The organism is Bacillus gaemokensis (genome assembly GCF_001590835.1).
Taxonomy (GTDB): Bacteria; Bacillota; Bacilli; order Bacillales; family Bacillaceae_G; genus Bacillus_A; species Bacillus_A gaemokensis.
This window is the reverse complement of the sequence record NZ_LTAQ01000004.1, coordinates 57672-112787: the sequence shown is the minus strand read 5'-3', so window position 1 is coordinate 112787 and position 55116 is coordinate 57672. Positions and strand designations below refer to the sequence as shown.

The 55116-nt window shown below is 36.0% G+C and carries 77 protein-coding genes and 9 tRNA genes (2 of these 86 running past the window's edge); 22 read left to right on the top strand and 64 right to left on the bottom strand.

All coding sequences use genetic code 11. The annotated features are described in order from the left end of the window. From AZF08_RS07925 to AZF08_RS07760, 34 genes are all read right to left on the bottom strand, one after another. Positions 1–100, bottom strand: the beginning of a protein-coding gene (locus AZF08_RS07925; RefSeq protein WP_235190049.1) for a hypothetical protein. Its footprint begins 947 nt before the window's first position; the window shows 100 of its 1047 coding nt (coding positions 1–100); the start codon lies at positions 98–100; its stop codon lies off the left edge, out of view. An 852-nt stretch (positions 101–952) separates the two neighbouring features. Continuing rightward, positions 953–1120 (bottom strand): hypothetical protein, encoded by a 168-nt coding sequence (locus AZF08_RS30435; protein ID WP_156029102.1) that lies wholly within the window; start codon positions 1118–1120, stop codon positions 953–955. Between the two features lie 9 nt (positions 1121–1129). Continuing rightward, entirely contained in the window at positions 1130–1288 is a 159-nt protein-coding gene (locus AZF08_RS30430) for a hypothetical protein (protein ID WP_156029099.1), read from the bottom strand. A gap of 10 nt (positions 1289–1298) precedes the next feature. Next, the gene (locus tag AZF08_RS07915) at positions 1299–2012 is read right to left on the bottom strand and encodes a VWA domain-containing protein (RefSeq protein ID WP_033674995.1); all 714 of its coding nucleotides are present in this window, start codon (positions 2010–2012) and stop codon (positions 1299–1301) included. An 85-nt stretch (positions 2013–2097) separates the two neighbouring features. Continuing rightward, positions 2098–2448: a hypothetical protein gene (locus AZF08_RS07910; protein WP_051725772.1), complete on the bottom strand. Its 351-nt coding sequence runs from the start codon at positions 2446–2448 to the stop codon at positions 2098–2100. Between the two features lie 2 nt (positions 2449–2450). Beyond that, positions 2451–2786 carry a hypothetical protein gene (locus AZF08_RS07905; protein ID WP_051725770.1) on the bottom strand — a complete coding sequence of 112 codons (336 nt, stop codon included), beginning with the start codon at positions 2784–2786 and terminating at the stop codon, positions 2451–2453. Positions 2787–2800: 14 nt separating this feature from the next. Continuing rightward, positions 2801–3373, bottom strand: coding sequence for a metallophosphoesterase (locus AZF08_RS07900; protein ID WP_051725769.1), 573 nt, complete (start codon positions 3371–3373; stop codon positions 2801–2803). A gap of 248 nt (positions 3374–3621) precedes the next feature. Further along, entirely contained in the window at positions 3622–3810 is a 189-nt protein-coding gene (locus tag AZF08_RS07895) for a hypothetical protein (RefSeq protein WP_033674992.1), read from the bottom strand. A gap of 20 nt (positions 3811–3830) precedes the next feature. Next, complete coding sequence (locus tag AZF08_RS07890) at positions 3831–4031, bottom strand: hypothetical protein (RefSeq protein WP_033674991.1); 201 nt, start codon at positions 4029–4031, stop codon at positions 3831–3833. Positions 4032–4065: 34 nt separating this feature from the next. Beyond that, positions 4066–4212 (bottom strand): hypothetical protein, encoded by a 147-nt coding sequence (locus tag AZF08_RS30425; RefSeq protein WP_156029096.1) that lies wholly within the window; start codon positions 4210–4212, stop codon positions 4066–4068. Between the two features lie 193 nt (positions 4213–4405). After that, a complete protein-coding gene (locus AZF08_RS07885; protein WP_033674990.1) occupies positions 4406–4738 on the bottom strand; it encodes a hypothetical protein in 333 nt (110 codons plus the stop codon). 11 nt (positions 4739–4749) lie between these two features. Then, positions 4750–4998: a DUF6440 family protein gene (locus AZF08_RS07880; protein WP_033674989.1), complete on the bottom strand. Its 249-nt coding sequence runs from the start codon at positions 4996–4998 to the stop codon at positions 4750–4752. A gap of 208 nt (positions 4999–5206) precedes the next feature. Then, complete coding sequence (locus AZF08_RS07870; protein WP_033674987.1) at positions 5207–5482, bottom strand: helix-turn-helix domain-containing protein; 276 nt, start codon at positions 5480–5482, stop codon at positions 5207–5209. Beyond that, positions 5466–5681, bottom strand: a complete 216-nt coding sequence (locus AZF08_RS07865; protein ID WP_033674986.1) for a hypothetical protein — start codon at positions 5679–5681, stop codon at positions 5466–5468. The genes AZF08_RS07870 and AZF08_RS07865 overlap by 17 nt, the downstream gene beginning before the upstream one ends. Positions 5682–5892: 211 nt before the next feature. Further along, complete coding sequence (locus tag AZF08_RS07860) at positions 5893–6279, bottom strand: hypothetical protein (RefSeq protein WP_033674985.1); 387 nt, start codon at positions 6277–6279, stop codon at positions 5893–5895. A 223-nt stretch (positions 6280–6502) separates the two neighbouring features. Continuing rightward, positions 6503–7159, bottom strand: a complete 657-nt coding sequence (locus AZF08_RS07855) for a TerC family protein (RefSeq protein WP_033674984.1) — start codon at positions 7157–7159, stop codon at positions 6503–6505. A gap of 2 nt (positions 7160–7161) precedes the next feature. Further along, entirely contained in the window at positions 7162–7545 is a 384-nt protein-coding gene (locus tag AZF08_RS07850; RefSeq protein ID WP_033674983.1) for a hypothetical protein, read from the bottom strand. Between the two features lie 27 nt (positions 7546–7572). Further along, entirely contained in the window at positions 7573–9033 is a 1461-nt protein-coding gene (locus tag AZF08_RS07845) for a DnaB-like helicase C-terminal domain-containing protein (RefSeq protein ID WP_033674981.1), read from the bottom strand. Beyond that, positions 9033–9731: a hypothetical protein gene (locus AZF08_RS07840; RefSeq protein WP_235190048.1), complete on the bottom strand. Its 699-nt coding sequence runs from the start codon at positions 9729–9731 to the stop codon at positions 9033–9035. The genes AZF08_RS07845 and AZF08_RS07840 overlap by 1 nt, the downstream gene beginning before the upstream one ends. Before the next feature lie 110 nt (positions 9732–9841). Continuing rightward, positions 9842–10801 carry an AAA family ATPase gene (locus AZF08_RS07835; RefSeq protein ID WP_235190057.1) on the bottom strand — a complete coding sequence of 320 codons (960 nt, stop codon included), beginning with the start codon at positions 10799–10801 and terminating at the stop codon, positions 9842–9844. A gap of 119 nt (positions 10802–10920) precedes the next feature. Beyond that, positions 10921–12126 (bottom strand): hypothetical protein, encoded by a 1206-nt coding sequence (locus AZF08_RS07830; protein ID WP_051725767.1) that lies wholly within the window; start codon positions 12124–12126, stop codon positions 10921–10923. Between the two features lie 204 nt (positions 12127–12330). Beyond that, positions 12331–12951 (bottom strand): hypothetical protein, encoded by a 621-nt coding sequence (locus AZF08_RS07825; protein WP_033674979.1) that lies wholly within the window; start codon positions 12949–12951, stop codon positions 12331–12333. Positions 12952–13023: 72 nt separating this feature from the next. Then, complete coding sequence (locus AZF08_RS07820; RefSeq protein ID WP_033674978.1) at positions 13024–13575, bottom strand: NUDIX hydrolase; 552 nt, start codon at positions 13573–13575, stop codon at positions 13024–13026. Then, complete coding sequence (locus tag AZF08_RS07815; protein ID WP_033674977.1) at positions 13575–14168, bottom strand: nucleotidyl transferase family protein; 594 nt, start codon at positions 14166–14168, stop codon at positions 13575–13577. Before AZF08_RS07815 ends, AZF08_RS07820 begins: the two co-directional genes overlap by 1 nt. Positions 14169–14199: 31 nt before the next feature. Continuing rightward, a complete protein-coding gene (locus AZF08_RS07810; protein WP_033674976.1) occupies positions 14200–15606 on the bottom strand; it encodes a nicotinamide phosphoribosyltransferase domain-containing protein in 1407 nt (468 codons plus the stop codon). 237 nt (positions 15607–15843) lie between these two features. Beyond that, positions 15844–16380, bottom strand: coding sequence for a hypothetical protein (locus tag AZF08_RS07800; protein ID WP_033674974.1), 537 nt, complete (start codon positions 16378–16380; stop codon positions 15844–15846). 46 nt (positions 16381–16426) lie between these two features. Next, a complete protein-coding gene (locus AZF08_RS07795) occupies positions 16427–16672 on the bottom strand; it encodes a hypothetical protein (protein WP_033674973.1) in 246 nt (81 codons plus the stop codon). Between the two features lie 35 nt (positions 16673–16707). After that, positions 16708–16965, bottom strand: a complete 258-nt coding sequence (locus tag AZF08_RS07790) for a hypothetical protein (protein ID WP_033674972.1) — start codon at positions 16963–16965, stop codon at positions 16708–16710. 12 nt (positions 16966–16977) lie between these two features. Then, entirely contained in the window at positions 16978–17223 is a 246-nt protein-coding gene (locus AZF08_RS07785; protein WP_033674971.1) for a hypothetical protein, read from the bottom strand. A gap of 128 nt (positions 17224–17351) precedes the next feature. Next, positions 17352–17894, bottom strand: coding sequence for an AAA family ATPase (locus tag AZF08_RS07780; protein WP_033674970.1), 543 nt, complete (start codon positions 17892–17894; stop codon positions 17352–17354). Between the two features lie 79 nt (positions 17895–17973). Continuing rightward, positions 17974–18741 (bottom strand): 3D domain-containing protein, encoded by a 768-nt coding sequence (locus AZF08_RS07775; RefSeq protein WP_051725765.1) that lies wholly within the window; start codon positions 18739–18741, stop codon positions 17974–17976. Between the two features lie 119 nt (positions 18742–18860). Continuing rightward, entirely contained in the window at positions 18861–20192 is a 1332-nt protein-coding gene (locus AZF08_RS07770; RefSeq protein WP_235190047.1) for an ATP-dependent DNA ligase, read from the bottom strand. A gap of 149 nt (positions 20193–20341) precedes the next feature. Further along, entirely contained in the window at positions 20342–20611 is a 270-nt protein-coding gene (locus AZF08_RS07765) for a hypothetical protein (RefSeq protein ID WP_033674968.1), read from the bottom strand. Beyond that, positions 20592–21077, bottom strand: coding sequence for a hypothetical protein (locus AZF08_RS07760; RefSeq protein WP_033674967.1), 486 nt, complete (start codon positions 21075–21077; stop codon positions 20592–20594). The genes AZF08_RS07765 and AZF08_RS07760 overlap by 20 nt, the downstream gene beginning before the upstream one ends. Before the next feature lie 453 nt (positions 21078–21530). Here AZF08_RS07760 and AZF08_RS07755 point away from each other — a divergent pair, with 453 nt between their 5' ends. Together AZF08_RS07755 and AZF08_RS07750 are read left to right on the top strand one after the other, a co-directional pair. Continuing rightward, on the top strand, positions 21531–21899 hold the full coding sequence (locus tag AZF08_RS07755; RefSeq protein ID WP_051725762.1) for a helix-turn-helix domain-containing protein: 369 nt from the start codon (positions 21531–21533) through the stop codon (positions 21897–21899). Between the two features lie 26 nt (positions 21900–21925). Next, positions 21926–22396 (top strand): hypothetical protein, encoded by a 471-nt coding sequence (locus tag AZF08_RS07750; protein WP_033674966.1) that lies wholly within the window; start codon positions 21926–21928, stop codon positions 22394–22396. Between the two features lie 132 nt (positions 22397–22528). Here AZF08_RS07750 and AZF08_RS07745 read toward each other — a convergent pair whose 3' ends face one another. The 26 genes from AZF08_RS07745 to AZF08_RS07625 form a co-directional block, all read right to left on the bottom strand. After that, positions 22529–23749 carry a phage lytic cycle repressor MrpR family protein gene (locus AZF08_RS07745; RefSeq protein ID WP_033674965.1) on the bottom strand — a complete coding sequence of 407 codons (1221 nt, stop codon included), beginning with the start codon at positions 23747–23749 and terminating at the stop codon, positions 22529–22531. 220 nt (positions 23750–23969) lie between these two features. Continuing rightward, complete coding sequence (locus AZF08_RS07740) at positions 23970–24422, bottom strand: hypothetical protein (protein WP_051725761.1); 453 nt, start codon at positions 24420–24422, stop codon at positions 23970–23972. Between the two features lie 206 nt (positions 24423–24628). After that, positions 24629–25672 (bottom strand): tyrosine-type recombinase/integrase, encoded by a 1044-nt coding sequence (locus AZF08_RS07735; protein WP_051725758.1) that lies wholly within the window; start codon positions 25670–25672, stop codon positions 24629–24631. A 77-nt stretch (positions 25673–25749) separates the two neighbouring features. Beyond that, complete coding sequence (locus tag AZF08_RS07730) at positions 25750–26070, bottom strand: hypothetical protein (protein WP_033674964.1); 321 nt, start codon at positions 26068–26070, stop codon at positions 25750–25752. A 14-nt stretch (positions 26071–26084) separates the two neighbouring features. After that, the gene (locus tag AZF08_RS07725; RefSeq protein WP_033674962.1) at positions 26085–26312 is read right to left on the bottom strand and encodes a hypothetical protein; all 228 of its coding nucleotides are present in this window, start codon (positions 26310–26312) and stop codon (positions 26085–26087) included. A 339-nt stretch (positions 26313–26651) separates the two neighbouring features. Continuing rightward, a complete protein-coding gene (locus tag AZF08_RS29725) occupies positions 26652–27053 on the bottom strand; it encodes a hypothetical protein (RefSeq protein ID WP_064504752.1) in 402 nt (133 codons plus the stop codon). Between the two features lie 40 nt (positions 27054–27093). Then, positions 27094–27420, bottom strand: a complete 327-nt coding sequence (locus AZF08_RS07715) for a hypothetical protein (RefSeq protein ID WP_153019494.1) — start codon at positions 27418–27420, stop codon at positions 27094–27096. A gap of 9 nt (positions 27421–27429) precedes the next feature. After that, positions 27430–27744 (bottom strand): helix-turn-helix transcriptional regulator, encoded by a 315-nt coding sequence (locus AZF08_RS07710; protein ID WP_033674960.1) that lies wholly within the window; start codon positions 27742–27744, stop codon positions 27430–27432. 133 nt (positions 27745–27877) lie between these two features. Next, the gene (locus AZF08_RS07705; RefSeq protein ID WP_033674959.1) at positions 27878–28528 is read right to left on the bottom strand and encodes a hypothetical protein; all 651 of its coding nucleotides are present in this window, start codon (positions 28526–28528) and stop codon (positions 27878–27880) included. Between the two features lie 23 nt (positions 28529–28551). After that, on the bottom strand, positions 28552–28902 hold the full coding sequence (locus tag AZF08_RS07700) for a hypothetical protein (protein ID WP_033674958.1): 351 nt from the start codon (positions 28900–28902) through the stop codon (positions 28552–28554). A gap of 34 nt (positions 28903–28936) precedes the next feature. Then, the gene (locus AZF08_RS07695) at positions 28937–29473 is read right to left on the bottom strand and encodes a hypothetical protein (protein ID WP_033674957.1); all 537 of its coding nucleotides are present in this window, start codon (positions 29471–29473) and stop codon (positions 28937–28939) included. Positions 29474–29592: 119 nt separating this feature from the next. Next, the gene (locus AZF08_RS07690; RefSeq protein WP_033674956.1) at positions 29593–30690 is read right to left on the bottom strand and encodes a DUF262 domain-containing protein; all 1098 of its coding nucleotides are present in this window, start codon (positions 30688–30690) and stop codon (positions 29593–29595) included. Positions 30691–30783: 93 nt separating this feature from the next. Further along, entirely contained in the window at positions 30784–30969 is a 186-nt protein-coding gene (locus AZF08_RS07685; RefSeq protein WP_033674954.1) for a hypothetical protein, read from the bottom strand. Positions 30970–31111: 142 nt separating this feature from the next. After that, a complete protein-coding gene (locus AZF08_RS07680; RefSeq protein ID WP_033674953.1) occupies positions 31112–31498 on the bottom strand; it encodes a hypothetical protein in 387 nt (128 codons plus the stop codon). Positions 31499–31595: 97 nt separating this feature from the next. Continuing rightward, positions 31596–31913 carry a hypothetical protein gene (locus tag AZF08_RS07675; protein WP_033674951.1) on the bottom strand — a complete coding sequence of 106 codons (318 nt, stop codon included), beginning with the start codon at positions 31911–31913 and terminating at the stop codon, positions 31596–31598. 71 nt (positions 31914–31984) lie between these two features. Further along, complete coding sequence (locus AZF08_RS30420; protein WP_156029090.1) at positions 31985–32158, bottom strand: hypothetical protein; 174 nt, start codon at positions 32156–32158, stop codon at positions 31985–31987. 20 nt (positions 32159–32178) lie between these two features. Then, positions 32179–32565, bottom strand: a complete 387-nt coding sequence (locus AZF08_RS07670; RefSeq protein ID WP_033674950.1) for a hypothetical protein — start codon at positions 32563–32565, stop codon at positions 32179–32181. Positions 32566–32586: 21 nt separating this feature from the next. Beyond that, the gene (locus AZF08_RS07665) at positions 32587–32790 is read right to left on the bottom strand and encodes a hypothetical protein (RefSeq protein ID WP_033674949.1); all 204 of its coding nucleotides are present in this window, start codon (positions 32788–32790) and stop codon (positions 32587–32589) included. Between the two features lie 20 nt (positions 32791–32810). Further along, positions 32811–33068, bottom strand: a complete 258-nt coding sequence (locus AZF08_RS07660) for a hypothetical protein (RefSeq protein WP_033674948.1) — start codon at positions 33066–33068, stop codon at positions 32811–32813. Positions 33069–33117: 49 nt separating this feature from the next. Next, the gene (locus AZF08_RS07655; protein WP_235190046.1) at positions 33118–33477 is read right to left on the bottom strand and encodes a hypothetical protein; all 360 of its coding nucleotides are present in this window, start codon (positions 33475–33477) and stop codon (positions 33118–33120) included. A gap of 42 nt (positions 33478–33519) precedes the next feature. Continuing rightward, on the bottom strand, positions 33520–33861 hold the full coding sequence (locus AZF08_RS07650) for a hypothetical protein (protein ID WP_033674947.1): 342 nt from the start codon (positions 33859–33861) through the stop codon (positions 33520–33522). Between the two features lie 148 nt (positions 33862–34009). Further along, a complete protein-coding gene (locus AZF08_RS07645; protein WP_033674946.1) occupies positions 34010–34675 on the bottom strand; it encodes a hypothetical protein in 666 nt (221 codons plus the stop codon). Positions 34676–34775: 100 nt separating this feature from the next. Then, a complete protein-coding gene (locus AZF08_RS07640) occupies positions 34776–35528 on the bottom strand; it encodes a GP88 family protein (protein ID WP_033674945.1) in 753 nt (250 codons plus the stop codon). A 2887-nt stretch (positions 35529–38415) separates the two neighbouring features. After that, complete coding sequence (locus AZF08_RS07635) at positions 38416–38637, bottom strand: hypothetical protein (protein WP_033675078.1); 222 nt, start codon at positions 38635–38637, stop codon at positions 38416–38418. 11 nt (positions 38638–38648) lie between these two features. Next, complete coding sequence (locus AZF08_RS07630) at positions 38649–38918, bottom strand: hypothetical protein (RefSeq protein ID WP_033675077.1); 270 nt, start codon at positions 38916–38918, stop codon at positions 38649–38651. After that, positions 38908–39813: a ParM/StbA family protein gene (locus AZF08_RS07625; protein WP_033675076.1), complete on the bottom strand. Its 906-nt coding sequence runs from the start codon at positions 39811–39813 to the stop codon at positions 38908–38910. The genes AZF08_RS07630 and AZF08_RS07625 overlap by 11 nt, the downstream gene beginning before the upstream one ends. 417 nt (positions 39814–40230) lie before the next feature. Between AZF08_RS07625 and AZF08_RS07620 the strand changes: the two genes are divergently transcribed. Then, positions 40231–40878: a MerR family transcriptional regulator gene (locus tag AZF08_RS07620; protein ID WP_033675075.1), complete on the top strand. Its 648-nt coding sequence runs from the start codon at positions 40231–40233 to the stop codon at positions 40876–40878. A gap of 45 nt (positions 40879–40923) precedes the next feature. On the opposite strand, the gene AZF08_RS07615 is transcribed toward AZF08_RS07620, so the two are convergent. The 4 genes from AZF08_RS07615 to AZF08_RS07600 form a co-directional block, all read right to left on the bottom strand. Then, entirely contained in the window at positions 40924–42108 is a 1185-nt protein-coding gene (locus tag AZF08_RS07615) for a hypothetical protein (RefSeq protein ID WP_063177252.1), read from the bottom strand. A 90-nt stretch (positions 42109–42198) separates the two neighbouring features. After that, on the bottom strand, positions 42199–42483 hold the full coding sequence (locus AZF08_RS07610; protein WP_033675073.1) for a hypothetical protein: 285 nt from the start codon (positions 42481–42483) through the stop codon (positions 42199–42201). A gap of 107 nt (positions 42484–42590) precedes the next feature. Then, positions 42591–44549 carry an ATP-dependent helicase gene (locus AZF08_RS07605; RefSeq protein ID WP_033675072.1) on the bottom strand — a complete coding sequence of 653 codons (1959 nt, stop codon included), beginning with the start codon at positions 44547–44549 and terminating at the stop codon, positions 42591–42593. A gap of 626 nt (positions 44550–45175) precedes the next feature. Further along, positions 45176–46219, bottom strand: a complete 1044-nt coding sequence (locus AZF08_RS07600) for a DnaA N-terminal domain-containing protein (RefSeq protein ID WP_033675071.1) — start codon at positions 46217–46219, stop codon at positions 45176–45178. A 648-nt stretch (positions 46220–46867) separates the two neighbouring features. Here AZF08_RS07600 and AZF08_RS07595 point away from each other — a divergent pair. From AZF08_RS07595 to AZF08_RS07515, 19 genes are all read left to right on the top strand, one after another. After that, positions 46868–47377: a helix-turn-helix domain-containing protein gene (locus tag AZF08_RS07595; RefSeq protein ID WP_153019492.1), complete on the top strand. Its 510-nt coding sequence runs from the start codon at positions 46868–46870 to the stop codon at positions 47375–47377. Between the two features lie 313 nt (positions 47378–47690). After that, the gene (locus AZF08_RS07590) at positions 47691–48083 is read left to right on the top strand and encodes a hypothetical protein (RefSeq protein ID WP_033675069.1); all 393 of its coding nucleotides are present in this window, start codon (positions 47691–47693) and stop codon (positions 48081–48083) included. A gap of 120 nt (positions 48084–48203) precedes the next feature. Beyond that, positions 48204–48398, top strand: a complete 195-nt coding sequence (locus tag AZF08_RS07585; protein WP_033675068.1) for a hypothetical protein — start codon at positions 48204–48206, stop codon at positions 48396–48398. Further along, positions 48395–49429 carry a hypothetical protein gene (locus AZF08_RS07580; RefSeq protein ID WP_033675067.1) on the top strand — a complete coding sequence of 345 codons (1035 nt, stop codon included), beginning with the start codon at positions 48395–48397 and terminating at the stop codon, positions 49427–49429. The genes AZF08_RS07585 and AZF08_RS07580 overlap by 4 nt, the downstream gene beginning before the upstream one ends. A 199-nt stretch (positions 49430–49628) precedes the next feature. Then, positions 49629–49726: transfer RNA gene (locus AZF08_RS29720), tRNA-His, on the top strand. Between the two features lie 75 nt (positions 49727–49801). Continuing rightward, positions 49802–50086 carry an HU family DNA-binding protein gene (locus AZF08_RS07575; RefSeq protein ID WP_033675066.1) on the top strand — a complete coding sequence of 95 codons (285 nt, stop codon included), beginning with the start codon at positions 49802–49804 and terminating at the stop codon, positions 50084–50086. Positions 50087–50384: 298 nt separating this feature from the next. Continuing rightward, positions 50385–50461, top strand: a tRNA-Asn gene (locus AZF08_RS07570). A 218-nt stretch (positions 50462–50679) separates the two neighbouring features. Beyond that, positions 50680–50755 (top strand) — tRNA-Asp (locus AZF08_RS07565). A 31-nt stretch (positions 50756–50786) separates the two neighbouring features. After that, positions 50787–51062, top strand: coding sequence for a hypothetical protein (locus AZF08_RS07560; protein WP_033675065.1), 276 nt, complete (start codon positions 50787–50789; stop codon positions 51060–51062). Positions 51063–51068: 6 nt separating this feature from the next. Continuing rightward, complete coding sequence (locus AZF08_RS07555) at positions 51069–51413, top strand: hypothetical protein (RefSeq protein ID WP_153019491.1); 345 nt, start codon at positions 51069–51071, stop codon at positions 51411–51413. A 169-nt stretch (positions 51414–51582) separates the two neighbouring features. Next, a tRNA-Ser gene (locus AZF08_RS07550) sits at positions 51583–51672 on the top strand. A 6-nt stretch (positions 51673–51678) separates the two neighbouring features. After that, a tRNA-Gln gene (locus tag AZF08_RS29715) sits at positions 51679–51754 on the top strand. A gap of 5 nt (positions 51755–51759) precedes the next feature. Further along, positions 51760–51847: transfer RNA gene (locus AZF08_RS07545), tRNA-Ser, on the top strand. A gap of 101 nt (positions 51848–51948) precedes the next feature. Next, positions 51949–52020 (top strand) — tRNA-Pro (locus tag AZF08_RS07540). 67 nt (positions 52021–52087) lie between these two features. Further along, positions 52088–52159 (top strand) — tRNA-Gly (locus tag AZF08_RS07535). A 163-nt stretch (positions 52160–52322) separates the two neighbouring features. Continuing rightward, positions 52323–52409, top strand: a tRNA-Tyr gene (locus AZF08_RS07530). A 479-nt stretch (positions 52410–52888) separates the two neighbouring features. Next, complete coding sequence (locus AZF08_RS07525; protein WP_033675063.1) at positions 52889–53311, top strand: hypothetical protein; 423 nt, start codon at positions 52889–52891, stop codon at positions 53309–53311. 59 nt (positions 53312–53370) lie between these two features. Beyond that, positions 53371–54204, top strand: a complete 834-nt coding sequence (locus AZF08_RS07520; RefSeq protein WP_033675062.1) for a hypothetical protein — start codon at positions 53371–53373, stop codon at positions 54202–54204. Beyond that, positions 54204–55116 carry the 5' portion of a terminase large subunit domain-containing protein gene (locus tag AZF08_RS07515; RefSeq protein ID WP_033675060.1) on the top strand. It continues 815 nt past the right edge of the window, so only the first 913 of its 1728 coding nucleotides appear in the window; the start codon lies at positions 54204–54206; its stop codon lies beyond the right edge, outside the window. The genes AZF08_RS07520 and AZF08_RS07515 overlap by 1 nt, the downstream gene beginning before the upstream one ends.

Below are 55116 nucleotides of genomic sequence, written 5' to 3'. Positions count from 1 at the left end.
CCCCACTACGCCAGATACGATGACAACCAACGGCTTCTAATAACTTTTCAATTCTTTCTACATCTTCTACAAGATACGCTTTTAACTGTTCTGCATTCATATATTTTCACCTACATAAACAAATTGCTGATAGTATCATTTTAGCACACTATCAGCAACATTGCAATGGTTTTGTTTAATGATTAGAATCCAATTTGTTGTAAGCACCAAATTACAAACCATGCTACTCCACATAGTAGGATTAGGTTTACGATTAATACTGTGAATAGTGCCATGCACCCTACTTTAAATATCTGTTTCAACTAAATCCACCTTTCTAGTAATAGAAAATTCTGCAAAAACTTTGAATGATACTGCATATTCCATTGATTGCAATGACCGCAAGAACAAAAAACATTATTGGATGTTCTTCAGCAAATTTCCACATGTTAGCACCTCTCTTTCAATTGACTACATAGACTGTTGTATTCGTCCATTATTGCTTTATGAACAGGGACATCTAGGTCAATATGTGACTTTATCAATTTCTCTAATTGAATCAACCTCTTTCTCTTTGATGGAAGATTCGGAATATATCCAACTGGCTTCAGCTTTAGGGACTTACAGCACTGTCGCCATCCTACTCTCTTATCTACTCCACATGCACACATCAGTCTACTTCCTCCTTATCGTTACAATAGTCACATTCTACATAGATGTCTCTACCCTCTTTGTAAACGGTGAACTTTGTTATTTCTACTTGTCTATCACACTCTGAACAATAGATACTAAGTGCCATATAACCACCTTAAACTTTCTTTAAGAATTTAATATTAACTTCCCCTCTATAACCATCTAGATAGACATATATTACTGAATCCATAACAAACTCATCACTGGATACAGTCCATACTGTCGTATCGTTTCCTCCTAGATTAAAAACTACTTTGTCTCCTTTTTCATATGCTACCTCTTACTTAACGTTTTTATAATTATCATAGTCGATTGCAAATCTCCAAATATTCATTGACCATCCTAATGGTGTTTTTCTAAATGAGAAGAATTTGAAATCATCTTTATCCCAATCTTTCCCAAAGATAAGACTTAGGTATTTAGGTTTATTCTTGTCGCCCCACTGCATATTATCACCTCATAAACGTTGTTTGCTTTCGTAAACCTTTTCTCCATCGATGTGAACTTCTGTTTTTATAGAGATTGAATCGTAGTCGACCTCTCTTTCAACGTATAAAGCGATATCTCCATCTTCTAATAATTCTTTAAATATTTGTTTGAAAGTCTCTTTATTCATACTAATCCTCCTATTCTAATATGCCTTTGTTTCTTACTTGGTTAATCCACTCTGGGAACTCATTTAATATTCTATCCATGAACTCCTCATCGCTAATTCTTCGCAGGTCATTAACATTAAAGAAATCAGCATTATCTAAAAATCTCCCAGACATATCATCGAGTTTCTGTAAGAAGTCAAAGCTTGCTCTACCGATACCGACAAACTGCCAAAAGATTGCTTGATTAGATGACTTACGAATAATCTCTTCTGCTTCTCTCTTATCAAAGTTATCGCCATCTGTAATGAAGAATACTAGTGTAGGTACAGTTGGCTTTTCAGAGTGCTTGCTTCCCATAATTCGTGATAGCAATCCCTTCTTAACAGGTTGCCCATACTTATTAACAACCATATCCATTACTCCTGCATAGTTCGTTGAGCCTTCTAAAGACACTTTCTGTAATAAGACATTGTTTACGAATCCTTGATGATTACCTTCTGTCACAGAGCCAACCTCATGTGCATTCCTTCCAAATGCGAACACATCAATACTCTTATCAACGTCTAAATTCATGCCGATTCCAAGTAATCTATCAGTTAGTTCTTGCACTGTTCCGTTGCTATAAAGACTACTCATAGAAACTGAAATGTCAGTAATATATACAACTTGCGCTTTCTCACCAAAAATCTCTTTCTTCTCTAAGACAACCTTTGCCTTTTTAGTTAAATCGATTAATTTGCTCATCAACAGTATCTCCCTTGTAATAGTGTATAGTCCTCTGAATTCCTTTCAATATTTGTACGAAGACTATCGTTTATAACAATCTCTGTCACTTTAATTCGTCAATAATAGTTAGAGTATCCTTTGCCATTTCTTCTATATCATCGATAGATAGACTACTTTCACGTAAATCCTCCGCTACCCACCTTACAAATACTCTTACATCATCTATCTTTTTATTTCTTTCTTCTAATCCATTACACGCATCACAGCACTTTGGTGAACATTCACTGAAGAAACCAGACTTCTCATGATTCTCACCAATCTCACCATACTTTTTACGCATCTCATCATAACAATGTCCACATAAATTCTCTTCACATTTACTGCAATGCCCATAATGTCCTGCATCTGAAAATGCATCATTACAAACTTCGCAAGAATAGTAGTCTACTCCCATCGTTATTTCCCCTCCTCTGCAAATGGTGTCCACAACTTCTTCATATGCTCCCATCGTGGCGCTATAAACTTACGAATAGCCTCTTCATCAGCTTTGCTGACTTTGACGAATACAGATGAGTAATCTCCTCTTCGTTGATGCATGAAGAATAATTCTACTCGCTCTGGGTAAAGTTCTGGCTGAATTTCATCAGTAGGCTTCCAATCCCATCTGAATAATAGGTTGTAATCCATGTCCACATCGCTTCCCCATGTGTCGATAAAGTCTTGCCAAGAATCAAATGATTCATGATTGTATCCACTTTCTAAACAGTAGTATTGATGATTAACTTGTAACACAGTAATTCCTCCTCTTATCTATCCCATTTTTGATTCATGTATCTTTCTTCTATTGAAGGTAAACGACCCTCCATTAACTCATACAGTTCTTCAATTGCTATTAGTTCTCCAAACTTCTTATGCTTGAAGTGTGGGCTATCTACTCCAACGTTAATCTGATTATCCCAAGTTGACTCCATTCCATGAATGTGTCCATGAATAGACCATTTCCGTTGTCGCAATCCAATCTCAAATGGATAGTGAGTTAACCACATCTGCTGTTTGTTATAATTTAAAGTAATTCCAATCTCATGATATTCATGCAATAATCCCATTTCATTGATTTTCTTATAATGCTTTGAATAATCATGGTTGCCTTTTATCAAAATGATTTTACCTTTAAGTTGCTTTAGAACATCAACTGTTTGGTCAAAGTTTCCTAGACACAAGTCACCTAAATGATAGATAATATCTTCATCGTCAACTTGCTCGTTCCATTTCTTAATCATATCTTTTGTCATTTCTTCTACAGACGAATATGGTCTGTTTTCGAAGTTTAAGATGTTCTTATGCCAAAAATGTGTGTCACTCGTAAAAAATGTTTTCATAATATTGCTCCTTCATAAAATGTAGTTTCAACAATGTGTTACAGAAGCCATAAATCCTTCTGATAGAAATATCTCACGAATTACATACCCTTCTTTATCGTGCATGATTATCATTTTGTTCGCTACGCAACGCAGATGTGTCAATCGTTTACCTTTGTTACTCCCTCTGTATAAGTGCCATGATGAAATTTCAAACCAATAATCTCTACTGTCTTTGCCATACTATCACCTCATAAAATATATATTTATTATTTTTTAATTGTCACAAATAAATCTGAATCTGTTCTTCTTGCCATTCTTATTGAAATAATCTTCTGAATGTCATGAATTGCATTTCCTAAGTCATTAATATCAGAAGGATGTGTTTGCTCTAACTCTAAAAACATATTCCATATATCTGCTGTTTTCTGTAATATCTTTCGCTCGATATCTTCCATGTTATCACCTTGTAAGAATGTTATTTCATTACCTTTCTAATCAATACATAATGCTCATCAGATACCTTTATAGAGAGCCTCCATCCTTCTCTACCCAACTTATTTAAAACACCCATAAACTCCGATTTGCCTCCTAGTCTCTCAATATCTTTTCTTTCATCGGTTATAAGAAACCATTCATAGTGATATAAATATATCCCTGCATACTCGTATGTCTCCACGCTATCGCTCCTCATAAAATGTTATTTTATTCAACTAGACAACATACCAATCTACCATCTCTGCTTCAAATGCTTGAATCTCTTTTTCTGCACTTTCAATACAATCTTCCACAGTCAAAGCTTCGACAGTGAATTTACCTTTTTTATCTTGTCTCTCCCAATGAAACATCATTTTGTACACGTTTCTCACCTCTTCATAAAATAATCATTTTATCAATCTTTCTTTTCTTCTAATCCTTTTCGATATTCCTCTTGTGTAGATTCAGTTTTGCAGTTAAGACATTTTACTTTTAAACTAAATCTGTGAGATGTTATTCTTTTGCATTTCCTACAATACCCTTTATCATTCAAATAAGGCATTTCGATTCACCTCTTCATAAAATGTAGTTTTTATTATTTACTAACACATCGTTTCCTGCCGATGTAGATTCTTGATATTTTCTACAGAACCATTCGAAATGATGTTTATGTTCATCAAAATATTCACCACTTTTAATAACACTTTTTAAAAAGCCAATGTACTTACCTAGCAATAAACATTCATTCTCTAAATCTGCTTTCTCTTTTAATAGTTTTTCAGATTCTACAAAATGCTCTTTATATGATTTTCCTTTACCACTGTTGCACCAGTGGCATGGGGTTGGATATTCATCTGCATTTGTTTCTTCAACATGGCATTTAGTGTTATAAAGATTACAATAAATCATCATAATTCCTCCTATTGATTTAAGTTCTTACAACCTTTAGGCTGTTTGTTTCCATCTAAACGAACTGTCATTCCACCAGTTCCTGCATATCCATGTGTTTTATTTCGATATAAATACTCGCAACCAGTCTCCTTGTCGATGAACACTTTGATATCCTCATCGTTGCTACTATCTGTTTTCTTTATATCTTGTGGAGTATCTTTGCTTTCACATCCTACTGTAACTAACATAAGAGACAGTATGATTAATAACTTCTTCATGCTCACTCATCTCCTTCGAACATATTAAACTTCTTGCCTATGATAAACATCCATGGCGTACACCAGAATGGTATTCCTAGATTGTAGTAATTGAATTTGTGTGACTCATTGAAGTACAGGTCTCCATAAGAGATTAGTGCAGTGAACACTGTGTATCCTATGAATAATTTGATTAATATCTTAGTATCTTTGCTCACGGTTATTCCTCCTAACGTTTTAATCTAACAGATGCTTCTTCTCCTAGTATTGATGTTGCATAGACTTCCAGAAGGAGTAGCTTTTCAGACCTATCCAGTTCTCCTTCTTTTTCAAATAGATAATGAGGCACTTTAAGTAATTCACTAAGTTGCTTAACTCTTTCAGAAGGTATCTTTCTTCTTCCCTTCATCCAGTCATATACAGTATGCCTTGTTACTCCAATTGCCAAAGAAATGTTGTTAGCATTTGTTCCTAGTATTTCGAAAATCTCACCAATTACACCCACGGTTAAACCTCCTAAGTTTCCCATAATCCCTAAAAGTACCATTCACTTTATCTGGACTTTTCTTGATTTTGTCACGAATCTTCAAGACCTCATCATCTGGTATTGTCGATAAACCAAAGTCTCTTGATAAATCATCGTTAAGCTCCCTTATAGCGATAAACAGCTTATTATCTCTCTTCTTTATTTGTCGTTTTCTCATCTTGGACTTCCTCCTAATAGTTATTAAAAGAGTGGTTTTATTAATAGATATTGTTGTAAATCGATATGGTTAGAATGATGGCTATGACATCGTCTATAAGCTTCGGAGTTGCTTTCCCATAAAAAATCTTCTCGGCATAATTCCAACCGAACCCTATTACTAGATAAATAATTAAGAATACTAATATTTTAGTGAACAATATAATCTCCTCCTAAATTGAATAAGCGTTGATTTCTGCGATATATTCAAAGACTCCAAACGCCATCTCCACTTCATCAATGATGACCGTAGACTTATTAACTTTCTTTATATCATTACCCTTTACAATCACGATGCTACCATTGCCAGTTTTGGAATCAGTAATCTTTAAGACAAACTTATATCGAGGCTTTTCATCATCAATTATCTCTTGCATCTTCTTGATTCTTTCCCATTCTGAATCTATTACAAGTTTCTGCATTTCACATTTTGAGCAGAAGATATAACATGCATCGTCAACATCGCACATATGATTGGCGGATATATAAGTATCTTGCAAGTGATGCCATTTGTGACTACATACAACTTTATCTACTTTCTTTTTAAATAAGCTAAACATATTTGAAATCTCTCCTCTATCTGATATAATGGTCTTATATGCAATGCCTAAGCATATAAGCTTGAGTTCCAACGTTTTACCAATTGTCGTTGGGTTGGTTCTCTATAAGCGATTCAACGATTGTCGTCGTTGTTTCGTCAATGACCTTGTCTGGGGTCTGCGAGGAAGTCGATTAGCTCACACTGGTCGGCTTCTTTCTTTATGTATGAAGCAGGCAAGGCTCTTATTTAGAGCGCTTGCTTGCCAATTTACCAATAACAACAACTAATACTGCTAGTCCAATAGGAACGACATATTGTCCTGCTTGGAAGTGTTCTGTGATGAATTTGCCAATAATCTTGTCGTGCATCATCATTGTTCCTGCTGTGTATCCAAGTAAAGCTGAACCAAATGCTACAATGATTGGGAATCGTTCCATAAGCTTGATTAAGATTTGGCTACCCCAGATAATTAATGGGATACTTACTAATAATCCAATTACTAATAAACCTGTGTGACCATTTGCTACTCCTGCTACAGCTACTACGTTGTCTAAACTCATTACAAAGTCTGCTACAATGATTGTTTTAATTGCTGACCAGATTGTGCTACCACCTTCAAGTTGATGCTCTTCTTCGCCTTTTAGAAGCTTAACTGCAATCCATACAAGCATTAGACCGCCAATGAATTGAACGTAAGGGATTTCTAATAGGTAAACCGCTAAGAATGTGAGTAAGACTCGTAGTCCAATCGCTCCTGCACATCCAATAATTACTGCCTTCTTACGTAATTTCTCTGGTAGATTGCGACATGCTAGAGCAATTACCACTGCATTATCCCCACTTAGTACGATGTCGATTAAAATAATTGATAATAAAGCCATTGTTAATTCCATAGTCATAGTTAATTAATCTCCTCTGCATTTTTATATGAATCAATGATTTCTTGAACTTGATTTGTAAACTTCATAATTTCATCAAACGAGTCAAGCACTGAACCACCACTCGACTTCACTTCAATTCGAAAGTCTCTATAATCTGTGATTGGTTTTACTGGCTCACCATCTAAAAGTAATGTACCTTCTGGATAGTGTTCTGTTGATTTATATGAATATTTTCTTAGATAAGGTGCAGTTAACACCTGTAGCCCTTTACAGCCTCTCACTGTTTTTGCAAGCTTTTGTCTCCCAATCCAGTACCCAAGAGATTCATATTTATGAACCTCTATGAGAACCCCTTCTCTGATTCGATAGATATCTTTAATTGGATGTGATTGAATCTGTTCCATGCCTACCTCCATTTTAATGGTTTTGTTTTAGAAGTCTTGTTCAATTCGGCAAGTGCCGATTCCATTTACAATATTTCTACCCATATCCACTTCAAATACTAGTTGTCGATGAGTCTCACCCATCCTGTTCTTCCCAAGGAACATAATGAAATACTCTTTTTCCTTGTCCATCTCGATGATTTTACCATCTTTGGTCTTTACCTTTACTTCGTTAGTACCACCCTTTTTCTCAGAATCCAGAGCCTTTCTGACTAACATCAACGTAGACACTACGTCAACGACATTTTTACTGACCCCAAGTGAATTTTGACTCAAGTATCTACTCATCATAGCAGATTTACCTAATTGATAGGTTACCCACACATGGAGGTTGCGATTTGATGGTTTAATGACATCATAGAGTTTAACCATATTCTGCTGAAGGCTTAACCAAGCTTGAGCATTCTCATTCACTGAATCACTATCTAGCTTTAACGTGTCTAGAATGAAGTATTTAGTACCATGAACAGATGCCTGCTTCTTAATCATACGAATAGCCTTATTCATGTTAAATGATGTGAAGTTTACGAATGAGATAATACCCTTCTTCATCTTCTCTTTCAGCCAATCTGTAGCTTCTTTAAGAGTGGTCATCTCATCTGTATTGAATTTACCTTGTTGGAATCTCTTCTTCTCGAAGCTTCCCTTTTTAACGTTATTAATAACCCAAACTATGATTTCACGTTGCCATTTCTTTCGGTCTTCCTCGTTTGCTAAGATTAATAGCTTCTCATCAAACGCAATCATGTTTGGTAGAATCTGAGATAATGTAAGGAATGTTTTACCCATACCAGAGTTAGCTGACATCATTGTGATATTCCCAAGTGCCATTCCATTGACAGCTTCTGTTAACATTGATGATGCATAAGGGAAACCTGCCATCTTTCCTTCGTGTGCTTCCAGTACCACATCCCAAAGACCGATACTTAAATCTTCTACAGTCTCTTCGATGTCCACATCAGCGAATACACTTGCCAATACTTTCTCTAATGAACTCTGAAGCTTTTCAATACTCATAACCTTGTAGTTATCAAACTTCTCCATTACAGGGAAGTTAAGGTCATGAAGCCTAAGCATTACATTTGTCTTCTTGATGTCTGCCAGATAGCTATCGAAGTTCTCTTCTTGAACAAACGTCATACCATTTTGAATTGTCGCCCATCCACCAAAGTCATCGTACATTTTCTGTAGCTGTTCATTCTCTGATACAGCAACGCCAATAACAATATCATCGAATGCTTTAACTTCTTTTTCAATTAGCTTCTTAGCAACAGCAAAGTAATATTTCCATTCAAGGTTGTGGAAATCATCTGCTGTAAGGTTACTGTCGTGCATTAACTCTGGGTTCTTATAGATACTAAGAACAACATATGATTCAGCATTGTTCTTCTGCTTTGTGAGCATTTCTCTAAACTCTTCTCTTCGTTGCTTATCTGTCTTTTCGCTCATCAGTTACCTCCAAGTAATGCTTCAATCGTTGTGTCTAGGTCTTCATCCTCTTCCACTTCGACCTCTGCCTGCTTTCTTTCAGCGAGTAGCTTCATGTAATCGAATTCCTCTTTCACTTCTTCTTTTACAAGCTTCTCATTTGACTTACGTTGTGTTTCCATACGCTTTGCAACGTCATTGATTTCACTGGTAACAAATCTCATAATGCCATCAATTCGATGCTTATCATTTGCAAGGGTAGCTGTAGCCATATAAGCTTTCACTTTTGGCTTAACAACCTTTAATGTTGTTAATATGATTTTGAAGTCATATCCCCTTGGTAACGTTCGAGTGTTTGTTCCATTTGGAATATACTTACCAACTCTAAGCCCTAATAATCTTGAAACAGCATGTTTATCTAAATTCTGTGTCTTACTAAGCCCCAGAATATCTACTTGGAAATATCTATAAACTAAATCCCAATCAGAATTCTCTTCCTGTCTCAACTCCAAGTTTTCCAGTTTATCGTTGTATTCGATAAGACATTTCAAATGAAACTGTCTGTTCTTCTGGAATATTCCTTTTGGAGTTGCTAAAGGAACTTTTCTGAAAACCAAGTCTCCCAAGTCTTCAATAACGTTTGTGCAGTAATAACACAATTGTACTTTCTCGGTATCTACTTTTCTTGGCTTAGTCATTTTGCCTTTTGATTTAGTCATTTCATTTCCCACCTGTTTCCTATCTGTTTTTTATTATAAATGATTATTCATTAAAATGCAATGGTTTTGTTTAAAGGGAAGTTAAAAAATTAACTCCCCTTCTATTTTCCTTACAGCTTCTCTAATTCTTCTACGATTTTACTTAAATCTTGCAGTTCTTTTGCATTAGCAGGTGCAAGAGGATTTTTAATACCGTATTGCTTGATTAACTCTGGTGCTTTCTTCTTAGCTTCGTCTTTTTGCATAACTTCACGGAACTTGTCTACAACAGTTTTCTCAGCCTCTGCATCCTCTTCTTCAAGAGCCTTTTTAGCCTTATCAGAATCTTGAGCAAGGTTAGACTTGATTTTATCTGCGCCTTTGCGTGATTCAATGAATTTTTTCCAAATGTCATAAGAAGGATTGTCAACAATTTGTCCAACTTTTGTAACGCCTGTTCGGTCTTTTAAGATTTCACCTTTATAAATCTCTTCTCCAGTTGGCGTCTTCTCTGTGAACTGCTTGATAACAATATCGTAATCGTATTCAGAGTTCTTTTGCATCACTGGTTTCTCTCCAATTTTAACGAAGTTCTCGCCAACCTTTTGCTTAATATCATCAATTTGTGAAATAGAGATAATGTTAACACCTTTTGCAGATAAGTCGATTTTCAAATTTTGCAAACGAGTTGCTACAAGCTTAATGCGACCATATCCACGCATAGATACGCTTGAATCATTGACATCTTTACCATTCTTTCTAGCTCGCTTCTCTTCAACCTGTAAGCTTGCATCAGTTAAGTTTTGATAAATCTTTGTTTCAGAATCAATTACAAGAGAACCAACTTCCTCTACACCCATATCCATTACTTCGTCAATCGCCTCTTGTACTTCATTGAAGTTTTGAGTATTTAGTACACCTTCTAAATTCTGACCAAATTGTGGATGGTCTTCATAAAATGCCATACCAGTTTCTGCATCGATTGCAAATACTCGTGGGAATGAAAGTGCAAATACTGATTTACCAGAACCTTTTTGACCCATTGCTAGAACTTTAAGACCTAATTGTTTTGTTGATGGTTTACGGAACATACTCACTATAAATTACCTCTTTCTGTTTGTTATTTTAATGATTTTGTTTTAGGGAGATTTTTAAAGATGTTCTCCCTATCATCTCACTTCATTTCGATGGTTTTGTTTAATGGTTTTGTTTAAGCTTGTTCTCCAGTGATACCTAAAGCAGTCATCCAAGAAGCATCGCTTGGAGCATCTCCACCTGCTGTCTCACCAGTACTTTCGTAGCTTTCAGATTCCATTTCTTCTGGCTCTGGAATTACTAAATCTTCTGGCGTATAGATATCATCGCTCTTATCCATCATGATTTTCGTTGCATCATCTTTGTCTTTCATGATATGAGGACGTGTGAATACAAGCTTGCTAACTTTGTTACCACGAACAGTCATCTTCTTCTTAGCTTCCTCTTCGCTGTAAAGTCCCATAGCAATTAACTCTTGAATCTCTGGTGAGATTTCAATATCTGCCTCAGATACTTCTTGCTTCTCGAAGCCTTCAACGATTTTACCTTCGATTGTCAATCTGCGAACTTTTCCCTTTTTAACTTTGAATAGAGCATCCAAGATTTTCTCAGTCATCTCTGGGTTTTCTTTGTTAATTGGAACTACGATTGGCTGTGAGAATGGTAAGTTCTTCTTAATTTCTTTATTATCTTTCTTGTTAACATAGTCAACAACGTATGCTGATACCACAACTTCCCCTGCTTCTCTGTCTTGCTTTGTAACTCGTTTGAATGACTCTTCATCTAGCAAGATAGTTTGAACGAATTCAGCTTTGTATTCGACAGGTAATAACTCTCCACTTTCCTCGTCTTTCTTCTGGAAAGGTAAGAAGATGTTTTGGATTTGGAACTTACGTTGTGTTTCTTGGTTATATTCGCTGAATCCAAATTTACCACGAACACTGATTTCCATACCATCTTTTAAGTTTTCTTTTAAATACTCATGAACATCTACTGGAGATAAGAACTTCTTAATGTTCAGTTCGCCTTTTTCGTTGCGGTCAAGACCAATCTTGTGCAAGCGGAAATCTGATACAGAATCAACAATCATCTCGTTTAAGCGGTCAGCCCAATTGATTTCTAATCGTGAATTGTCATCTTTAGAAGATGCAATAATTACTGGCTTGCTTGGGAAGTATCCACCCATCATTTCGCAATAAACAGTGTTACCTTCTTCTGTTTCAACACCAAAGTTAATTCGAACATAGTTGTAGCCAGTTTTCTCAGAAACTTGAATGCCACTGAATGTTTTGTCATTTACTTTAACTTTCCCAATCAAAGTGTTGAAACCTTTTTCCTTTTGTAAGCCTTCTTTTTTGTTGTCTTTTTGTAAGTTTGTCATGAACAATTACCTCTTTCTGTTATTTGAGTTTGATTGAATTAACATCTTCTTTTAAGCCAATAAGTTTTAATGGTTTTGTTTAAGTTAAAATCATTATTGACTTAAGTAATCTATTAATTAAATCAAGAGGTGTGGGCTAAGGATTAGATAATCAATCCCTCGCCCTGTCCACTCTTATTATTTTAATGGTTTTGCTTTATAAAGTCAAGGATTTTTTGGTTCAATTTTATAAGAGAATGTTCTTAAATCAGTGCCATCATAAGGCTTAAACTCAATCTCATACGGCTCTTCCATGCCTTCGACACGAAGTTCAAATCCCATGTAGTGTGAAGGAACTTCATCTGGCGATTCTACGTCAGAAATTGAAGCGACTTCCTTCTTTAGACATTCAATAAATTCACCATTTACTTTAATAGCCTGTGGGATACCATGCTCAACAGATACAGCATCCAAGTCTTTATTCAGTCTCGCTAGAACATCGTTCTCTTTAATAGATTCGCTTGTGTCTAGCTTTTCTGCCACGATTTCTTCTACCTCATCTTCACCCATATATGGTGATGCTGTTTCTTCATCCTCTACCTTCTCTTCAACGGCTTCTGATTGCGGTTGTTCTGGCATTGGATAGAATTGACCATCAACATTATATTTGACGTATGGTAGACCATCTACTGTATTAGCAAGCTTGTTGCCAATGTTATTCAGATGACTTTTCATCATCTCATCTGGTGTTTGAATCCCTGTATAGCCATGAATGGCTTTTAGATTCTCTTCCTTAAGCATTTCATCATAATTGATTTCAACCACTAATTGAATAACTCCTATCATGGTTAACCCCTCTCTCTGATGTATTATCAGTATAACTTATTTCGTTTTATTTTGCAATGGTTTTGTTTAATATTATTTGTTAGTTGTAAGCAGTCGCATTACCATAGAATGTAATAATGGGTCTTTAGCATCTACAAGCTGTTTGCCAGTAATCCAATCACAGTATGCTCCCTCTTCGCCAATTGTACCGTCTCCAGTAGCTTCTACTTCCTCATATCCATCCCCTAAATCTACTGCGAATAGATAAGTAGTTGTATCAGATGCTTTACTTGGTCGAATAGTTCCAAGTGGAATAATGTTCTCAACTGGTACTTTATATCCACCTTCTTCAATTAGTTCACGATATGCTGTAACGATTGGCTCTTCACCCTCTTTATCGCATCCACCAGTAATTGAGCATAGTTCAATCTCTTCTGAATGAGCAGGACATACTTCAAATCTTCCTAGGTACTCTCGCTCAGTGAATCCCCAATTGTTAACTACTATATTTCTGAATGGGAGAATTGCAACTCCTGCGCTATTACACCATTCTGCTTTGTTATAGACATACTTGCATCCATTGTCTAATTCTTTTTCCACAACTGTATTCCACTTGTTTTCATACAACTTAGTAATCTTCACCATTATTTGTTTTCCTCCAGTGCCTCTTTGTAATATGGAACTAGTAATAATTCTGCTCGTAATTCGCTATACAAGTGTCTAATTTTAACAGGGACACTTTCCTTCCATGCTCGTATATCATTTGAAACTAATAATCTTCTAACGTTTGTGGCGCTCAGATTATCAGCCTTTCTAGATAGAATGACGTGGCTTATCTTCTCAATATCCTTTGGCTTGAACCAAGATGTTCTCTCTTCGTCATTGCCATAGATAAAGCAATCTACATCGTCATAGACACCATAGTGACCTTTCCACATTTCAATCTTTTGAATAAGGAAATCTCCCCATGCTGTACTATGGTCATCTTCATGACTCATGTCATCTGTATGTGCTAATAACAGCTTCCCCTCTTCAATCTCTTTTCCAAATACTTCTCGAATAAGATTCATGCGAGTATATAGATTGAATGGATTTCTAATACTTCCACTTTCTTGAGAAGAGCCAACCATGAGGATGACTCTCTCACAAGATTGTAGAGCAGTGTTAATCATTTTCTCGTGACTTGAATGGATGTGTTGAAACCTACCTATAACGAATCCTAGTTTAAAAGTTTTCATGATTGCCTCCTGCTATTTTAATGGTTTTGTTTTATCCATAAATCTTTTCGAACTCTGTTACAAGTTCTTTAATATCATCGTGTAATAAGATATGCTCTTGCAGGTCTTTCTCATTAATATAAGACATTGCTCGTTTCTGCGTTTCTTCCCAATCTGCATACTTAACAATTGGCTCATCCATTTGATTGTCATGATAATAAACCACTGTGTACAGACAGTCGTTTATAGCGTCTACGCTTTGACGTTTCGCATACATTGTCTTGCCATCATCAGCCATTAAAAGATTTACTGCATCTGGAATAGAACGCTTCAATGGATTCATACCAAACTTCATGCGTGGTGCGCCATTAGAGAATGCTGTCTTCATTGCGAACCCTAAAGTATCACGGTCAATGTGATTGTAGAACCCACCGCCTACACCATAGCTTACGAATGTCAATGGAACTTGTCGCATCTTAAAGAAGAAGTCTGTTCGCATAATATTCTTGAAACTCATACCTTCTCCAATAATTGCTGTAACGTTTGTAATACCATATGCTTGAACCTTATGATAAACTTCAACTACTTGCTGATTAACGTCTCCAGAGTCTGGACGAATAACTAAGTGAACACCTTTCTCTTTTGCATAATGAGCAAGTGGCACTAGGTAGTTATCGATAAATCGATTTGCATCGTATGTGTCAATTACAATCGCAACAATTGTTTCCCCTGCTTCTGCTGTCTTATCGATTGTATGAACATATCCATCGTACTCTACATCATATTGCTGTGTAACCTTATGAGCCAGTGCGCTGATAGAACCCATCTTAGCGTTTGGAGTGTGAATCATTGTATGGAAATCATCTGTACCATGCATAAATAAGTTCCATGAAGTGCCTGCCCAATATGCATCTTCTAATCCACGATGACCACGGAATCCAAATGAATGTAGTCGAATTAAGAAGCTATCATCGAAGCCATACTCTGCTTTCATTTCCTCAAGATATCTACGCATATGGAATGCTTCTGTAGCTGTTCCACAAGGGAATGATGCGTGTAAGAATACACCTTCGAACCATGTTACTAATTCACCAAAGCCTTCAACTGTATTGCTAACTTGTGCGAATGGAGTTCCTGTTGGACACCAAGTTCCTTCCGCAAGAGATTGTACTTGAATTGGAGCATAACCATTACATTCATTTACTACACGTTCAAACAATTCTGTTGGGAAGATAACGCCCATTAACTTAGACGCCTCTTTAGCCTGTTGAATCATTGCATTTGTGATTTGAGTTTCTAAGATACTGTTTACCATTTCAGCGAATCCATAAAGAATCATGCCTGCCTTACGATTGTAGATATGAGACACTTCCCAATCTGTATTCACTTTAAGACGTTGGTGCGAAAGGTTATAAACATCAGTTAGCATTACTGGATTTGTACGAATATCTTTTAACATAATAGTTGTCCTCTTTTCGATTTAGTTTAGTTTAATTACCACTCATATTTGTATAACTTATAATCATCTTCAACTAGCTTAAAGTAAGAGTCGCTATGCTCGCCAGATAGTTTATCGTTAAGAGAATTTACAACGACTTCACCATAGTATTTATCAATGCTCTCACATACTAACTTATCGTCATGTGTGTCTCTGTCAAAATTGTCTACACAGATAATCTTCATCGAATTTCAACTCCTATGCTCTCACCGCTACGCCAAATCCAACTGGAATTGCTCCAAGCATTGTCTTAGCAAGTTCCTCTACCTCTTCCAACATCTCAAGGTATGACACCATATCCTTTCTTAACTCATGCAGGTTGTTAAGGTTTTCAACATGTTCTTTTGCATCATCAAAATCAATTGCACACTCGACGTACTCTTTAACTTCTTTGATTTCTAAGTCAATCACTTCTAAAGGAAGAGGTTGTTCTAACTCCATATAGAATCGACCTGTTTCGAAATTATATCCTAACGTGTAGCGATTATTATCTGATGCTTTGATAGAGAAGAATGGAACATATACTTCTTTTTCATCATCGCTTAATACAGTGCCAATAACATTTTCAACGCCTAGTGACTCACGAACCTTATCGCAGAACTGTTTGTGAAGTTCATTGAATTGTTCTTCTGAAAGGTGTTTCTTAGCTTCTAGAACTATCTTAATATCTTGAATTAACGCTTTATCCTCACTTACGAAAATACCATCTGCATATAATTTAGTTGAGTTTGTCATAATAATTTTGCCTCCAAGTTTTGTTTTAGTTTTGATTTGATACTAATTACTTCTTGATTAAGATATCTTCAACACGAACAGTTTGATTAAATTTATCTCTTACACGTTCGCACCAAGCCCATGTGCCATTTGATTCCACTTCAACATTTACAACGTCATTAATATTGTAGCAGTGAATATCTTTGGTATTGCCAATGATAACTCCCTGTCCTTCTAGTAAGCCTGCAAGAAGTTTTGACTCCCTCTTACTTTCTGCTTTCTTTGCTAGGTAAACCATGTTACGTTTTTTCAATTTAATTCCTCCTCAAAGTTATTAAAATACGCATTTTATAAATTAATTGGTTTATAGGTATCATGGAAGGCATCAGCCTTACACGAATAAAACTCTCCATTTACACCTTTTACAACATAGTCTCCAAATCTAACAACCACATAGCCTTCCAAAGTTCTCATTTTTAAAGCAGGTTCGCCATCGATAAAAATCGGTTCACGAGTGTGAGTAATCCAATGGAAAATCATATCTTTACTGCTGTCAGTGAACTCTATGGCTTCAACTACAACATTACCTTTCTTGTATTTAACCATTTTGTAATCCTCCTATCGACCAATCATTACACTCAACTTAAGCTTGCCAAGCACAAGTGCTTTCACATTAAACATGTCGTTCTTATTTCCAAGCAGTGCGAACAAGCGACCTTTACCTTTATCATCAATCCATCGCTTGCCATTTGTGGCAACAGAATAGCTTAACACCAATTTTACTTTCTTTTCCTTTTCCTTGATGAATCTTAATGCTTTTGTATAATACCCTTGTTTGATATTTTCATATTTCTTGATAAGCATAATCTGTTGCCTCCACTTGTTATTATTTACCGAACATTGGTTCGTTTTTCCATGAACTAATCATATCAGAACGGATGTTCGTTTGCAATACCTTTTAGAAACTTTTTAATGAATTTGTTTAAAGTTGATTAATTAGAAGATTCAATCAAGAATCTTACATATGCGTCCAATTCTTTGGCAGTTTCTGCAAAATCATCAGTGTTATCGAACACCTTCATGTAATCCTTTAATGGGCGCAACTGGTTTTCTAAAGAGTTGTTCATAACAGCCTCTTCTTTAACCTTCCCATCACGCTGTTTAAGACGTTCAATTGCTACTTTAGGGTCGCAGTATATCATGACGTTTTTCCAACCTAATTCACTAAGATAAGCGTGTTCTAGAACCTTTCTAACATCTGTGATAATCACTCTGTCGTGACCATCAGCTTTAATTTTTCGTAGCGTATGGTTAATCCAGACCATGATGTCATACTCACGAAGTGATTCTCCGATGTGCCACAACAGTTCTCTTTCTGGTCGTTCACCTTCTGGAACACCGTAGATACTGTGGGCAATACCATGAATGTCTTCTGCTAGAGCATACTTCTTAAATCCGTGTTTTTCTACAAGATAATCTGCGCAAGCATCTTTACCAGAGCCTGCTATCCAATTGTTAAATGCTATCTTTAACATATGATGTTGTCTCCCTTACATTTTCTATTTTAATGGTTTTGTTTAAAAGAGTCAAGTGAAAAATGACTCTCTTTTTATTTTATTTTTGAACATAGATTTCGATAGAACGTCTTCCCCATGACCTAGCCTTGTCTCCATGGTCAAAGAAGATATCTATGCGATTCCCTTTAATTGCCCCACCAGTATCTTCAGCTACGAATGTTTGACCAAACGCAGGGATATATACTTTAGAGCCAAGTGGAATAACTCGTGGGTCTACAGCGATGATTCCCCATCTGACACCTGTACCTTTTGCTGTGATGTCGCCACCACCAAGTTCATCTGCCACGTTAGAATATCCTGTAGCTTCAACAGTAACTTTTTGCCAGTTCTCATAACCTGCTGATACAACATTACTGGACTGTGGCTTTTGCTCCTGCGATTGTTGCGTTTGCTGTGGCTTCGGTTGCTTCTTCTGCTTCTGCTCTTGCTGTATTCGCTCTCGCTCTGCCTTTGCTTTTGCATCAGCTTTCATCTTTTTTAGCTGTTCTACCTCGCCCTTTAAGTTGCCATTCTCAGTCTCTAGATTGCTCTTCTCAGCTTCTAGATTAGATATAGTAGACTGCAACTCTTCTTGCTTCTGTGATAGTTTTTGGCTTTCAGATTCAACGTTAAGAAACTTTGCCTCTAATTCCTTGTAATTGGTTTGTTGTGCTTTAATCTGTATTCTCGCCTTGTCTAACTGCCTATTACTCTCTTCTAACATGCTGTAGCTATCGTATAGAAATGCACTACACGCAATAGTTAAACCAACACTGGCAGTTAGAACTATCCTCCCAACACTCTCCTTTGATGTTAAATTCTTCACTAATATCATTTCCTTTCTTGTGATGCTCAATTCATTGTAACATAAATTGCAATGGTTTTGTTTTACAGTTGTGTTACAGTCTTGGGAAGAGAATATTACACTCCTCCCAAGTGCGAACATCAATAGTAACTTGGCTCTGTCTTGTCTTCACGGATTGTTTTGAAAGATGCGAATCGCAGGTCAAGCGTACCATCTTCCTCTTCAAACGCTTCGAAGTATTGTATTTCGATGATTTTGTTTAATGCTAAATCTGGATTCTTCCAAATAGCATCTCGTATTTCATGTGGAATACCGCTACCCACGTTTACACGATTGCCATGGAAGTCTAATACAAAGCCACCAAGACTACCGATATTTCTACCACTCTTACCTTCGTAGATGCCCAAGCATCGTAAGTCAGCAGATTCAAATGATTTAACCTTAAGGATATCAAATGTACGCTTACAAGCATATCCTACGTCTGCTAATTGAACCATGATACCTTCTTCGCCATTAGCTTTAGCAACATCAGCAAGACCATCAATAATCTCTTTATCGAACTCGCCAATGTACAATGGTTCTACATACTTGACCAACTCGTGATTCTGTGTGCCAACAACTAATCCAAGCGCTTCTTTACGCTTCTCACAGCTTACTTCAAATCCACCTTGTTCAAACTTCTCAATAGGCAGTAAATCGAATGCGTGGAACTCCAATCCTTTCTTGACACCTTTCTTTCTCATGATACTAGATGTCTTCTTGTACAAGTCTTTTGAATTTAAACCTTCTTCATTTGTTGCAAGAAGTTCTCCGTCATAAACCTGTCCTTTAGGGAACTGTGCGAACGCCTCTTTAATTTCAACATATCCTTCTAGCAAGTGACCTTCACGAGAGAATATTTCAATTACTCCATTATCACGAACAAATATACATGCTCTGTTTCCATCTAATTTCTTCGTTGCAATAACACGTTTTCCAATATACTTCTTCCAGTGTTCATAAACCTTGAACTCACCTTTTACACGCTTGACTTCAATGTATTTCTCAGCAAGCATTAATTCAAAACTTGGTATGAATGCATATCCAAATGCTTCATTAATTGAACTACCTGTAGCGCCAATCGTAAGCTTTTTAATCGCCATTGCTTCTAGCAACCAACGAACCTCTTCTGGTTGCGATGTTATAAATGCTTGAACTACAGCAATGTTCTCATCTTTTCCAGTAGAGCTACTCAAGTAGTCCATGTAGTCATACACATCCAATAAAGGACGCTGACTTGTGGCGACTACAACCTCTTTCGCTAGTTTCTTCTGGGCTATATTAGTTTTCACATAAGGGTTATAGAGGTGATTTAAAACTTTGCACAGCATCTCATTATCCTTGTGATTTGTTAGAATCTCTTTCTTAGCTTTCTTACCACTGGTTGCTCCAATACTTTCAATAATTTTTGCAACTTCAACTATTGTAGTCATAATAAACCTCCATTTTTTTAATATTACAGAATCATTACAAATATAACAAAATCGTTAAATCATAATATTCATCTAGGAATAATTACCCAATTTAGCAATACTGTGATATACTCAAGTAGACAGAATTGTATACGCTTACCGCATTTGTACTATACTTGATGCATCTTTGACTGAAAACTTTCTGTAGCATCAAGAATCTTCTCTTTTGCAATGGTTCTGATTAATGAATCTTTAATACCAGAGAGAATCTGTTCAGTCTCATCAATAAGATTAAACGATTCTGCAAACGCTTCTTTTCTATCAACGCTAAGGGCGATGAGAGAAAGAGACTTTTGCGTTGAAAGTTCTAATGATATGATGACCTCTTCAATTTTTTCCAAAGATTGCATATCTTCGTGATTAGTGATTTTTTGGCTCATCGTAAATAACAACTCCTTCCGATAGTTCTTCAAGCGCTTCTCTATATGATTGTGCAACAGGAACTACTCTTCCACATTTTAAATACTTCGAAATAGAATGAACAACCTTTTGAATATCTTGTCCAAGAATATTATATCGATTAACTATATTCTCTCTAAACGTGTCAGCCATTTGTTCGGTGCAATGGTCACGTAGAATTTTTTCTGCCATAAAACGTAAAGCCTTTTTAACGTAGTCGTCCTTCAGTTCTTCTGGTGTTAACTTCAAGCACATTTCAACCCACTTTGTAATAAGCGAATCTTCTGTTGAAGCAAGCACATCAATTCTTGTTACATTAAATCCTCTACGAGTGTTTTTTAATTCATTGCAATTATGCAGGAGCATCTCTTCAATAGAAGCTTCTCCCTGCGTTAACGCATCGAATCCTCTCATGTTTGACACTTGGTTGATAGTAAATTTACGCATAGTAACTAACTTCCCCCTACTTATTAAGTTTTTTATGTTTTCGCCATATCTATTGACAAGGCTGTACTTCATAATTTTTTTGCCATTTTATACTTTAAGAGTACATACGTTCGATTTCTCGACCAAAAAAAATCTCGAATTCGAAGTATATTATTTTTCTCTTTACTTCAAGAATTTTTTGCCATTTACCTCTTGATGTTTTACCATCTGCCCTCCGTGTCAATGTTGGCACAGTGCGGATTCATCTTGTATGTATTTCCTGTTTTTCAATTATGTTACAAATGTTACGACTTTATTATTGTATTTCAACTTAGAGTTGAAATCAAGACTTTTTTCAACTCTGACTTTAAAATTTCAAGTCAGAGTGTAAGTAGTCTAAACATTGTGTTATCATGATAATTGGTGCTTAACTTGGTACTTAATCAACTAAACTAATTATACGAAGGTGGTTGTATGGAAAACAACAATACTGGAGACCTACTCAGATTAAAAAGATTAGAGAAGAAGTACACACTGGAAACAACTTCTAAAATGGTCGGCGTTTCTATTAATTATATATCTAAGTTAGAGAAGGGAGAAAATTCAAATCCCTCTGATGATATCATTGTCAATCTCGCAAAAGTTCTAGGGCTGAATGAAGACCGCTTATTTGAATGTTTTGGAAAAATACCTTTATCCACTAGACAAGCATTAGAATCTCATCCTATACTATCTAAGTCAATTTCTCAGATTACCAGTAACAAAGAACTCAGTGAAGAAAAGAAAGAAGAGTTCTTGAAAAAGACTGTTTACTGGTATAAGAAATTACTTGAAGAAGAATAAGCTCAAATATATAAGGGAGGATTCATATGAACGAATCGGAACAGTTGGAACGCTGTATACGTGAACTAAACCTCATGCTCGAAAATAATGAATTTTGGGAACATTTTACAGACCATATGATAATCGCCTTCGCTTTCTTTGGATTAGGTATATTATTTTCCGCTTGGCTTTTCATATATTTACTCAAGCGTAAGATTAAATTTGATTACGATATTCCAAAAGGAACAATCATGAGATTTATACATGGCGATAAAAAATGGTTTATTGTTAGACCTGTTACCACCATGCAATTTTTTGATATTATAGTCCTATGTTTTTTCGACAGAGGTAAAGATAAGTTTATCGAAAAACATAGTCAAAGGAGAGTAAGAGCTATAACTATATGCATAGTGGTTCTTATTGTCCTTTTTGCACTATCTGGAATAATGCTTGTCTTATCTGCCCTTGCTATAGACGTTAACATATTTAATCGTCTTAAGGGATGGTTCGTCTGGTAGCATAGAATCTTTATTCTCAATCAACCTTGTTCTTGCAAGTTGATTGAGTTCTTTATTTATTAATCACAATATATGTCAAGCGTATTATTTTTAGATTATCTATAAAGTTAAGTTAGACTAAATTAAGTTATGTTATGCTAAATTATTTATATATTGTTCAATTCTATTTTTTAAGTAAAATCTAGAAGATGTATTAACTGCTAATCCAAATCTATTTAGAATCATATCTACAGCTTTATCAGTATTCATTCCATTTCTGATTAATTGGTATGCGTAGTATACTTGTCCACTATAAGAAATTGTTGTTGCATTTAGATTTTCTTTAGCCTCAACATCTGCAATACGAAGGATACGTTGGTTAATATTTCTCCAGTTAATCTTCTCTCTACCCTTACGCACTCCACGAAGGATATGGTTAGATTCAGCTAATTTATATGTACGAGACTTCTCTCCTGTGATACTTACATACTCCCCATCTTCAATAGCACGTTTCACAAGCATTCTTGTTTTCGCACTCATTGGAACAGTTCTTGCTTCAACTTTCCTATCTCCCTCAGTTCTTTCTGGAAGATTGATTACGCTATTCTCGAAGTCAACTTGCTTTTCCGTTAACTCAACTAATTCAGTGTAGTTATCCTTAAAGCTTACGCCATCAAATGTTAGAGCGAGTATTACGCCATCTTGAGCATTATCTGAATACTCTGCCATATCCATAATCTCTTCCATATCGAAAATCATGTTCGCCTCTTCATCAACGTACTTCTCGATTTTCTTCTGCGTATTATAAGATGTTGCATGGTTAAAGTTATATGCTGTCACTCCTTGTTTAAGAGCGAAATCAACGTATTGTTTAATCTTAGACACATAGTTCTGTAAGCTTCTTACGGTTTTAGATTTTAAAGCTACGAAAGCTTCTGTTAATTCATCTGTATCAAAGTCATACAGGTCTTTACCTAGCTTCTCTTCTACAGAAGCTGTTCTATCAAAGATAATAGCAATGTTCTTTATTGATTCTTCCGTATATTCGTTAATCATCGATTCGATGAAAGTTACTTTAAATGATTCGTTATAAAATCCTTCTGTAATTTCCCATAAGAAGATTCTGAATGGATTCAATGTTTCCTTCTTAGAGAAAGCATATAGTTTATTGAAAACAGCTTTTTGCTTTCTGATTTCTAGATTTTCTAATTCATCGATATTCTGATTATCAAAGATTTCTACAACAGATTGTCTTCCAATAGTTCTTACAAGACCTTCAGCAATCTCTTCCTTAGTGCCTACTAAAACACCCATATTCAAAGCCGTTAATACTTGACCTAACTCCCTCTTTACATTCACGTCCATACGTCTCATCTCACACAATCTCCTTCATAACTTGGTTTTAAATACTATTTACTATTTTACCTATCTCTATGTATGTACTTCCTATCTATAAGCCTATCTTAATGCATTTGTTTAACGATTGCAAGTATTTTTCAATACTTTTGTTTAATATTTTTTTAATCACCGCCAAAGCTTGATACTAAAGGCTTTGACGGCTTTTACATTAAATTGCAATTGTTTTATTTAATAATCAAACGCTAACAACTGAACTTTGATTAACATTACTCTGTTCAATTATCTCCAGTATCTCTGCCGTGGTTCTTGATGCAATCCCCAAAGCATAGTCATCGTGGCTAATGATACTGGCAAAGATAAACTCCATATCGTAGAAGACATCTTGCACATGGTATCTCTCTCTTGTTTTACCTTTTACGAATGATAAACCTTGATGGTATAAAGTATAGAAGCGAGCCTCGTCTCTAATTACCCAAGTATCCTTCTTACTTCTTACTATCGTAGTTCCTCCCACAAGAACCTTGACCTTCAGTGTAGGATATTTAGAAGCAATCTCTAGAATCTCCTCTTCTGTTAGTTCCTTAGTTTCCCAACCTTGTGACATCATTCGATGTGCTTTTTCGTAAATAGTTTGATGCTTAGTTTTCTTACTATGTTTTAAAGCCTGTAGATTTAACATATCTCTCATATTCTTTTACTCTCCCTGTACGTAATGCACCATTGCAGTTCATTAAATTACCTCCATTATTTAAGATTCCGCATTCCCCAACACGGAATCCTTATTTTTATTAATGGTTTTGCTTAACTCTTAATTAAGATTATAAATGCATTACCATCATAAGTCAACATATTTTAATGATTTTGTTTAACATTTCGATACGATGCGATTGAGCGCTATCTTCCCAACCGCATCAAGATACTCATCTTAATATCTTCATTGTCTTTAATGAATGACAATAGCTCCTCATGAGACAGTTCATCTAGAATAGACTCGTCAATATCCCTACTCATATTGTAGCTTAGTTGGTTAACATAGGACTTCTCTTCCTTGATATAAATCTCTGTAGTAGCCATGGAACTATGAGCGCCTAATTGCTTGCACAGGTTTATATCCTTTGTTAACTGGTATCCAATTGTAATTGCAGTAGCTTTCATAGTATGGATAGATATATTCTTGCCAATCATCTTCGCATACTTCTTCAAGCTTCTTTCATAGCGCTTATAAGCACCTTCACTACTAGACAGCATTGAGAACACATTCTCCTGTCCATTATCTAACTGTTTCAATTCATTGTAGAATTCGTCAGAGATTGGTCTCTCTGTATCCTTGCTACCTTTACCTACGAAATCAATAACCCAGACCATTTGACCAGTACCAATATCTTTCTTCTGGGTAATCTTGTCCCATGAGAAGTATAGTGTAGCTGTTTTACGACCACCAGTATGAAAGAGAGTCTTTGAATATAGATACTTCTCCAACCCATCAGACTCTTCTTTCATAAACTCCAGTAAATTCAGATACTCTTGCAAGGAAAGTGCCTCATGATGCTTCGTACTCTTCTTAAGCTTAATATCTAATGCTCTTGGATTAACTGAAACTTCATTCTTAAGAAGAGCATTGTAGAAGCTTGAGACACTATGTAGCTTGGTCTTAATCGTTCCTGCTGTGTTCCCTCTTTCAATTAGAACATCAACGAATTTAGTTTGAACATCCTTGTTCTTGACTGATTTAATATCATCAACTGTAACAAATTTCATCTCTTTACCAAGAGTTAGCATGAAGAATTCCTCGACACGAGACTTGTATTCCCCTGCTGTTCTCTCAGAGTTGCGATAATGCTCGCTCAAGAAAGCTTCATAAACTTCTTGAACATCCATGTTATGTAATGGAAGAACCTCTGCGACTTCCAAACTATCATAAGATTTAACTGCTGACATTTGTATCATTCCCTTCGGTTTATCTATTACATACTGTATCACTGTAACAGTATTACAGTCAAGAACTTTTTTGAATGTTATTTAAAAAGATTGTCGTTAACTAAATCTCGTAGCAAGAAGGTGTCTATCTTTTTCATATCTCCACCTTCAACAACTTCATTCCAAGTAAGCAGATATATCTCTGAATCCTCCAGAAGTTCTTCTGAGCGCTTCACTACGATTGCATGGTAGTCTCCTATTAGATTCATCATAATCAGAGCAATAGCATGCTTTGTTTGAATCTCTCCTGGCAATTTATCGTTACGATAATCGACTATCAACTCTGACACATCAACAGAATCATCAAAATTCATATTCTTCTTTGTATCATTCTCATCCCAAGTAACAATATTTAACATTTTCATATCTCCTCTCAATCAATTGCTTTTATGATTCGTTCGTTAATGTACCATAAGACAAGAACCTTGAGATATCCTGTAATAGATTCTTGAAATGCAAATATGACAAATGGGACGCCTAGTATAACTGCGATACGAAGCACAAGCGCAAATCCCATAAATAGGTTTCGAACTGGTACACCGCTACGATAAAGAGAATGATGGCTTCTTTTGCTTTTAAATTTGAATCTATTCCTTCTCAAACGTTCTCACCTCTTTTGGTTATATACTGTAATACTGTTGTATGGTTACAGTGTAAAAGTTAACCGAATTCCTGTCAACTTATTCTTGTTAAATTTAGAAACTTTTAATTTTTCAAAATAAAAAGAGGCACTCAATTAGCACCTCTTAACTATCCTTCTAATTCACTTATTGTTTCAACCTCTGCATCCCACAAATCTAATTCTGTTGCCTTGTGACCTTCATAGTTGCCATCGTCAAACAACTTCTGAGCATGCTCTGGGCTATCTGCTTTAATATAAACCTTTGACCTATCTTTCTCTACAAAAATAACTTCAAACTCTTGTTACATAATCAATACCTCATTCTTTTATATTTTTCAGAGCCTGTTCAATAAGCCACTGATGAATCTTGATATGGTCTTGAGAGACAAGTATAACGCCATTAGGCTCACTTTCACGAACCTTCATTTGTTCTAGCTTGTACTTTGCAAAATACATTTTCTCTTCATCTGTCCAATCTGAGAAATGGTCGTCCATAAAATCTTTGCGTTCCATTTTATTTTCCTCCAATTCTTCTAACTTGTAAGTTACTACCTCTCCACTAAGTTCTTTCAATTCTTCCTCAGAAAGTTTTTCACATTCTAAGGTCATCTTAGGAGAACCATAACTGTATGTTTGATGCGCACTAGGAGCGCCCTTCGTGCTATTAACGCTTCTCCATGGGTCTCCTGCTCTTCTTCTTCCTGCTCGCCTTACTCCCACCTGTTACACCTCCTAATAAAAGTCCGATATTATTAATTAATTATTTGTATCCAATATTGTACTCATATCCTTTTTTGGGATTATAAACTCTAATCGCATCTGAAAGTGTATGAATTCTATCCAACACCATGTAAGCATGCATTCCTTCTGTTACATAGCGCAGTTTATAACATTCTTCCAACTCAATTTTACGAGGATTAAATAGCAATCTATGATACCACTTAGGGTTCTTTAATTCAGCGTATACATACATATTGCTTGAGACCATAGCATGACCTAATTCTACAAGTACGTTGCCATAGTAATCTGTAACAACTCCATTCTCATCTTGATATAGCCAGTTTTCTTCTGGGATACTTCTCATCATCAATCTCCCTCACACTATCTTTTTCAACAAATTAATAAACTTATCCTTTTCTTCCTGTGACAGATTATCACTAGCTTCTGCCTTAATTATCAAGGCTTTCTCACAATCTATTTTAGAAATGTCATTCTCTACAATGTCATCAATTGGAATACCATGATACTGTGACAGAGCCTTTAAATTTTGCAACGTTGGTTCGAACTTGCCATTTTCATATCCATTATATAACTGTCTAGAAACGCCAATTTCTCTTGCAACGTCCGCTTGACTAACCCAAGGCTTCAGATTTCTTAGTAGTTTTAATTTTGCTCCTACACTCAACTTCATTTATATCATTCCCCACATTTAGATTCCCCAATGTGTACGACAAAATATGTAAAATCCATCCTTTTCACTGTAACACTATTACAGTGACTGGTCAATTGTTTGGGGAGAAAAAATTTTCTCCCTTTTATATCAACTATTCCACTGGAATAAGTTTTACCTGCTCTCCTGTTTTGATAATGTTTCCTGCCTCACAGAAGAATACATAATCTCCTCGACCAACAGAACTATTACCCAGAATTGTATTTACGACTGCTCTGCCACTCTTATCGTATACGAAGAAGTTACTTCCTCGACCTGTTGCAGTAGCTTTGTAGCGACCTGCAGGAATATCTTTTCCTACAATGTACTCACCTGCAATTAATGTTTTAGGCTCTTCTTGCTTAGTCTTAACGCCTTCTGTAAGCTTCTCTAATTCAGCTTTCTTGCCATTAATATCGCCATCTAGCTTGCTTACTTCGCCCTTCTTGGACTCTGTATCCTTGCCTAGCTTTTCAATCTCTGCAGACAATTCATTTTTCTTTTGAACCATTGCCAGAGTTTCAGTTACATCTGACTTTTTTTCGTCCAATTTCTTTTGCTCATCTGCGATTCCTTTTTTCACTTTGTCTTTCGTATAATCCAGTTCTTTTTCTTTCTTATCAATCTTAGATACTAGCTGATTATAATTTACTTTCTCTTCCCCAATTGTAACCTTTGCACCGCTAGAACCTAGAGTGAAAGATGCTACCAACCCAACAACTATACCAACTGACACCCATAATTTTTTTGCCTTTAAAATACTCATCGTCCTGCCTCCCACATTATCTATTAATCTAAATCATCTATATCATCCGATTCCTGCCATGAATACCACTTCAGCTTTTCTTTAGCTTCGACTGGATTTTGATACTTTCCTTTTGGTGCAATCCAGTTCCCTGCGCTATGATAATACTTTTGCTGATGGATATATGTCCCCTCACGGAAGAAATCGAGGCTATCATCATTCTTCAGTATTTCTTTTACTGCTACTGATAACTCGCTTGTATACTCATCTCCCAATTTTTCTTTTAGGAAATTTGATACATCATTAAGACTCATAAATGCTTCTCTAACATTCCAGATATTCAGAATGATATGGTCTGCTAATTGTTTTGCTAATTCATTTTGCACTGCTAACATTTTTTTCTCCCGTTCTACACACTGGTTATAGATTTCATCTACCTTTGTAGGCTCTAGCCATTTGCCACACTACCGACATTACGCACTTATGATATCCTGTTATATTTGAATCCTCTACTGGCATCTTCCAACGATTCATAAGAGCGACTTCAAAGCTATTAGTTTCTCGAACCATGAATACTATTTTTTTCCCAAAATGATGACTGATAACGAACATAGCCTTCTTCCAATCCAATCCTGGCTTCACAGAGCAAATGCCTGCATATTCATTTTCATGCTCTAAGAATTCAACACCATAAGCTTCATATGTATGTTTTGATGAATCTACAGCCGAGTTACTATACTCCATTAAATTTTTTGCCACTGTTAAAATATGCTCAAGAGATTCTCTATTCTCTCCCTTATAAGCTGATGCAGTATATGCGATTCGATGGATTTGTTTTAACTCATCGCTATTTAAAAATTCTTTTGCCCTTGAAGAAAATTGATTTGAATATTCAAGCTTATGCAGGTTTGTATAAATTAATTCAGCAAGCTTTGTGATTTGTTCTTTCAGTTCTAATTTGTTCATGGTAATCTCTCCCACTTATATAGTTTATCAATTATCTAAAATGCTGTCAATAAAATTTAATGAATTTGTTTTACGTTATTTTTCAAACGCCTTGAACACTATCCAAGGCACTTGAGATTTTACGCTATTGGTTGCTCTGCCTGTTCTTCTTTAAGTTGCTCTGCTTTAGTTGGTTGGAACTTTTCAAAGTATGCATTTAAATGTTCTTGCATTGCATTGATTCGACCATTTGTTTTCTCTTTCTTAACGCTACCTGCACCACCATAGTTTTTGTAGTTCGTGCGAATCTCACTCTTATGCTTTAATGCTTTCTTGAATTCTTCTTTCCAATCAGAGAAGCGTAAATGATGAATATCCATTTCCATAGCCTTCATAGCTGTTAACATTGTCATTGGGAAGTGTACTTTCTTAAGCAGTACAGATTCTTTTCCATCGAATGCTTTGTCTAAGTAATCCATAGTAGCTACAATTTTTTCAATGATTGCATCCTTGCTATCATCATTCTTGAATGATTGAGCATAATCGAATACATCGTTAGATGAAATAGATTTCCACTCATAGTTGTCATCAATTAACATCATAGTTTGAAGAAGTGCAGTTTCATTATCAGCTTTTCTTAATTGTAATTCTGTGAATGAAGCTTTTTCAGTCATCATGTTATGGTTTACTAATTCTTTAATTTTACCTGCCCAAGCATTACCCATCTTAGCTTTAGCTTTTTGTTGTTTACTTAATGGCGTACCATTATTTAAGCGATAGAACATGTCCTCAATTTCTTCATCAGTTACTTCATCGAATTTATAAATCTGAAGTGAGAAGCTATTGATTTTATCTTGAACTTCTTCATCTAACTCACTGAAATGTTTTCCTGCTAATACATATTCTTCATCATCAATTTCAACACTTGGAGTTTCTTCGTGTAAAGCGTACTCGTCATTTAAGAAGCCAGAGATGTTTGTTAAACGCTGTTTTCCATCAAGAATTAAGTACACCGACACTTCTTTTTCTTTACCTTTAACTTCCATCATTTGTTTTTCGATAAGGCTATATAATGCAGGTACTGGATAATCTCCTGCTAATGAATGAATTAATAATGATTTTTGCATTAAGTCCCATTGACCACCTGCACGTTGAATAGGATAATCAAAACTGATAGTTCCTTTATTTACCATACCCATAAATTGTTTTACCATCCAATTTACACTTGATTTTTTCATAGTCGCCAAACTCCCTTTTTTAATGGTTTTTTTTAAGTTAATTACATGTTATCACTGTAACAGTGTTATAGTCAAGCATTAAATTTAATTTTTTTAAATTTCAATAATTTTACCTTGTTTACGCCATTCAGTAACGCTAATTTTAAAACCTTCGCTCTCTGGAAATTTTTCACGAAATACATTTACCACCGCTTCAAGCTTGCATGGTGTGTTGATACTTCTCTCTGCTGTAGCGAAGAAGTGCATTCCCTTTAAAGATACGTTGATTTCATAATACATATTTATTTCCCCTCTCATAATAAAATGATGATTTTATCTATTATTAAATTAAAAAATTCTTAATTCATTCAAGAGAGGATTTATTATCCCCTCACGTAATACTATAACAGCATTACAGTTGAATGTCAAAAAATTTTTTGCCTTATTTATTTTTAATTGATGCGTTGTACTCTTCAATCAAATCATTATACCTTTGATAAAGCTTTTCCAGTTCTTCGCCTTCTGTTATTTTATCGCTAACAACCCTATTCCCTTCTAGTTCCACAGTTATTATTTGACCTGCGTTATACTCCTCTTTTGTTTTAACTACCACATCAGAGCCGTGTACCTTATCAATCATCTTAAGATATGATTCACCATTTACATTTACTTCAATAATGCCATGCGCTATAATTTTTTCTTCCATGTTATCATCTGTAGAAGCAGATGTACCAAAGATAGAAAAGATATTCGAGATGATTGACACACCAACAACGAATGCAAGTGTCATCTTAACCCATGGTCTTAATTTTAATTTTTCCTTTTTCATTTCATTCTCTCCCATTCATATATTAACGGTGACTGCCATCATCAGACCACATGCATCACCATGCGATGACAGGGAAATTTTTCCTCCCTGTTTCAGCTTAATCTTCTAATTTAGATTCATGAATTTTATATTTACTGATATCGATAACCGTGTAACCTTCTTCTTTTAATCGCTCACCTAATGATTCCTCAAGTGGGTATACATTTATTATGTCCCACTGTACTTCATCAATGAAATTATTTGCAGGTATAAAGCCTTGAACATTGCTTTCATCAGTATTTATATAGTCATACCCTGCAACTAAATCTAAATCATACGTGAATCCTAACCCAGTGCTATCTGCTATTTGTCGCATTCTTGTAATCACGTAAATCATATTTTCTTTAATCACATATACTTTTGTAGTTAATTCCATTTTAAAATCTCTCCCTTTATTGTTCTGAGTTCATTATACACTGTAACAGTATTACAGTAAAGAATTATTTTTCACCTATTCTGTAGCTTATTTTTAAACATTAGCATAACTTCATCCGCTGTTGTCTCGCCATAATTTTCATACATGTCATTTGCTTCTTTCGTGAATACAAGCATATTATCTTTGTCCCATAATTCCAATAATCTTTTTATATAACTATCTCTTACATCATCTAGCATGTACATTTTTTTATTCCCTCCATTCCTTATTCATACATAGGTCTTTCTCTTGTTTCATTCTCAGCAGGTCTACGCTCAATAAATACTTGCACATCAGCGCCACCTAGTACAAAAGAAATATCTCCATGTTTAACATCATTATATTCTTTCAATAAATCTTCTTTAATTTCATCTGAAAATTTATTTTTGCAAGGAATTGTTTCAAGGCATTTGTACCAGTCAAACCACCAGCCGCCTTCTTCATGTCCTCCAAATTCTCTAGTAACCTTGTACACGCTCACATATACTTTCATATCCTCTGGAGCATCTACATAGCCATTAAAGCAGGCTTTACATTCTTGTGTCCATCCTTTACCTTCTACAAATTTATTATCTCCAGCCCCATTACATGCAGTACATTGAATTGTTAACATAATTTTTTCTCCCCTTTAAATTTATTTTTCGTCAAAATTTAATGACATAGATGGTGTGTATTTACGGATATTGTAGTTTGAAATTTTAATTTCTTTTAAAAAATCATAGAAGTCAAATGATGATAGAAAACATTTTGATATCATTTCATAAGGTGCATCTGTTATGTAAATTTTTTCCTCACCATTAACCGTTATTGGGACTATTTTACAAACATCTGATTTCATTGCCGTTACCTCCATTTTTTTTATTCGTATATATTCCCAATTATAACTTTATACCCCTGTTTCTCAAGGGATTCTTTTACTCGCTTACGTCTTGCTTCACCTTTGTAAATTTTTTCTTCCTCACTTAATGTGAAGTATTTTGTACGTCTGTTCTTGCTGTGTGAGACTGTTGCATGAACGTTGCATCCTTCGCCAAACGCATCCATAGTTAACTCAATGAATGTTACATCTAAAGTTTTTATTTCCTTTTTAACGTCTGTTAGTGTGCTGACCATCATATTTTTTCTCCCTTATAATAATTCTTTTTCGCTATATAACACACTTTCATTAAGTTAACGTATAAGTTTTGCCACCATAACCATTATCTCTAAGATTAAATGGTACGCCTAATTTGTTTACAGCCTCATGAAATAAATTCCCAAATCCATCGCCTCTTATATCCTTTTCTGGATGAGGAATCCAATTCTCTTTATTCACAAATAGAGAGAATATATTTACAGCTACTAATTCCTTCCTGTCCATCTCGCCAATAAGTTGCATGATTAATTTTTTACCTTGTACAGCACACGCTTTCCATTCCATATTTTCATACAAGCCTGTTTCCCAGTCAAAACGATTGTAACTATCATTGTATCTTGCAACAATTTTTTCTAAGCGATTAACTTTTTTATTCATCATTTCCATCATTTTTTATTTCCCCTTTTCGTTTAGAATTTTTTCGCTTTTAAATTAGGCAACTGGTATAAACAAATCATACGCTAGATTACTATGAAACGATACGCTAACCTCGTAATATTTTTTTCCTTCGATATCCTTCACTTGAACCCAACATGAAGGAGTCAACCAACCAAACTTTTGTAACAATGACTCCTTGCTTACTTCCCCTTGACCAAAGTTGTTCACGCTATCCCAAACATAGTCGTCAGTGTAGTGATATGCACAAATCATTTTTTCAAATTCTTCACGCTCGATTGCTCGCTTTACTACATCGTAGCGAAGTGTTGCGACTCCTCTATTTTTTTCTTGTGCCTTTGCTAATGCATTTGTGATTGACTTGATAATTTTTTTCATGTGTAATTTCCCCTTACATTCCATATTTTTTGTTGAACTCATCCCAAGCGCTGATTTGTTGCTCAACGCTTGATTTCTTCGTGAAGAATTTTTTTGCCCATTTAATTGCCTTTGCCATTCTCCATCACTCCTACAATTTTTTTCGCCTTTAAATACTTTGCACCACGTCCACCGTGAAGACTTCGCCAAATTCATTTACTGTTACTTCTACCACTTGACCTTCTTTTACTCTGTCACTAGCTATTGCATACTCATATCCTTCTGAATCTTGACCATATGCCCATTCACCATCATTAAGTTCGATGTTAAGTGTTTTCGTTTCGACTCCTGCTCCTTCATCGTAGAAGCTTTCTTTAACCCATGAACCATCCTCAGCTTGCACGTATCCTTCTTTGTTTCTGTTCTCATCTTCCAAGTCATTAGACTTGAATGCTTCGTACTCAAACGATTCCTCGTATGAGTCGATAACATCCCTAAATCTATCGTACAGTGTGCTTAGTTCTTCGTTCAGCGTGTACTCATCGTTCACAATTTCTCCCAGTCCATCCATCGTCACTGTTACAATTGCACCCTGCTCATAATTTTTTGCCTCTACTAAGATGTAACCATCAATTGCATCGTTGTCGTCAATTGGTAAAGTGTACGCTAATCCTTTTTCTGTGTAGTCTACAATTGTGTGTACCACTGTAATATTTTTTTGTGCTTGTTCTTTGTAATTGTTTTCTGCCTGTACTTCTTTTGTTGGGCTTGCAAACATTCCCACACTTGTTGCCATTACCATAATTGCTACTAATACTTTCAATAATTTTTTCATCCTTGATTACCTGCCTTTATAAGTTTTTTTGCCGAGTCAATAACTCGATTGCAGGCAAGAATTCCCCTGCCTACTAGCCAGTTATTGCAATGGTTTTGTTTTAGTGGATTTCAATTGCTACGTCTACATTTGCAAGATAGCAAACTTTACATTCTCCACAATCCTTTTCTTTTGGTGTGTTCTTGAAAGCTTCACTAGATGGACAAGCAAACATTCCCTTTTCTTCTAGTGTGCCTGCCTTTTCTGCTGTGAAGATACTCATTCCCAATTCTTTTGTCATCTGTAAAAATTTTGGCTTTGTATCCTCCCATACGCTTGACTTGAATGTGATGTTTACATTTTCTTTTCCTACATTCTTGTACAGAGTTTTCACGAATGGTAATGATTTTGTGTATGCCATGAATACAATCGCTCTGTTACCTTTGAAGTGTTGAGCGATTTCATGCCATTTTACAAGGTATTCGTATGAATAAAAGTCGCCTGCCTCGTGAATTCTGAAGAACACTGTTTTACCTTTGTTCTTTTTGCGAGCCAGTTCGAACTCGATTTGTTCAATCATAGCGCTCACAAACTCGTTAGATTTTGAGAACTCAAGGTTCATTTGTCGTCTAGTGTTAACTGTTGGATACATCTTTTCAGCCTTAAGAGCGTAGCAAGATTTCTCACACAATTCAGTTCTGAAAGGACATGTTACAACGCTTGTGATATTCCATTGATAGAATGCTACTACCTTGTTATCTTTTAGTTTCTTGTTACCTTCGCTTAGTGCCATTGAAATATCTTTCATTGATACCTTGCATTTGTTAGCCTTTTCGAAAGCCTTTGCTTGTACTTCATTGTTAAATTTAGTCATTATAAATCTCTCCAGTTCATTAGTTAATTTGTTTAGTTTTTCATTCAAACGCTCAAGACTTGAACACTTGAACCAAAAACCAAACGGTTATTGGTCTTGGAAACGCTTGAGACTCAAGTTCTCAACGGTTACTGGTGTTTCATATCTCCGTTTTTCCAATAGTTAGCCTACACAAAAGAGTCGCTATGCTCCTTTATTCGTTCTTACTATCTCACGTTCTGTCGAGATATTACTTTACTGGCTCGCCTCTTACAGCCTTGTGAGTGCATACCGTGTACCACTCTGCCAATTTATACACTTGCTATCGTGTTTGTTAACCTTATTCGATTTTCAAAGAACTTCATAGAACTGTCACTCCTATTCAATCCCTACACTTTCAAAATGGTTTTGAGAGCCTGCTTTACTTATGTAAGGTGTATGTATGCAAGTGTTATCCGCTCCAGTGAGCATTCAAGATAACTTGTTCTTGCTTTGTTTTGTTGTTGCCGTGTTGCTTGGCACACTCATATCTAACCATACTTTCTAAAAAACACACAACTGTAATCATTAAATTCTAATGGTTTTGTTTTAGTGGATTTTTTAGGTGGATTCTACGCTATGCACACACACGTAATTTCTATAGGAGAAAGTGGTGTATTTTTCCGACTCGAAATGTACGCTCATCCCTAGAGCCACAAGGCTTCAAAGTGTTTTATAAAATGACCATGATTGTAAGCGTTTACATTTGCTAAAAATGCCTGTGGATAACTCACTTAAATAAAACCATCGAAAAAAAGTTTAAAAAAAATTATAAAAAAATTTGAGGCCTTCAGCCTTAGAGCCACAAGGGAGAACAAGTATTTCGAATTTGTCAAGCGAATCATAAATTTTAAAAAAATGTTATCCACAGGTAAATTCCACGTTTAAAAGTGGGTTGAACCATTGGTATTACAATGTTTTTAAAATGTTTATTATTTTGATTGTCGATTTTTGTCGAAAACTTTTTTATTTTTTCAGCGATTTTGTACAAAATGTGTGTGCAAGCTTAGAGCATCAACGGTGTATACGCTTACATGAAATAGACAGAGTAGTCAGACAACGCTCACGATTAGGACACACTTGGCTGAATGGTAGTATATGGAAGGTGGTGTGCGTTAGATAAGCGCTTACAATGTAGTGATACCAAGGTGTGAGCATGGATACAAGGGATATAGAGGCATGCAGGATATGGGACACACTGGTATGAATGGTAGGATATAGCAGTAAAGGTAATAGGTAAATGGGGATGAACCCTTGATATTATTGGATTGGTAGCGCTCACATAATACTAATGTGGTATGGATATAGTAGCGTCGTATACCTATACCCCTATGATATGTGGTAGTATAGCTGTATTGTATAGGTTGTATAGGGGGATAGCTAAAACCTTGGTGCTGTAGTGTTCATGGGCTATGACTAGCGTGCCTTAACATGCTACATATAGGAGGCTAGAATGTATAGCAAAGCCTTTGTATGACAGTCTTCAGTATACCTACCTATGGTATGCATAGTATGGTAGTACATATATGTATACATGTAGTGTGGTGTTGTGTGTGTGTATACATGTAGTATGCATAATGGTGTATGAATATGCAGTCGTGTAGTGTGCCAGTGAGGTGCAGACAGACAGTGACCTAGTGACCTGTGATGTGATGTGTGACTCTTAGAGACACAAGGCTTTTACTTGCCTTAAGCCTAGCCTTGGGACGTGGTGTATGTGGTCGTGCATATGAGTGCATAAATGAGTGCATAAAAGAATGTGTTGACATTGTTGTGTAACGTATGGTATTGATGGCAGGTGAATGAACGGTTGTCAATAGGTAATGTGATATTAGTGTGCATATGTATGAAATAGTGCATAATATGTCGTTAGTGTATATGAGTGTATAATGGCTGTGAAGGCTTGGTGTGAGTGAGTTTGTAAGGTGAATTAGGTGGTGATATGTGATGTGAGTTGAGTGTATATGTATATGTATGTATAATTGTGAATGTACCTCCACCATCCACACCGCATGGCATAGCAACCGATAAGCCTACTCACTATAAGGCTAAGACCACCAATCAGCCACCAGACAACCTACACGAGTAAATATACAGTCATGCATATTGGTATACATATACATTCACCGCACTGTATAGCTTGTGTTCCGTCAAGGGTATGCACTTGTCACGCTTGCATACTAGCTTGTATAGAACGCTCGCTTGTACGTCTACTAATAGTTCTTAGTGGACGGTATGAGGGGCGGTATTTACCACATATTTACAGGTACTTATTAGCAAATCGAATATGGGTACATTCACCCACACACTACCAAAATGCCCCATACGAGCGATTCTAACCTCATCCAAAATCCATTTCCTAACGAATCTCCATATTTACCCTCATCGTAACCCTTATCGGAACCTACCAGTAATTCCCTTACTTACCATTACCTTACAAGGGGTATATTTACCACACAAAATAGGTACTTAAATATAGCTCCCACTAGCATATATATAGCCTATGACGATAACAACCATCCGAAGCGTAATGTATGTCTAAATGACCTTTATATCCTCTATATAACGTAAATAGCCCATAATTGAGCTATTTTAAGCCTTTTTAACCCTTTTTGCCCTATTTTTACTAATTTTCGTCCATTTTTAGCCGTTTTTTAGCAATTTTAAGCCTTTTTCGGTCATTTTTCACACATTTTTGACCATTTTTAGCATATTTTTAATGCTTTTCACACCAAAACACGAACATTCCACCCTAATTTGATCTCAAATAACCCTATATTTAGCTATATATAGCCTATATCCAGTCCAGTTTCTTCTATTCCAGTTTCTTCTACTATAATACAAAAAAGCCGATGCTTATACATCGACCTCAGTTCAACGCTCCTCTATCCATGGAAACTTCTAGTAGTACAATGCCATCTCCATGCTTCTCTTTCAAGTCTTCCATCTTAAAATTTATGAACATCCAATCGGTAGACTCTTTATCCTCATCGTAAACATCAGTATCATAGGTCTTAGTGAATCTCTCCACTACCTCCCCTACTCCAGTAAGTATCTTCAATTCATAAGTAATGACAGTTTCTGGTCTCAACTGACTTCCTCCTACATACCAAGTATATTATTGATATAATCTTCATTCTCATCACTTTTAACATAGTTGTTGGCTACATTCTCTTTAATCTCTTCCTTCTGTTCTACTATATCCTCAGTTTGCTGTACTCTGGATAGTCCATGTTTATCAGCGCATACAAGATAAGTCAAGTATGCGCTAAAATTGCCACCAAAGTATTTATCAGCCATATCCATTGCAGTATCAAAGACATCTTCTCTAAATGATACAGAGCGTTTGACTGTTGGTAGTTTATTTTTCAAACTTCTGAACTCCTACATTATAGAATGCTTCTGCATTGGATTGAATCTCATTACATTGGATTCCTTTATTTGAAGGAAGATATTCTTTGAATCGTAGAGAGCCACCGCCAACAAATGTCTTCTTATGAACGATATCATATGGGAAGTCAGTTTTAATCTTAGTGATAATTCTATCCATATGATTATTGAAATGTTTAGGGAAATCAAACTCCTTTTGCTCTTCTGAGATTGTAACAGCATTCTCCTCAATGAATCTCTCAACATCTTGGTCATCGACCTCTACATTGAATTGAGCATTAATCGCACTAGCAACAGTTGAGTAGAATTTAAGCATGCCAAGTTGATAACTTTCATATTTTACCATTCTTCTACCTTCGTAATATGACACGTCAACTGTGAGACCGCCAATATCAATTACTAGATTAGTCCTTCCCTCTTCAAATTCCTTCGGATTTGTTAGGGCTAACCCTGCAGATTGCGGGAATACGATGCAGTCCTTAATATGTATAGTCCTATCTTTCCCTTTGTATCCAACAGTAATCTTCTTATTGAACAAGAACTCTTTCAACTCATCCTTTTGAGTTGGATACCATGCCACTGGAAGACCAGTTACAAGATTTACATTTATGTCTGTCAGCTTATCATCAACGTTTCTAAGTATAGCTGTTAGTAATAGAGGTTCAAAGTTTGGGTCTGAAATCTTATTAGGTACAACTGTAATACGACCTCTCTCCCCTATTGTCAACTTACTTCCATCATACTCAACTACAGTAGAACCAGTGTTGATGTCGATAATTCCATCTTTAACAGTGCTTCTAAATACATCTAAACCCTTCTTGCTCTTTGTTTTTGTATGAGAATAGCCAACATCGATTCCCAAAGTTAATGTTCCCATTAAATATAATTCCTCCTTTTATAGTAAAAATGCCACTATATCCTACTAGGTAGGACTAGGTGCTACCAATGAATCAATTCCCTTATGTACCTTATCTTACCAGTGCTACCCAGTAGTGTCAAGTGGGATGTGGTAGCATTTTCTAGATTACTAGTAATAGACTACTAGCTATAATGGACAGCAGACCTAAATACGTCCTATCAAAATGATATTTCATCCCTCTATATCCTTATTATAATGTAGGGCAGGGGATTTGATAGGTAAAATATACGTATCCTTTAACCTCTAATTGCAGGCTATATTGTAGGACAGAAGGCTTTATAGGTCATGAAGTGGAATATATAATGTATGTCAATTGAAAATATAGGTCAAAGTGTGGTTTAATATAGGTAATAACATAGACAGGGAGGCATGGGAATGGCTCTGGAAGTAGATTTCATAACACTTGGCGATGCATCTGAGAGATTAGAAGTGCCATCACCAACATTGAGAAACTGGACTGACCAGTTAGAAGAGTTTGATATTCACTTTGTCATGAGGAATAATAGGAATGAACGAATCTATTATGATACTGATTTAGAAATATTTGGATTCCTTCGTGACCTCAAACAAGAACATGGTAGAAGAACCACGACAAAAGACTTAGGATACATGATGCGTGAGATGGATAGGTTCGAACTTAGAAGCAGGGAAGATGCACCACAACCATCTAATCCATCTAACAAAACAGCAGACTTACTAAATCAAGAAGACATTCAGCGATTGATGCAGAGTGAACGTGTAAAACAATTCATAAACATCATAATATCTGAAACTCAAAATAGTTTGAAAGGTGAATTGAGAGAGGAACTAACTTTAACAATTCGTGAAGAGATTCAGAAAGAACTAACTGAACAAATGAATGAGCAACAGCAAAAGCTAGATGCTACAGCAGAGAGAATAGAAGAGGCGCTGAAAAAGAGAGATGACCAGATGACCACATTTATATCTGAAATGAGAGAACATAATAAGAGAATCGAACAGGAAAAGAAGAAGGGATTCTTTGGAAGACTGTTTGGTAAATAGAAAAAGAGTGGGGAATATAATCCTCACTCTTTTTAATGGTTTTGTTTATTTAACTCGAATTCTTTCGACCTTGATTTCTCCATCTTCATAAACCAGTATCGCACCTTGAGATGGGGAAGAGGACAATCCAAGTTTCTTAGAGTAATCATCTGAACCCTTAATGCTTCCAATAAGGATTTCAAACTTATCATCGCCAACTTCAATTACCTCAAAGTGATGGAAATGCCCCATAACAATAGCATCATATATAATATTATCTCTGTCGCTATGGTCGGCAAGCTTACCTTTGTCAGCTTTCTTCTCTAAGTCTCCATGAACCAGTTTAATGTTTCTTCCATTTATATTTAGCAACTGTGCGCTGAAAGGGGAGTGTGATTTTATATAGAATAGGCTACCAATGTTAACTGTTTCAATATATGTCTTTACAATCTCATTGACAACTACCATACCAGTATCTCCATCGATATTGTTATTCTTATTTCCATTTATTCTATCATGATTTCCACTAAAACCTTGGTAGGTAACAACAAAGTGTTTGGACAACTCAGTTAAAACTTGGATTAACACCTTTCCACCACGAGCAATTTGCTCTGATACAAAGAATTCAGCGTGATATGATTGAGATTCTCTCATATATGCATGCTCTAACATATCGCCACAGTATACTACGTCAATCTGTTTAACGTTGTTATCAACGGCAATCTTATACAGTTTACTCAAGGTCTCATTTATTCGTCTCACAGCAACTTCATAATTATATTTATTTCCCTCAACATCAACTAATGCTCCTAGATGCCAATCAGTAAACACAGCAATCATTCTAGAGTTGCCAGTTGTAATAGGTTCAAAAGTAAAGTTAAATTCTAAATCACTTAACTCCTTACGAACAGCACTGACTACTTCTTGAACAAGCAATCCATAATCGATTAACTCTCGCTTAGTCTTGTTTAATTTACGAAGAACACCTTGGTTCTCTCGTTTCTCCCAAGCTATATCACCAACAAGCTCCTTGATTGATTCTAGCTTATTACTCGTAACCATGTCTGCGTGAGTAGGGGCAGTAGGGAGTTTCCCAATGGACTTCTGATAGCTTTTAACCATAACACGATATATTTCGCTCGCTTCACTATCAAAGAATCCTTCTTTTTCCATAAGCTCTTTGTGTAATTTCCAAGATATCTTTCTTGATGGACTAGCTTTCTGGAGTTCTAGTTTTAATCGAACAGCCATATCAAGATGCTCTTGGTTAACTTCTATAATTTCGCCTTTGCGGTTTGTGTATGAACGCATGATGTATCGGCATACAGTCCCTTCATTATTTTATAGTAATTTCATTTTCATTCGAGAATCCTCTGACTCCCAAGTCCCTTGAATAACAGATACATGTCCATTATATACAAGTGAATTGATTGTATCGTAGAATTCAATAGACCTATATCTGTCATTTCTCCACCAACGACCAACTGTAATGATAAGCCCACGATATCCTCGCAGATTATCACCGCTGTTGATATAGGAGAAATGACTGATGTTTAATTTATGCTCTTCTATATAGGCTTTAAAAGCAGATAGGCTTTGAGCCAATACTGGAGTAACATCTCTCATCCTAAAACTCCTTATCTTAATGGTTTTGTTTTAAGTTGTGCTATTACATAAATACTAGCTTCATAATAACACAGCTTGTTTAATATTGCAATGGTTTTGTTTAATGATTATTTAAATGGATAGTACGTATGTACTTCACGGATGCCTCTAAACAATGTCTTCTTCATCTCCATTGTCTTATCCTCACCAAGTAACTCTGTAATAAACAATCCTTCATTCTGAATCTCCATCTCTCCATCATAAATGTAGTAGCTAATATAAAGCTTCTTACGTGGACGAGAGCAAGCTACATAGAACAATCTACGCTCTTCTTCGATATCGTTGTTCATGTGGTGGGGCATAAGGTCTTCATTACAGTTTGGAACAAATACTACATCCCATTCTAAGCCCTTAGAACTATGCATAGTGACGATTTGTACAGCATCAGTACCCTTTGCCTTCTTTTGCTTCTCCTTGATTTTCATGATATGAGCAAGGAACGCTCTGATGTTAGGGAACTTAGCACCCATCTCACAAAGTCTTTCAACTGAATCTAGCTTCTCATCGATTTGAGATGCTGTAGTCGTTGTCTCATTGATATGGTTTCTGTAGCGAGTCGCATTTACAATGTTACGCAATACTCTACCTGCATTCACATTGGACTCAGCTTGATGTCGTAGTTCACTGATAATACTCATTAATGAATCCATGTTTCTCTTGAACTTCCAATCGCTGTTCTGTGGAGTGAATCTCACAGCACTTGTTAAAGCAATCTCTTTCTCAGATGCAAATGAATCTAGTTGCTCTAGAGAACGCTTGCTAAGATATCGATTTGGAGTGTTATAGATTCGTCTGAAACTAGCATCGTCAGTTTCGTCTACAGCGACACGAGCATAACTCAGAATGTCTAACACTTCTTTTCTGTCAAAGAAACTCATGGACTTACTCACTTCATAAGGAATATCTCTTTCAGCAAATATATCTTCAATAATTGCTGTCTGTGCATTTGTTCTTACTAGGATGGCAATCTCTTTTAATGGCACACCTTGCTCATGCAACTTCTCTACTTCATCAGCAATGCCTTCAATTTGATTGTCTTCATTTTGATATGCTGTAAACTTTACTTCTTCTCCAACTTCCGCTACAGACTCAGATGGTTTATAATCTTTGTACTTCTCGATAGGGGAGTTAGCGATAATCTGATTGGATAGGGCAACGATATTCTGCGTGCTTCTAAAGTTCTTATTTAATTCAATTAGCTTTACATCCTTGAAGTCATCTTTGAAGTTTAAGATGTTCTCAACTTTTGCATTAATGAACTTGTAAATACTCTGACGAAAATCACCGACTACAAAAACATTAGTATCGTTAATCATTCGAATAATCTCTCTGATAATAATCGCTGTATCTTGATACTCGTCTACCATAATGTACTTATACTGTTTACCAAGCTTCTCTCTGAAACTCGCATCTTCTTTCAGCTTCTTGTACATATGTAGAATCATGTCATCGAAATCAATTTGACGTGAACCTTCTTTTACACGCTCATATGTTTCATAAGCTTCTTGTAATAGGCTTCTTGAAACTCCATCTACATAATCAACGTCATCATTGATTAGTACAGGTTGGTGTGGTTCGATACCATTGCTCTTTTGATAAGAGATAAATGATGCAAGTTCTCCTGCTTTAATCCCAAGGTTGAGACCATTTGGATTCTTATCATTTCCTTCTTTACAAAGGTCATTGATAAGACCAAAGCGCCACCAGTCTGGAGCAATCTTCATTTTGTCAAAGTCTTTGTCGAGAACCTTTAGCAATCGATAGCAGATAGAGTGGAATGTTCCCATTGGGACTTTCTCAGCTTTCTCTTTTCCAATCATCTTAGCTAATCGCTTCTTCATTTCTTCTGAAGCCTTCTTGGTAAATGTAATTGCAAGGATGTTTAATGGGTCAATATTCTTTTCTTGAATCATATATGCGATTCGTGTTACAAAGCTTGATGTCTTTCCAGAACCTGCACTTGCAATACAAGAGACGTTCCCTTCAACTGTTATCACAGCTTCCTTTTGCTCATTAGTTAATTTCATTGGTAAAACCTCCTATTTCCTCGTTGACACAATCGTAAAACAAAACCATTAAGATGTCAATGGTTTTGTTTAATAATGTATAAAACGTTCTAATTCTACATATAATAGTAGGGGAGTGGGGTGTATCACTTCTGGAGGACGTACAAGCTTTCTCAGAGACGGTTCTTTTACAGATATAATTAGTCTAGCATCCAGATAGAACCTCTCTATGGGCTTGTATGGAGTCGAGAGGGGTATTTTTAGAGATTGACCTCTCTGTAAATTTTGGTAGTGATTTTTGAAAGTGAGATTAATATCCGTTACGAGAGAATCCTATAATATTAATTAATAATTAAAAGAATAAAGATTGTAATGATTAAAAGATTGTAATGATTATGGTATCAATGGTTGATACGGAGTGGTATCAATGGTTGATATGTGTGTTTTTCGCCTATCAACCATTGATATGTAATTGACGTGTTGGTATTGTGGATAAGTCGCCTATCAATGGTTGATACTACCCCATATCAATAGTTGATACCCTGCCCATCAATGGTTGATAGGCAGATTTTTTACCGCATATCAATGATTGATACCCACACATCAATCATTGATATGCGCTTTTGGTGATAAAAAAAGCAAGGCATTTAAGCCCTGCTTGTAAACATTTTTTCAATTACTTCTTCCATTAATACGAACTCCATCTCAGAATCTTTTTCAAATTTACTACTTACAACCTTTGACAATTCGACTGTAGAAAGGTGTTCTCTAAACACATCTTGATAGTTCCCTTGAACCCACTCTAGTATAAACGTATTAGGACATGCGATTATCCACTTTCCATTCCTGGGAATAAATAGTAATTTCTCAATCCAAGTCTCATAGGATGGTTTGGAGATATGTTTAATCAGTTCATCATGGAAGAATTCAGTGGAGTATCTAGAGTCATCGTCCAAATTCTTTATTATGTATTGATAATTGTCTTCTTCATTTAATATTGCCTGTATTTTTTTACGCTGATGCTTGTTTGCTATAATCTCTTTTCCAATAGTCATCTCATTAACCACTGCAGTTTGCTCAGTTAGCTCGTTCGTTAGCGATAGACCGCTATATTCATCCATGAATTTCTCATGAAGCTCCTGTAGCTTTGGAGGAAGCTCGTTAACCATATCTTGTGTCAATAATGGAACATACCTTCTTATCTTGAAGAATGGACTAACCTCTCTATTATTATCTGTCACATCATATCTATTAAATTTTGCAATAAAATGATTATCTTCTAGTATACTTAAGTATTTCTTGACTGTATTAGGACTCTTACCCATCTTCAAGCCAATCATTTCTAAATCTGGGAAACAGAAATCCTTTTTGCCAAATGCATATCTCTTTAAATGCTGATATAAAAGAACTGCATCTGAACCAAGAACAGCTCCCCAGAAGTCAAGTAGATAGTTGCCTATTACAATGTAGTCTTCTGTATCAAGTTGTGGACATAGAGTCCCATACTCATCCAGTTTTAAACTCTTAATCTCTTCGAAAGGAATTATTCTTTTTTCAGTTCTAGGATTGAATCTCTTTCTCTTACCTTTCTCAGACTCAACATCTTGAGCATCAAAACCTCCTACTTTTACTAGGCGAAAGTGAGCGTACTTCTCATGATTGTAATCTTTGTAATAATCTTTTTTATCCATAATAAAAATCCTCCCTATTCATCGGAAAGGCAGGACTAAATACACATAAAGTTGTTGATTTTCTAAAAATGCTATGGTAAACTTTACTCATAAGCAATTAAGAAAACAGAAAACAACCACTCTATGTGGGTTTAATCACTGAACGCTCTATCCTTCAAGGTCGCCAAACTATGAGAGGATGGGGCGTTTGCTCTATTTCCGTATCAATTTGTATAAATCCATTCTAGCAGACTTGAAAACTCTTGACAAGTAGGGTTTGTCCACATGTGGATAAATAGCTTGATTTTTGGCGAAAAATTAACTCGCATATAATAGAAGGAATTGCAATGTTTTCGTTTAATCGTATTTTTTTACATTAAACAAAACCATTGCAATTTTTTATGAAGTATTGTAGGATGGAAAACGAGACGATTATCGTCTCAAATTGGTACTGGTTATTAAACAAAACCATTGCAATGAATATGCAGGAGGGGTGTTATGGAAAAGGAGGTAAAGAATCTTTACATAGATATATGTAATGAATTCATGAAAGAAAGCCAACATAGCACTCAAGATAAGTTTGTATATATGATATTGAAAAGCATGTCTTTCTCAAACAACAAGTCATATAATGGTATAGCACCATTTAGTACAGAGGTGGTCTTGAGCATGGTTGGCTTTAGCTTAAACTCTAAAAACAAGAATTCCATTAAAGAATCTGTAGACAATTTAATTGAAGCAGGGATGATTGAGGTTTATGCTGACTTTCTAGGAACAGTCGTAGTTGATTGTATCCAGTTGTCAAAGACGTACTTTGTAAGAGTTAATGACGAGAAGCCTAGTCAGTATACAAGGATTTATATGAAGGAAGCTTATAAGATAATGACACTAGATGACAAGAACAAAGCCAAGATGTTCGTAGTGTTCATGGAGATAGTCTCTTACATATATGTAAATGAGAAATCGCCACACTATTGCTTTCCTAATATAGAGACACTTGAAGAATGTACAGGAGTCAATCGCAAAACAATTATGAAATACGTCCAACAGTTACATGAAAATGAAATCCTTTACCACCAAACATATAAGAAGGGTAAAGGTAAAGATAAGAACGTATATAGTAGATGGGACGATAAACAACATGCTATCGACTACATTACATCAGAACTGAATAACTAAAATCCAAATTGAGACGATTATCGTCTCAGATTTCAGAGCCAGAGAAAATTGAGACGATAATCGTCTCAGATTGGATTTTTACCAGTACCATTTTGAGACGATTATCGTCTCAATTAGGGACTGTAAAAAGAGGAGAGAATTTAAGAAGAGGACACGAAAGTAAAAAGATGAGAGATAAGAGCGCCCCACGGTTCGTGCGCCCTTGGACTTCTGACTTTGGGCTTTCCTTCCTTTATAAAGAACGCTACGATTGACTGTAACACTACTACAGTGTTATACTGAATCCACAAGTTAATCAAACGGAGGAATACAAATGGGTTTAGAACTAGAACACTTAAGGCTAAAGGATATTGTAAGGAGAGCCGAGATTAAACGCATCGCAGAAAACCTTTCTAAAAGAGAACTATGTTATGCATTTAAAATAAATTATACCTACTATAATAACTGTGTGACAATGAGAGACCTTCCAAGTCCACAGATGGTACAAATGCTTGAAGAATATTTAAAGACACAAACATTACAAGTTTATAAATTAGTGTTTGAATATAGAAGTTCAGATGTATTTGTTGGTAATAGAAGTTCTGATAAATTTGTGAAAAGGGAAGGTAAGTGGAAAGAAAACTTCCATCGTAGTACAGGTGTTGAAGATGGCGACTATGAAAAGTACGTAAAAGAGATGAGAGAGAATGATATACTCGAAGATTAAAGAGCCTTTACATACGGTTCTTTAATTCTTCTATTAAACAAAACCATTGCAATTTAATGGTTTTGTTGATATAATGATTTCAAAACACAAACACTAAACACAGAAAGAGGATAGGCAACTATGAAAGGTATGGGCAGTTACACACCATTTGAAAGAGAGTTAGGACACTACAGCAATGATGAAATGAATGAATTGTATCTAAGTGGCAAGTTAGATGCAATGTATGATGACTTCGAAAGAACAGGCAGTGTCCCAGATAAACCAAAAGGCAAACGAGGCAAAGGTAAAAAGAGAAAAGGAGTTGCATTAACGTGAAATACTTTACAAGTGAAATAGAAGGAAAGAAGCTGGTGGACTTTCAGAAGTACGATGCTTCTATTACAAAGTTTGATGATAGATTAGAACTGGTTACTGGATTACTAAATAATGAGGATGGTAGTCTGCATGATTTCATAACTACTTACTTTGCAGAATACTATGATGCTAGTCCAACTCAAAAAGGATGGATGGCAGAGCAGGATGCTGTATGTAAAACATTAGAATTACTTGGTACATACTTACTGAATGCAAAGGATATTGAATCAAGTCGTAAAATTGTATATCGATTCTGGAAGTCTCAACGAGAGTTTAACAACTATAAAGAATCACAAAACATCAATACATCTACACTGCAAGCAGGTATGGAAGAGGGAGTAGAGGTAATAGATATGTTCTTCTCCCCAAACGACCAGAACTACAGAATGGATGATAGCCAAAAGCTTTATGCTAAAGACATTAGAGAGATTAAGGAAATTGCTAATCTGCAAGACAGTATTGATATGATGAAACAGGATTCATATAAAAAGAGACTAGCAGAACGCATCGACAAAATGCTTCCTAATATAGTAGATGAAAAAGACAGAGAAGCTTTGAAGAAGATTAGAAGAAACGTAGATATCTATGTTAATAGATGGATTAAAGATATGGCTGACAATCAAGTCTTAATTAAAGAAGCTATCAAGAAGCCAATCAGATTCAGAAATACTGGCAGTAGCCAAGGTAGAGCCTTAACTAACTCCATTGAACTAGATGATGAAAAGGTTGTTGGAGCATTGATTTCTCATTATGAAAAGGTAGACATGACATCTGATATTGGTCTTTTAATAGAAGAATTAGATAAGGTACTTGTTGATATCGACACGCTAAATGAAGAGGAATCAATGGTTTTAAACCTGTTCTTAAAGGGCTATACTAGAGAGCGCATTGTTAAGGAATATGATATTCCACAGTACAAGATGACTCGTATCATTAAAAGAATTGGCAAAAAGGTGTCTAAGCATTACGTAGAGAAAAACAAGGGTTTATAGACCATCGAAAAAACTTTTTAAAAAAATTAATAAAAAAGTGCAACTATCGAGGCAGTTACTGCTATATATATTGTAGGGGTTAAACAAAACCATTGCAAAACTACCTACAAGTCATAATAATTGCCTCCTTAGTCAATTTATTATATTCCCCAATCACACAGTCAAACTAAGCTATCAACGGTAGCTTAGTTTTTTCATGTTCGAAGTAGCTTAATTGGGAAAGCGACCAGTAGTGAACTGGTAATTATATAAGTCGTTTGAGACGAACAGATGTGGGTTCGATTCCTACCTTCGAGCGCTAAAACAAAAACATTAAAATTATTAAAACAAACATTTTATTAAATGTGAGTGAGAAAGAGGGAAAAAGATATTATGTTAAAACAAGATGTAGTAGTTGCAGTACAAGCAGAACTTAAGGAAACACACGAAATTGAGGCTTCTCAAAAAGTAGTTAAAGCACACGTTGACGCTTTAGAAACTGTAGTAGTTAATGCTTTAAAAGCAGGCGAAGATGTTAAACTTAAAGGCTTCGTAGATTTCACAACTAAAGAAGTTGAAGCTCGCACAGCGAAGAATCCTAAGACTGGTGAACCAGTTGAAGTTCCTGCACACCGTAAAGCAACAGCAACTTTATCAAAAACAATTCGTAAATTCTAATTTAACTTTTAGTTAGACTTATTCTTTTAGAGAGTTATGTGTAGCGCATAACTCTCCTTTAACATGGTTCGTGTAGCATAAGTAAAATGCAAGGGAGGCATCCCTTATCTTGGTTCAAATCCAAGCACAGCCCAATATTATTGTTCCTCCTAACAAAATATATTGTTCGTTGATTTACCTTATATCTACATTGACGGATGTAGATGAATAGGAAGTGTGCGCAGAGGGTAACGGCAACCCTTTGCAAATCCTCCTTTTCAAGTGAAAGTGTGAAGATGCGCCAACATCTTCAACTACTGTTCCTGTAGCTCAGTTGGTTAGAGCAGTCGCCTGTTAAGCGAAAGGTCGTAGGTTCAAGTCCTACTTGGAACGCCATTATGTTCTGTGAAGGTCAGCGATATTGAAAGGTTCGAGTAATCCCAAAGGGATAGAAAGGGTCAAGTATTTATCATGTGGGTTCGACTCCCACCTACAGAACTCCATATTATGGGCATTGCCCACCAAATTTATCACACATTATTTTTTTCATAGTTAATGAAATACCTCCTACCTCCTTGGCTCAGAGCCTACGACACTCTGAGCCTTTTAATCATGGGGCTGTAGAACAGCGGAGTGTTCGTCTGCCTGTCACGCAGAAGGTCGTGGGTTCGAATCCCATCAGCCTCGCCATATAAATTTTACTGAGAGAGTGGGGAATTAAGTGAATTACTTAAAAACAATTTTGATGGCATTATTAGGAAAGTATGCTAAAGCACATTCGAAAGAAATTGCTAAAGCACAAAAATGGATTGACTCAGCACAATCATCATTTGCTACTGCTTTAGAAGAAGCTGAACTGTCTGAAAAGAAAGTTGATGCAGTTATCGAGGAAGCACAAGCAAAAATCGCTGAATTAGAAAATGTGATTCGTGAAGCAGAAGCTAAGAAATCACAAGCAGTATCATTTAAAAACAAAATTAATGAGTTCTTAAAATAAAACTATATGAGTGAGAGAGAGGAAATAACTATGTTTGGAAGTAATGGATTAGGTATGTTTGGTACAGGAATGAAGAGCGCACGAGTAGCAGACCAGATTGATGCACAGGTGAATTCTGGTAGATTAACTATTCAAAACGCTAATATGGCAGTTCAACAATTGGATTACATTGAGAGTCAACTTACTCAAATGGCTTCTATGTTACAGCAAGAAGTTCCAATGATTGCTATGCAATTCCAAAATTTGGTACAACAAATTAATAATAATCAAGGTCAAGTAGTAAATGCATTGAAACAAGCTGATACAATCTTTGCTAGTATCGACCAATTAACTGATAAGATTCAGAACTAGGAGGATATCTACTATGACAACAAAACGTAGACCACGACCAAGTTCACCATCACCATCACCAATTATCATCTATGATACTGGAAGCGATTCTGGTTCATGTGACTCTGGTAGCTTTGGCAGCTGTGATTAATAATTTTAATTAGACAAGCCCTAGCAATAGGGCTTTTATAGAGGGTTACTCAAGCGGTTAAGAGACTAGTCTTGAAAACTAGCAGGGGTGTAAAAGCCTGCGTGGGTTCGAATCCCACACCCTCTGCCACATTATTTCGGTGTAGACAAATTGGTAAAGTCGCTAGGCTTTGACCCTAGAGCGTGGAAGGGGTCGACCCCTTCCACCGAAGCTTATGGAAAGGTACTCAAGTTGGTTAAGAGGACTGTTTGCTAAACAGTTAGCACTATTATTAGTGGCGCAGGTTCGAGTCCTGTCTTTTCCTTATCTAAGGCACATAGGCTAACGCCAATGTCGCCAGTGCTTAATTGCACATTTTCAAATGACATGTCTGAGGGGAATGTTGAATAACGCTCGCCTCTTTATGTGGGTGTAGGCTAGAGGTCAGTCACTGCATTTGGGATGCAGGCAACGCAGGTTCGAATCCTGCCACCCGCCTTTGATAGTCTCCAACTATCTTTTTATTTTTAATACGTTGATTTTGGGAGTAGGTCACTCCCTCCACGGGATATTCGTATAGAGGTTATTATCTCTGGCTTCCAACCAGATGACAAGGGTTCGATTCCCTTATACCCCTTTTACCTTAGTGTAATTCGATTTGACAGTTTACTACCTCATCAAAAGGTAACTAGATGAGCCTTGCTGTGAAGGCACTGCTAATTCGTAGTAGTGGAAAAGAATGGTCTGACACAGAAGATATCCCACAAGAAGATTCCTTTTCTTGTTTGTTACCGCCACATGGGCGAGTATGCAAATTGGTGAAGCAAGCGGTCTGTAAAACCGTGACGTAAGAGACATTGCAGGTTCAAATCCTGCCTTTCCCACCACTATTATGGGCTTACCTGCCCTCCGAGAATTTGACAATTTAATATGAATGAAGATTGGCTCAAGAAGCCATTAATGACAGGTCAAAAGTGACCAATCTTGGATTGTCCAAGGACACCAAGACATGACAGCTTGCTACAGTGCGGCAGGGTGTGTGAAGACACATCACCATTGCCTCCTTTGTGTTAGTGTTATTTATTTTAGTTGCACTCGTTATCTCGCAAAATCCTTTTTGCCTTGTTGTGAAGTTTTTATAACTTCACACAGCCTAACGCACTGTAGTTCGCACCCAACTTTGAGAGAGAGGGCAAGAATATATGGAACAAAATCTATTGAATAATTTCGCTTACATCCAGAACAAGATTGACGAAATTACACAAACAAAAAATATAGACATTAAGCAAATCTCTGATTTACAACGATATACAGAGATGCAAAAGAATATCACTTATTCATTATTCCTATTAAGAGGTGCTAAGTGATGGAACAGTATCAAGTAAAATCAAACTCTATCGAGAACACTCTAAACCACATTGCTTACCTGTTCAATGGTCATAACTTTGGTGAAACTCATCAAGATTTAACCATTGTATTAGATAGACGTGATGCGCTTGAGTTGCTAAAAGATATCAATACGTCAGGTTATGAGGAAGTCTCTATTAAAACAGAAGGTGAATATCTTATCATCTCTTCTAGTGTAGAATGCTCAGCATTCTTTGTTGAAAATATCTATACAGAAGATGGAAGAATTAAACTTCATGAAACTGACATCTTGATTCTACCGTACTACTTACCGCAAGCAATTAGAGAGAAATTTTTGAAAAAAGGCGACTGCCTTAAAGTAATAGAACTTACACGACCAACTGATATTTATCAGTCATTGGTTGAAATTATCAATAAATAACAACTGCAGGAAGGGCGACAACCCTTCCTTTTAACGTGTTTCATTTAAGGGGTGATACGATGGCGAAAACGACATCAGAAAAGAAAACCTGTTTGAAATGCGGTAATGACTATGCGGTATCTAGCTTCTATTCTCATAGAAACTCATTGATTAATGAGAGATTTGGATTCTGTAAAAAGTGTGTAAGGGAGAATGTCAATCTTGATGACATGAACACACTGTATGATTTTCTACGAACAATGGATATTCCTTATCTCAAGGAATTCTGGAGGATGGCTAACGAAGCCAATACAGAAACAATAGGAACATACTTGAAGAACTTAAACTCGCTTAAACAGAATAAGGAGTTAAGATTCAAGGACAGTGACGATATCACTGGAAAGACTAACAAAGCTGAACTTGTTGACATTGACTATGATGACTTCGAATTAACCGATGCCATAGTTAAAAAATGGGGTAGAAACCTCGAACTAGAAGATTATATCTTCCTTGAAGAAGAGTTCACAGCCTTGGGTGGAGAATTCGCAGAAGATGCGTTCCAAGAAAGACTCTTCAAGAACATGGCTACAACTCAGTGGATGGCGAACAAAGCCAAAGAAGATGGGGATTCAAACAGATATGAAAAGATGATGAAGACCTTATCCACACAGATGCAGGATGCAAACATTAAGCCAGTTCAAGTTAAATCAGCATCACAAGATGGTGCATTAGCAAGTTGGGGAGAATGGATTCGACTCATTGAGGATAAAGAGCCAATCTCAGAACAGCAGGAAGAGTTTAAAGATGTTGATGGTATCCATAAGTATGTTGAACGATGGTTCATTGTACAGATGCAACGTGTCTTTGGAAGAATCAAAGACGAAGACATCAAGAAGCTCGATGGTGAAGACTAATGGCTGTTAAAAAGAAGAAAACCCAACCACAAGACAAATTAAGACAAGGCTTCAAAATATGGACAGCCTTTTATAGAGCAAATCCTCACAGGTTTGCCAAGGATTACTTAGGAGTTAACTTATTCCTTTATCAGAAGCTGTTACTTTGGGCTATGAACAAGTACAACTTCTTTATGTATATCGCCGCCAGAGGGCAAGGTAAATCCTACCTAATCGCTTTATACTGCGTTATAAGAGCAATCCTGTACCCTAGTTCTAACATTGTTTTAGCTAGTGGAACAAAAGGACAAGCTCGATTAATTATCACTGAAAAGATATTGAAGCTCAAGAACGACTCGGCAAATGTCGCCAGAGAGATAGCAGAGTTTAAGACTAGTGCAAACGAGACCTATGTTCTATTTACAAATGGTTCTAAGATAACCGCCGTACCTTCATCGGATAACGCTAGGGGTTACAGGGCAAATATATTAATAGTTGACGAGTTTCGTTTAATTTCAAAAAAGACTATTGACGAGATATTAAAGCCATTCCTTAACGTAAACAGAACACCTCCTTATCTACAAAACCCAAAATATGCTCATCTATCAGAAGAGAATAAAGAGATTTATATTTCTTCAGCTTGGTATAAAAACCATTGGATATGGGATTCCTTTAAATCTTATCTAAATGGGATGCTCGCAGGGAAGGATTACTTCGTTGCAGTTTTACCATGGCAACTTTCTGTTTTCCATAGACTACTTTCTAAGAAGCGTGTAGAACAGCAAAGAACAGAAGAAGACTTTGACGAGATGTCTTGGGCGATGGAATATGAGGCTCTCTTCGTAGGCGAAAATGAAAATGCCTACTTTAAATTGGATGATATCCAGAAGTGTAGAACTCTTCCAAAAGCATTCTATCCACCAACGGATAGAG

What these genes read in the sequence shown, in the direction of transcription:
- AZF08_RS30435 (WP_156029102.1), bottom strand. Translation starts at nt 1,120, where the DNA reads ATGCAGTGGGGCGACAAGAATAAACCTAAATACCTAAGTCTTATCTTT.
- AZF08_RS30430 (WP_156029099.1), bottom strand. Translation starts at nt 1,288, where the DNA reads ATGAATAAAGAGACTTTCAAACAAATATTTAAAGAATTATTAGAAGAT.
- AZF08_RS07915 (WP_033674995.1), bottom strand. Translation starts at nt 2,012, where the DNA reads ATGAGCAAATTAATCGATTTAACTAAAAAGGCAAAGGTTGTCTTAGAG.
- AZF08_RS07910 (WP_051725772.1), bottom strand. Translation starts at nt 2,448, where the DNA reads ATGGGAGTAGACTACTATTCTTGCGAAGTTTGTAATGATGCATTTTCA.
- AZF08_RS07900 (WP_051725769.1), bottom strand. Translation starts at nt 3,373, where the DNA reads ATGAAAACATTTTTTACGAGTGACACACATTTTTGGCATAAGAACATC.
- AZF08_RS07895 (WP_033674992.1), bottom strand. Translation starts at nt 3,810, where the DNA reads ATGGAAGATATCGAGCGAAAGATATTACAGAAAACAGCAGATATATGG.
- AZF08_RS07885 (WP_033674990.1), bottom strand. Translation starts at nt 4,738, where the DNA reads ATGATTTATTGTAATCTTTATAACACTAAATGCCATGTTGAAGAAACA.
- AZF08_RS07880 (WP_033674989.1), bottom strand. Translation starts at nt 4,998, where the DNA reads ATGAAGAAGTTATTAATCATACTGTCTCTTATGTTAGTTACAGTAGGA.
- AZF08_RS07865 (WP_033674986.1), bottom strand. Translation starts at nt 5,681, where the DNA reads ATGAGAAAACGACAAATAAAGAAGAGAGATAATAAGCTGTTTATCGCT.
- AZF08_RS07860 (WP_033674985.1), bottom strand. Translation starts at nt 6,279, where the DNA reads ATGTTTAGCTTATTTAAAAAGAAAGTAGATAAAGTTGTATGTAGTCAC.
- AZF08_RS07855 (WP_033674984.1), bottom strand. Translation starts at nt 7,159, where the DNA reads ATGACTATGGAATTAACAATGGCTTTATTATCAATTATTTTAATCGAC.
- AZF08_RS07850 (WP_033674983.1), bottom strand. Translation starts at nt 7,545, where the DNA reads ATGGAACAGATTCAATCACATCCAATTAAAGATATCTATCGAATCAGA.
- AZF08_RS07845 (WP_033674981.1), bottom strand. Translation starts at nt 9,033, where the DNA reads ATGAGCGAAAAGACAGATAAGCAACGAAGAGAAGAGTTTAGAGAAATG.
- AZF08_RS07840 (WP_235190048.1), bottom strand. Translation starts at nt 9,731, where the DNA reads ATGACTAAATCAAAAGGCAAAATGACTAAGCCAAGAAAAGTAGATACC.
- AZF08_RS07835 (WP_235190057.1), bottom strand. Translation starts at nt 10,801, where the DNA reads ATGTTCCGTAAACCATCAACAAAACAATTAGGTCTTAAAGTTCTAGCA.
- AZF08_RS07830 (WP_051725767.1), bottom strand. Translation starts at nt 12,126, where the DNA reads ATGACAAACTTACAAAAAGACAACAAAAAAGAAGGCTTACAAAAGGAA.
- AZF08_RS07825 (WP_033674979.1), bottom strand. Translation starts at nt 12,951, where the DNA reads ATGATAGGAGTTATTCAATTAGTGGTTGAAATCAATTATGATGAAATG.
- AZF08_RS07820 (WP_033674978.1), bottom strand. Translation starts at nt 13,575, where the DNA reads ATGGTGAAGATTACTAAGTTGTATGAAAACAAGTGGAATACAGTTGTG.
- AZF08_RS07815 (WP_033674977.1), bottom strand. Translation starts at nt 14,168, where the DNA reads ATGAAAACTTTTAAACTAGGATTCGTTATAGGTAGGTTTCAACACATC.
- AZF08_RS07810 (WP_033674976.1), bottom strand. Translation starts at nt 15,606, where the DNA reads ATGTTAAAAGATATTCGTACAAATCCAGTAATGCTAACTGATGTTTAT.
- AZF08_RS07800 (WP_033674974.1), bottom strand. Translation starts at nt 16,380, where the DNA reads ATGACAAACTCAACTAAATTATATGCAGATGGTATTTTCGTAAGTGAG.
- AZF08_RS07790 (WP_033674972.1), bottom strand. Translation starts at nt 16,965, where the DNA reads ATGGTTAAATACAAGAAAGGTAATGTTGTAGTTGAAGCCATAGAGTTC.
- AZF08_RS07785 (WP_033674971.1), bottom strand. Translation starts at nt 17,223, where the DNA reads ATGCTTATCAAGAAATATGAAAATATCAAACAAGGGTATTATACAAAA.
- AZF08_RS07780 (WP_033674970.1), bottom strand. Translation starts at nt 17,894, where the DNA reads ATGTTAAAGATAGCATTTAACAATTGGATAGCAGGCTCTGGTAAAGAT.
- AZF08_RS07770 (WP_235190047.1), bottom strand. Translation starts at nt 20,192, where the DNA reads ATGACTACAATAGTTGAAGTTGCAAAAATTATTGAAAGTATTGGAGCA.
- AZF08_RS07765 (WP_033674968.1), bottom strand. Translation starts at nt 20,611, where the DNA reads ATGAGCCAAAAAATCACTAATCACGAAGATATGCAATCTTTGGAAAAA.
- AZF08_RS07760 (WP_033674967.1), bottom strand. Translation starts at nt 21,077, where the DNA reads ATGCGTAAATTTACTATCAACCAAGTGTCAAACATGAGAGGATTCGAT.
- AZF08_RS07755 (WP_051725762.1), top strand. Translation starts at nt 21,531, where the DNA reads ATGGAAAACAACAATACTGGAGACCTACTCAGATTAAAAAGATTAGAG.
- AZF08_RS07750 (WP_033674966.1), top strand. Translation starts at nt 21,926, where the DNA reads ATGAACGAATCGGAACAGTTGGAACGCTGTATACGTGAACTAAACCTC.
- AZF08_RS07745 (WP_033674965.1), bottom strand. Translation starts at nt 23,749, where the DNA reads ATGAGACGTATGGACGTGAATGTAAAGAGGGAGTTAGGTCAAGTATTA.
- AZF08_RS07740 (WP_051725761.1), bottom strand. Translation starts at nt 24,422, where the DNA reads ATGAGAGATATGTTAAATCTACAGGCTTTAAAACATAGTAAGAAAACT.
- AZF08_RS07735 (WP_051725758.1), bottom strand. Translation starts at nt 25,672, where the DNA reads ATGTCAGCAGTTAAATCTTATGATAGTTTGGAAGTCGCAGAGGTTCTT.
- AZF08_RS07730 (WP_033674964.1), bottom strand. Translation starts at nt 26,070, where the DNA reads ATGTTAAATATTGTTACTTGGGATGAGAATGATACAAAGAAGAATATG.
- AZF08_RS07715 (WP_153019494.1), bottom strand. Translation starts at nt 27,420, where the DNA reads ATGATGAGAAGTATCCCAGAAGAAAACTGGCTATATCAAGATGAGAAT.
- AZF08_RS07710 (WP_033674960.1), bottom strand. Translation starts at nt 27,744, where the DNA reads ATGAAGTTGAGTGTAGGAGCAAAATTAAAACTACTAAGAAATCTGAAG.
- AZF08_RS07705 (WP_033674959.1), bottom strand. Translation starts at nt 28,528, where the DNA reads ATGAGTATTTTAAAGGCAAAAAAATTATGGGTGTCAGTTGGTATAGTT.
- AZF08_RS07700 (WP_033674958.1), bottom strand. Translation starts at nt 28,902, where the DNA reads ATGTTAGCAGTGCAAAATGAATTAGCAAAACAATTAGCAGACCATATC.
- AZF08_RS07695 (WP_033674957.1), bottom strand. Translation starts at nt 29,473, where the DNA reads ATGAACAAATTAGAACTGAAAGAACAAATCACAAAGCTTGCTGAATTA.
- AZF08_RS07690 (WP_033674956.1), bottom strand. Translation starts at nt 30,690, where the DNA reads ATGAAAAAATCAAGTGTAAATTGGATGGTAAAACAATTTATGGGTATG.
- AZF08_RS07685 (WP_033674954.1), bottom strand. Translation starts at nt 30,969, where the DNA reads ATGTATTATGAAATCAACGTATCTTTAAAGGGAATGCACTTCTTCGCT.
- AZF08_RS07680 (WP_033674953.1), bottom strand. Translation starts at nt 31,498, where the DNA reads ATGAAAAAGGAAAAATTAAAATTAAGACCATGGGTTAAGATGACACTT.
- AZF08_RS07675 (WP_033674951.1), bottom strand. Translation starts at nt 31,913, where the DNA reads ATGGAATTAACTACAAAAGTATATGTGATTAAAGAAAATATGATTTAC.
- AZF08_RS30420 (WP_156029090.1), bottom strand. Translation starts at nt 32,158, where the DNA reads ATGTACATGCTAGATGATGTAAGAGATAGTTATATAAAAAGATTATTG.
- AZF08_RS07670 (WP_033674950.1), bottom strand. Translation starts at nt 32,565, where the DNA reads ATGTTAACAATTCAATGTACTGCATGTAATGGGGCTGGAGATAATAAA.
- AZF08_RS07665 (WP_033674949.1), bottom strand. Translation starts at nt 32,790, where the DNA reads ATGAAATCAGATGTTTGTAAAATAGTCCCAATAACGGTTAATGGTGAG.
- AZF08_RS07660 (WP_033674948.1), bottom strand. Translation starts at nt 33,068, where the DNA reads ATGATGGTCAGCACACTAACAGACGTTAAAAAGGAAATAAAAACTTTA.
- AZF08_RS07655 (WP_235190046.1), bottom strand. Translation starts at nt 33,477, where the DNA reads ATGATGGAAATGATGAATAAAAAAGTTAATCGCTTAGAAAAAATTGTT.
- AZF08_RS07650 (WP_033674947.1), bottom strand. Translation starts at nt 33,861, where the DNA reads ATGAAAAAAATTATCAAGTCAATCACAAATGCATTAGCAAAGGCACAA.
- AZF08_RS07645 (WP_033674946.1), bottom strand. Translation starts at nt 34,675, where the DNA reads ATGAAAAAATTATTGAAAGTATTAGTAGCAATTATGGTAATGGCAACA.
- AZF08_RS07640 (WP_033674945.1), bottom strand. Translation starts at nt 35,528, where the DNA reads ATGACTAAATTTAACAATGAAGTACAAGCAAAGGCTTTCGAAAAGGCT.
- AZF08_RS07625 (WP_033675076.1), bottom strand. Translation starts at nt 39,813, where the DNA reads ATGGGAACATTAACTTTGGGAATCGATGTTGGCTATTCTCATACAAAA.
- AZF08_RS07620 (WP_033675075.1), top strand. Translation starts at nt 40,231, where the DNA reads ATGGCTCTGGAAGTAGATTTCATAACACTTGGCGATGCATCTGAGAGA.
- AZF08_RS07615 (WP_063177252.1), bottom strand. Translation starts at nt 42,108, where the DNA reads ATGGCTGTTCGATTAAAACTAGAACTCCAGAAAGCTAGTCCATCAAGA.
- AZF08_RS07610 (WP_033675073.1), bottom strand. Translation starts at nt 42,483, where the DNA reads ATGAGAGATGTTACTCCAGTATTGGCTCAAAGCCTATCTGCTTTTAAA.
- AZF08_RS07605 (WP_033675072.1), bottom strand. Translation starts at nt 44,549, where the DNA reads ATGAAATTAACTAATGAGCAAAAGGAAGCTGTGATAACAGTTGAAGGG.
- AZF08_RS07600 (WP_033675071.1), bottom strand. Translation starts at nt 46,219, where the DNA reads ATGGATAAAAAAGATTATTACAAAGATTACAATCATGAGAAGTACGCT.
- AZF08_RS07595 (WP_153019492.1), top strand. Translation starts at nt 46,868, where the DNA reads ATGGTTGGCTTTAGCTTAAACTCTAAAAACAAGAATTCCATTAAAGAA.
- AZF08_RS07590 (WP_033675069.1), top strand. Translation starts at nt 47,691, where the DNA reads ATGGGTTTAGAACTAGAACACTTAAGGCTAAAGGATATTGTAAGGAGA.
- AZF08_RS07585 (WP_033675068.1), top strand. Translation starts at nt 48,204, where the DNA reads ATGAAAGGTATGGGCAGTTACACACCATTTGAAAGAGAGTTAGGACAC.
- AZF08_RS07575 (WP_033675066.1), top strand. Translation starts at nt 49,802, where the DNA reads ATGTTAAAACAAGATGTAGTAGTTGCAGTACAAGCAGAACTTAAGGAA.
- AZF08_RS07555 (WP_153019491.1), top strand. Translation starts at nt 51,069, where the DNA reads ATGAGTGAGAGAGAGGAAATAACTATGTTTGGAAGTAATGGATTAGGT.
- AZF08_RS07525 (WP_033675063.1), top strand. Translation starts at nt 52,889, where the DNA reads ATGGAACAGTATCAAGTAAAATCAAACTCTATCGAGAACACTCTAAAC.
- AZF08_RS07520 (WP_033675062.1), top strand. Translation starts at nt 53,371, where the DNA reads ATGGCGAAAACGACATCAGAAAAGAAAACCTGTTTGAAATGCGGTAAT.